The following is a 56,030-nucleotide window of genomic DNA, read 5'->3' on the forward strand; positions in this document are numbered from 1 at the left end:
CCCGGTGACGACGGACCTGATCCGGGGCATGGTCGCTCAGTGGCAGGCGGCCCTGGACCCCGACGGGGTCCTCCCAACCGAGGACCTGTTCGAGGCGAAATCGAACATCGGCTTCGGACAACTCAAGAACGGCTTGTATCCGGTGAAGGGTGGGGTGACGCCGGAACTGTTCGGGGTGATGAACACCCTCTTCGACGCCTTCCTGAGCTTCCATGCGAGGCCCGCGTTCCCCACCGCGGAGGAGCAGGCCCTCATGGATTCGGGGCAGATGATTCCTGGCGCCGAGACCGCGGACGGCGAGACGGACACGGGCTCGGAGCTGGACGTGATCGAAGCGGAGCTCCGGGAGCGGCGCGCCGACACCCGCACGAGTGGGGAGAAACGCGCCGACATCCTCCGGGCGTTGTTCGAACACGCCGCCCGCGACACGGACACCCCGTCGATGGGCGGGTCAGCGCCGACGGTAGTGGTGCACGTGAACGCCGCGGACCTCGCCTCCGGGGTCGGGGTCGGGTGGATCGACGGGGTCGAAGCCCCGGTGTCGCTCAAAACGGTGCACCAGCGCATCTGTGACGGCGGCTTCCAAGGCGTCCTGTTCGGCGAGCACAACGAGGTGCTCAAGCTGGGTCCGGAGCGGCGGTACTTCAACCGGGCGCAACGCCGGGCGATCACCGCCCGGGACGGCGGGTGCATCATCCCCGGCTGCAAGGCGCCGGCCCACTGGGCCGAAGTACACCACGTGAAGCCCTGGGCCACAGGCGGCCCGACCAATGTGGACAACGGTGTCCTACTGTGCTGGTTCCACCACCACAGCATCGACACCTCCGGGTGGGAGATCCGGATGGTGAAAGGGTCACCGCAAGTGCGGGCCCCGGGGTTGATCGACCCGCAACGGCTCTGGCGGCCACCGAACCGGCACCGCGCCCACCAGATCCTCACCGGACCACCCAACCGCGACTGATCAGGCGCGACCGCCCAGCGTCGAACCGTTGAAGCTTTGAACCGAACACCACAACGGAGCGACCGCGGCCCCTCGTGTCGGAGCACAGCCGCTCGGACTACCCCTAGGAGAGCTTGAGGATGGGGTGGAGTCCCCGCGCGGTCTCCTGGGCCTCTGGCAGGCCGGTGAGGGCCAGCCAGTTGGCAAGCATGAGGTAGCCGCCCTCGGTCAGGACCGATTCCGGGTGGAACTGCACGCCGAGAATCGGAGCGGATGCGTGCCGCAGCCCCATGATCACCCCGCCGGCCGTCCGCGAGGTCACCACAAGGTCGCTCGGAACAGTGGAATCGACGACGGCGAGCGAGTGGTACCGGGTCGCCGTGAAGGGCTGCGGAACGCCCGCGTAGAAAGCGCTGTCGTCGTGCGTGACCTGGCTCGTCTTGCCGTGCATGAGCTCCTCGGCGTTCGTCACCGTGGCCCCGAAGGCCTCCGCGATCGCCTGGTGCCCCAGGCACACGCCGAAGAGCGGCGAGCCGGCCTCGAACGCGGCCAGCACGACTGCGATGGAAACGCCCGCGTCCGCAGGCTTCCCCGGCCCCGGCGAGAGCAGCACACCGTCGAATTCGGCGATGCGCGCTGCGGCGTCCTCTGGTGGAAAGGCGTCGTTTCGCACGACCTCGGTCTCAGCTCCGAGCTCCATCAGGTAGCCGTTGAGCGTGTAGACGAAGCTGTCGTAGTTGTCGATCACGAGTATGCGGGTCATGGGGTGCCGACCGTCGATTCCTGGCTGTTGACGATGGTGTCCACCCACGGGAAAACCCACGTGGCGAGGACGAAGAGGACAAGGGCGATGAGCACCAGCACCTGGAGGATGCGGAGCCAGAGCGGGCCGGGGAGGACCCGCCACAGTGCTGCGTACATATGAGCCTCCTAGCCCGCGGCCTGGGCTGCGATGATGGCGGCGAGTTCCGCGGGCGGGCCGGCCGAGATCGGCTGCCAGGAATCGAAGACGCCGTAGGCGATGATGCGTTCCGCCGTCGAATAGAGCGGATTGCAACTCGTGAGGGTGATGATGCGATCGGTCGCGGTGGCCCCCGGCGCATGCGGGACTGCGGCGAGCACGCCCACGTCGGTCGGTTGCACGTATTCCAGGTCACGGAACCGGTACGTGTAGTAGCCGTCGGCCGTCTGCACGAAAATGGGATCGCCGAGCTGAAACTCGTTGATCAGGTGCATGCCGCCGCCATTGGCGCTGCGGTGAGCGGCCACGACGAAGTTCCCGACCTCGCCGGGCATCTGAGTGCCGGGGTAATGCCCGATGCCGAGGCGTGGACTGTTGAGCACGTTGTGGCCGACGCCCTCAGCGATGGTGCGCGAGTACGCGGCGCCATAGCGGGGCACATACAGCACGGCGAACGGCTGCGCCTCCCCCGGGGCGACGCTGACGACGGGAGTCCCGAAGCCCGGCGTCTGGACGGGAACGGCCGTCGGCGTGTTCGTGGCGGTCGGCGCTGGCGTCGCGCTGGCCGCCTGTGCGTCGCCGATCCACTGCTGGCTGATCTGGTTGGCCGCACTCGCCTGTTCCCCCGCAACGACGAGGTCGTTCCACCACAGTTGCCAGGCGATGAAGAGGAAAACGAGAACGCCACCCGTGATGAGCACTTCACCGATGACACCGATCACACTCACCGGCCTGCGGCGCCGGGAAGCGCGCCGCTCGCGGCGACTCTCCGTTGGCGCAGCGGGCGGGGTGGCGTCGGACATGGTTCCGATTCTAATCGGCAGTGGTGGCCGGCAGGCCCTGGAGAGGTCGCCTGATGGGCAATGGCGCTAGAATCGCAGGCATGGCACGAACGAATCCCCGCACCAAGCCCGCCCGCACCGAGGTCGTTCGCTCTGGCGAGGACGCCCCGAACGCCGTCTGGTTCAAACCAGTCATGTTCGGCTTCATGCTCATCGGACTGGCATGGATCATCGTCTTCTACGTGAGCCAGGGCACCCTGCCGATCGCCGGCCTCGGCTCCTGGAACATCCTCGTTGGATTCGGGATCGCCTTCGTCGGCTTCCTGATGACGACCCGCTGGCGTTAACCTCTCGGTTACCCCCCTTTTGGGGGTCAATTACACTGGTGTAATTATCCCCAGTTGTGGACAGACCTGTGGATAACTTTCAGCCCAGGAACTTGACGAAACTCAGGGCGACGAGCACGATCGCGAAGGCCGCGACAAGCCAGTTCTGCAGCGACTGGTGCTTGCTGCGCCGAGTCTGCACGTAGATCAGGCCGAGGATCGCACCGCCGATCAGGCCGCCGACATGCGCCTGCCAGGCAACATTGAGGTTCGGCAGGAAGCCGATCACGAGGTTGATTCCGACCAGGATCAGCAATTGTGTCGAGTTGCCTCCGAGGCGCCTCTGGATTACCAGGAACGCGCCCATCAGGCCGAAGATCGCACCGGATGCCCCGACGACCGGTGTGAGCGGACCAGCGAGGAACAACACCCCGAGCGAACCGGCGAGGCCGCTCAGCAGGTACAGGGCGAGGAATCGACCGCGGCCGAGCATCCCCTCGAGGATCTGGCCGAATATCCACAGTGTGTACATATTGAGAAGCACGTGGAAGATGAAGCCGGTCGAGTGGACGAAGACACTGGTGAGCATCCGCCAGGGCTCGAAACTGCCGGGGTACGAGTAGATGCCCGCATAGAGCAATGCGCTCGTCACGTCGAATCCCGGGACGAGCTGCAGCAGGAACACCGCGAAGGTGACCCCGATGATGCCGTACGTGACGACCGGCCCACGGCTCGAGGAGATGCGTGTCAGCAGGGCCGGGCGGGTGCGCGGGGCGTTCTGCCGCTGCTCCTTCATGCACTCGGGGCAGATCACGCCGACGGCGGCCTGTGTCTGGCACTCCGGGCAGATGGTGCGGCCGCAGCGCTGACAGAGGATGAAGCTTTGCCTGCCCGGATGCCGATAGCAGAAATTGGCTGCGGATCCGGGCAGGTCAGTCATTCGAAGTGGGCCTAGACCTGCTCGACGGTGACGGACTCGATGACGACCTCGGTGAGGGGACGGTCACGGCCATCGGTCGGCACGGTGGCAAGCTTCGCGACGATGGCACGGGAGGCCTCGTCCTCGACGGCGCCGAAGATGGTGTGCTTGCCCTGTAGCCACGTGGTCGGGACGACAGTGATGAAGAACTGCGACCCGTTGGTGCCGCGGCCGCCCTGGATGCCGGCGTTGGCCATCGCGAAGACGTACGGCTGGGTGAAGTCGAGGTCGGGGCTGATCTCGTCGTCGAACTGGAAGCCGGGGCCACCGGTGCCCTGGCCGAGCGGGTCGCCGGCCTGGATCATGAAGTCCTTGATGATGCGGTGGAAGACGGTCCCGTCATAGAGGGGAGTCTTCGAGACCTTGCCAGTGCCGGGGTGCTTCCATTCGATCTCGCCGGTGGCGAGGCCCACGAAGTTCTTCACCGTCTTCGGCGCGTGGTTGCCGAAGAGGTTGACCTTGATCGGTCCGAGCGATGTATTGAGCGTTGCGACGGCGGTGTGCTTTGACATGGGGTCAATTCTTGCACAGGCGCGAAGACGGATCCTGACCGTCCACGCCATCCGAAGCCCTCTTGCGGTATTGCGTGGCAAGATGGATGGTGTTCGCCACATGACATCGATGGAGGGTCCAGATGAGCCTGTCACGCAAGCGCCGCAAGGAACTTACGAAGCTGCGCAAGAGCGCAGACGAGTTGTGGAACCACCAGCAGGAGGTTCTCGATCGGGCAAACGTGCTCGCACGTGATGCCGCACACCAGGCGGGGGTGCTCACCCGCGAGGAAGTCGTTCCCCGTGTCCGCGACAGCTACGACCAGTTGGTACGCCCGAAGATCCAGGCAACGCAGGATCTCGCAGAGGATGTGCGCAGCCAGGTCGTCACGAAGGTGCTTCCCGGCATCGGCACTGCTATCGGCACCGTCATGAGCGTCGGAGACGTCGCCAGGGATGCCCGCGTTCGTGCGGCCCTGAGCCGCCTGCACTTCCAGCAGCCCGTTGTGATCGAGAAGAAGGGCCCGGGGGCCGGCGCATACATCGCGCTCGGTGTCGCCCTGGCCGCCGCCGCAGGAGTCGCATACGCCGTCTGGCAGACGTTCCGCGCCGATGACGAGCTCTGGGTCGCCGACGACGAGCCCAAGAACGCATCGTCCGTCGAGTCGTAACAGACAGACAGAGACACAAAGAAGGCCCGCATCCACTGGATGCGGGCCTTCTGTCATTCTCGTGCAGGATTCATTCTCGTGCAGATTGTGGAGCCACGGGGAATCGAACCCCGGACCTCCTGCTTGCAAAGCAGGCGCTCTACCAATTGAGCTATGGCCCCGTACATTCACGGGGGTGATGGCCGGAACGGCCGGTACTTCTTATAACTGCGACTGCATAAAACTGTAACTGCGTGGGGATACCGGGATTTGAACCTGGGACCTCTTCATTATCAGTGAAGCGCTCTAACCAACTGAGCTATATCCCCCTTATTGGGCAGATTTGAGACTACCGGAAACCTCCGGTTTCTCCCAATCGAGCAGCCGATTCGTTTCGGATGCTGCCCGATTGGGAGGCGGTGGAGCGGGTGACGCGGGTGGAGCGGGTGGAGAAGGTCGAGCTAGTTGTTCGTGAAGCCGACGAGCAGTCCGCCGGTGATCTTCACGCTCAGGTTGTACAGCACGGCGTAGACGGCACCCAGGGCCGTGATGACGACCGTGTTCAGCACCGCCACGACGACAGCGAAGCCCATGACATTACCGATGGACAGGATGCTGGCCAGATCGGAGGAAGACCCCGCGATATCGGCGTACAGCGCGTCGATCTTGCCGAAGATCCCGGTGCCGTTGAGCACCGTGAAGATCAGGAAGGTCGCGACGATGGTCACGATGCCGAGGCACAGGGCGATCAGGAACGACAGCTTCACCGCCGACCAGAAGTCGATGTACACCAGCTTGAGCCGCACCTGCTTGGTTGTCACAGTGGGCCTCCGGCCGGACTTCTTGGCAAGTTTCTCAGCAACACTACTCATCTAACGGTTCTTCCTCTCCCGAATCGCTCTCCGGCTCGTCCGCAGTTTCCTCGACGATCAGGTTACGTTCGGAGTTCTTCGCAATGGCGATGATCCGGTCTTCTTCCGCAAACTTAGCGAAGACGACGCCCATCGTGTCCCGTCCCTTGGCAGGGACTTCTGCGACGTCAGAGCGTACCACCTTGCCACTGGCAAGGACCACGAGTACTTCGTCCTCGTCATCCACGATAAGGGACCCGACGAGGTCCCCGCGATCATCGTTGAGTTTCGCGACCTTGATACCGAGTCCGCCACGGTTCTGCAGGCGGTACTGATCGGCCGCGGTGCGCTTGGCGTATCCGCCCTCCGTCACGACGAACACGTAGCCGTCGTCGGAGACAACGGATGCGTCGAGCAGCCGGTCATCCCCGCGGAAGTGCATCCCGATCACGCCGGAAGTGCTGCGGCCCATCGGCCGGAGGGCTTCGTCGCTCGCGGTGAACCGGATCGACATTCCCTTCCTGGACACGAGCAGCAGGTCCGAGTCTTCCTCCACGAGCAGCGCGGAGACGAGTTCGTCGCCCTCGCGCAGCTTGATCGCGATGATTCCGCCGGTACGGTTCGTGTCGTACTCGCTCAGGGCCGTCTTCTTGATCAGGCCGTCGCGAGTGGCGAGCGTGAGGTACTGGGCCGCCCCGTAGTCGCGGATGTCGAGGATCTGCGCGATCTCCTCGCCCGGCTGCAGTGCGAGCAGGTTGGCAACGTGCTGGCCCTTGGCGTCGCGACCGGATTCCTGGGCCTCGTACGCCTTGGCGCGATAGACCCGGCCGGTGTTCGTGAAGAACAGCAGCCAGTGGTGGGTGGTCGTGACGAAGAAGTGCTCCACGACGTCGTCCGCGCGTAGCTGGGCACCCTTGACGCCCTTGCCGCCGCGGTGCTGGTTGCGGTAGTTGTCGCTGCGGGTGCGCTTGATGTAGCCGCCGCGCGTGACGGTGACCACCATCTCCTCTTCGGGGATAAGGTCCTCGACCGACATGTCGCCGTCGAAGCCGAACATGATCTCGGTCCGCCGGTCGTCGCCGAATTTCGTGGTGATCTCAGTGAGTTCATCGCTGATGATCGTGCGCTGGCGTTCCGGGCTCGCGAGGATCGACTGGAACTCGACGATCTGCAGCTCGAGTTCGGCGGCCTGGTCGATGATCTTCTGACGCTCCAGGGCCGCGAGGCGTCGCAGCTGCATGGTCAGGATGGCGTCGGCCTGGAGCTTGTCCACGTCCAGGAGGTCCATCAGGCCGGTGCGGGCGTCGTCGACGGTCGGAGACCGGCGGATGAGCGCGATCACCTCGTCGAGGGCGTCGAGGGCCTTGAGGTACCCGCGCAGGATGTGCGCATCCGCTTCGGCCTTGTTGAGCCGGAACTGGGTGCGCCGCACGATGACGTCGACCTGGTGGTCGACCCAGGCGGAGACGAAACCGTCGAGGGGAAGCGTGCGCGGCACCCCGTCGACGATCGCGAGCATGTTCGCGCCGAAGTTCTCCTGCAGCGGGGTGTGCTTGTAGAGGTTGTTCAGGACGACCTTCGCGACCGCGTCGCGTTTGAGCACGATCACGAGGCGCTGGCCGGTGCGGCCGGAGGTCTCATCGCGGATGTCGGCGATGCCACCGATCTTGCCGTCCTTGACGAGGTCGGCGATCTTGATCGCGAGGTTGTCCGGGTTGACCTGGTACGGCAGCTCGGTGATCACGAGGCAGGTGCGACCCTGGAGCTCTTCGATGCTGACGACGGCCCGCATCGTGATGGACCCGCGACCGGTGCGATAGGCATCCTGGATGCCCTTGATCCCGAGGATCTGGGCGCCGGTGGGGAAGTCTGGTCCCTTGATCCGCTGGATGAGGGCTTCCAGAAGCTCCTCGCGGGTCGCGTCCGGGTTCTGCAGGTACCAGAGGGCGCCGGCGGATACCTCGCGCAGGTTGTGCGGCGGGATGTTGGTGGCCATGCCGACGGCGATGCCGACCGAACCGTTGACGAGAAGGTTCGGGAAGCGCGAGGGGAGCACGGTGGGTTCGAGCGTGCGGCCGTCGTAGTTGTCCTGGAAGTCGACGGTGTCCTCGTCGATGTCGCGCACCATTTCGAGGGCGAGCGGGGCCATCTTCGTCTCGGTGTACCGCGGGGCGGCAGCGCCGTCGTTTCCGGGGGAGCCGAAGTTTCCCTGCCCAAGGGCGAGCGGGTACCGCAGGCTCCAGGGCTGCACCAGCCGGACGAGGGCGTCGTAGATGGAGGAGTCACCGTGGGGGTGGAACTGACCCATCACGTCGCCGACGACGCGCGCGCACTTGCTGAACGCCTTGTCCGGGCGGTAGCCGCCGTCGAACATGGCGTAGATCACGCGGCGGTGCACGGGCTTCATGCCGTCACGCACGTCGGGAAGCGCACGCCCGACGATGACGCTCATGGCGTAGTCGAGGTAGGAGCGCTGCATCTCGAGCTGCAGGTCGACCTGGTCGATCTTGCCGTGCTGCTCGAGATGAGCCGCCTTCGCGGCGGCCTCCGCTGCGGTCTCTTCGTTGGTCGTGTTGTTGGTGGTGTCGTCAGATGTCAAGGAAACGCACGTCCTTCGCGTTCTTCTGGATGAAGTTGCGGCGGGACTCGACGTCCTCGCCCATCAGTGTGGAGAAAATCTCGTCGGCAGCCGCTGCGTCGTCGAGCGTGACCTGGAGCAGCGTGCGGGTCTCAGGCGCCATCGTGGTTTCCCACAGCTCCTTGTAGTCCATCTCGCCGAGGCCCTTGTAGCGCTGGATGCCGTTGTCCTTGGGGATCCGCTTGCCCGCAGCAGCGCCGTCGGCGAGCAGCGCGTCGCGCTCCTTGTCGGAGTAGACGTATTCGTGCGGGGCATTCGTCCATTTGAGCCGGTACAGCGGCGGCTGCGCGAGGTACACGTAGCCGAGGTCGATGAGCGGCCTCATGTACCGGAACAACAGGGTCAGCAGGAGGGTCGTGATGTGCTGGCCGTCGACATCCGCATCGGCCATCAGGACGATCTTGTGATAGCGCACCTTGTCCGGGTTGAATTCCTCGCCCATGCCGGCGCCGAACGCCGTGATCATGGCCTGGACTTCTGCGTTGCCGAGGGCACGGTCGAGCCGGGCCTTCTCCACGTTCAGGATCTTCCCGCGGAGGGGCAGGATCGCCTGGTATTCCGGGTTCCGGCCCTGGACGGCGGAGCCGCCGGCCGAGTCACCCTCGACAATGAAGATCTCGGAGAGCGACGGGTCCTTGCTCTGGCAGTCCTTGAGCTTGCCCGGCATGCCGCCGCCCTCGAGGAGGCCCTTGCGTCGGGCGGTTTCGCGCGCCTTGCGGGCCGCCATCCGGGCGTTCGAGGCCTGGAGGGCCTTGCGGATGATCTCCTTGGCCGAGATCGGGTTGCGGTTGAACCAGTCGGAGAGCTGGTCGTTGGCGACCTTCTGCACGAAGGACTTCGCCTCTGTGTTGCCGAGCTTCGTCTTGGTCTGGCCCTCGAACTGCGGTTCGGCGAGTTTGATCGACACGACGGCGGTCAGGCCTTCACGCACATCGTCGCCGGTGAGGTTGTCGTCCTTTTCCTTGAGGATGCCCTTTTCCCTCGCGTACTTGTTGACGAGGGTCGTGAGCGCTGCGCGGAAACCCTCTTCGTGGGTGCCGCCCTCATGGGTATTGATCGTGTTCGCGTAGGTGTGGACGCTCTCTGTATACGCGGTGGTCCACTGCATGGCCACTTCGAGCGCCATCTTGCGTTCGTGGTCTTCGAACTCGAAGGAGATGATCTCTTCGTTGACGAGTTCGGCCTTCTTGGCACGGTTGAGATACTCGACATAGTCGACGAGTCCCTTCTCGTACATGAAGGTCTTGTGTATCGGTGCGCCCTCTGCGTCGAGGTGCTCCGGTCGTTCGTCGGTGAGCGTGATGGTGAGCCCCTTATTAAGGAACGCCATCTGCTGGAAACGGGCCCGCAGGGTTTCGAAGTCGAAGTCCGTGGTCTCGAAGGTCTCGGCGCTCGGCCAGAACGTGATCGTCGTTCCGGTCTCGTCCGAGGCTTCGTCCTGGCTCAGCGGGGCGAAGGGGACACCGTCGTGGAAACTCTGCCGCCACACGTGGCCCTGGCGACGAACCGCGACGTCGAGCCGGGAGGACAGCGCGTTGACCACGGAGCTGCCGACGCCGTGGAGGCCGCCGGAGACTGAATAACCGCCGCCGCCGAACTTTCCACCGGCGTGGAGCACGGTCAGGACGACCTCGACCGTCGAACGGCCCTCCGCCTTGTGAATGTCGACGGGGATTCCTCGCCCGTTGTCGGCGACGCGCACGGCTCCGTCGGCGAGGATCTCGATGCCGATCGTGTCGCAGTGTCCCGCGAGGGCCTCGTCCACCGAATTGTCCACAATCTCGTAGACCAGGTGGTGCAGACCTCGGGGGCCGGTCGACCCGATATACATACCGGGGCGCTTCCGAACGGCTTCAAGTCCTTCGAGGACCTGGATATCGTCGGCGCCGTATCCATGCTCCGGCTCGATCAATGGTTCGACTGACATCTGTTATGGAGCTCCTGACCGTCGCGCGGGCGACCCTTGAGTCTACCAAACAGGGCATGGTCTCCCGGCCATAAACGGGGATCTGACGCGTTTTGCCTAGTCGGTTGACCTGTTTTGGCTCCCTAGCCGTAGGTATCGCGTGGACCGCGCCCTGGAATTGATCTGGGACCCTTTTTCCAGGAGGGAGCGTTGGGTCCCTGAAAACGGATTGACAGGATGCCCGCGTCCGGATACCGGACGGAGATGTGCGTCATGATTTCGACACGCATCATGCGCAGCTGGGTCGCCCACGCCGTCGACTCGCAGTGCACGGTCAGGACGCCCTCGTCGATGCCGGCGGGAGTGGAGTGTTTCGAGGTTTCCTCACCGGCGAGTTCGATCCAGGATGCGAGCAGTTCCGACTGCGCGAGGGGTGAGTTCCAGCCCAGTTGCAGGGTCAGGGAGTCGATTGTGTCCCCGAGGCCACGCGGATCGCGGCCGATGCCGAACGGGACACTCGAGCCGGTGTCGTCCCGCACCCGGCGCCTCGCCCTGACACGCTTCGCGTTCGGGTCGCCGAACACGTCCTTGAAGCGCAGGTAGACCCGTGCTGCCTCGCTCTGCTCAGCCATCGATGACCTCCCCGGCGTGGATGTGAATCGTGTGCGCGGCCAGTTGCTTGGGGACATCCTCGAACACGGCTGCCGTGATGAGCACCTGGTCGAATCCCAGGACCGCGGCTGCGAGGCGGCTGCGGCGCGATTGGTCGAGTTCGGCGAAGACGTCGTCGAGGATGAGGACAGGATCCCCACTCGAGGAGTCCCTGCGCAGGAGTTCGGCGGCTGCGAGCTTGAGCGCGAGGGCGAACGACCAGGATTCGCCATGGCTCGCATACCCACGCGCCGGCAGGGCATTGAGCATGAACACCACATCGTCGCGATGCGGTCCGACGAGGGTCATCCCGCGGTCGAGTTCCTTCCTGCGCACACCGGCCAGGGACACACGGAACAGGTCGGCGGTCGCCCCTGCCTCCTTCGCTCCGGCATCATTCGTGCCGACCGATGCTCCGGAGGGAGTGTCCTCCTCGCTGCCGAGGGTGTCATCCAGTCCGAGGATACTGAGTGCGCCGAGCAGGGCCGGCCCGTGATCGGCGCCGACGACGGCCTCATATGCAGTGCGGAGGGGTGTGCCGAGCTCTTCGACGAGCTTCGCCCGCTCGTCGATGATCTCCGAACCGAATTCCACGAGACGGTCGTCCCACACTTCGAGGGTTCCGAGCTGGGTTGTGCGCAATCCGGACGCCCTCGCCGATTTCAACAGGGAATTGCGCTGCCGGAGCACCCTGTCGTAGTCGGCGAGCACACCGGTGAGACGCGGAGACCGGAGGACGAGCAGCTGGTCGAGAAAACGGCGTCGTCCAGACGGGTCGCCGCGGACGAGCGCGAGGTCTTCCGGAGCGAACAGGACGCTCGAGAAATACCGCGGCAGTTCCCTCGTCTTGATCACCGAACGGTTGATCTGCGCCCGGTTCAGTCCCGAGCGGTTGATCTGCACTTCGGCGAGGAGGTCCCGGCCGTTGTACTCGAGTTTGGCCCGGATGATCGCGGATTCCTCGCCGGACCTGATCATCGCGGCCGTCGTCGACACCCGGTGCGAACCCAGTGTGCTCAGGAAGCCGAGGGCCTCGACCAGGTTGGTCTTCCCCTGGCCGTTGCTCCCGACGATGAGGTTCGGTCCCGGCTGGAACGGAACCTCGACCTGCGCATAGTTGCGGAAGTCGGTCAGGGACAGGTGAGTTACCCGCACCGGAGTTCTTAGCGCAACAGCAGGTTCGGCTGGAGCAGGTACTTGTAGCTGTCAGCTCCCGGCTGGTCGCGCGAACTCTGGCTCGTGATCAGGACAGGGCCCGGCTTGTTCGGGTTTTCCGTCTTCGTGAAGGAGATCCGCACGAATTCCGAGTGCACGGCCGTGAGGCCGTCCAGCAGGAATTGCGGCTTGAGGGAAACAACGGTTTCGACGCCGGACAGGATCGCATCGACGGATTCCTTGGCCTGTGCCTGTTCGGAACCGACCGCTTCGAGCGTGAGTCCCTCGGTCGTGAAGGAGAAACGCAGCGCAGCCTCGCGTTCGAGCACGAGAGCGACACGGCGGGTGGCCTCGATCAGTTCCGCGGTATTCATCACGGCGTAGTTGTCGACCTGGTCGGGGAACAGCCGGCGAACCGGCGGGTAGTTGCCCTTGATCAACAGGCTTGTGACGGTCTTCTTGTCGGCGGTGAATGCGATCAGTTCGCGATCGTCGGTGTTGGTGATCGCGACGGAGATCGTGCCGCTGTGTCCGAAGGTCTTGCCGACTTCCTGCAGGGTACGTGCGGGTACGAGCGCGGTGATGGTGTCTGTCGCGACCATCGTTCCGGGGTCCCAGTCGATTTCTCGCACGGCGACACGGTAGCGGTCTGTCGCGACGAGGCTCAGGCTGTTTTCGGAAATCTGCAGCTGGACACCCGTGATGACCGGCGTGACGTCGTCACGCGATGCGGCGACGGCGACCTGGGCGACGGCAGCGGCGAAATCTTCGGCGGGAACCAGGCCGGCCTGGCCGCTGACGACCGGGATGCTTGGATATTCCTCGACAGGCATGGACAGGAGCGTGAAGCTCGCGGTTCCACAGCTGACCGTGATGCGGGAGTCCTTGGTCACGAATGTGACGGGGGCGTTCGGCATCCGGCTGGCGATCTCGGCGAGGAGGCGACCGGACACGAGAACCCGTCCGGTCTCTTCGACCTCGGCGGCGATTTCGGTTTGCGCGGACACCTCATAGTCGAATGACGAGAGGATCAAGCCGGTCGCTGTTGCTTCGATCAGCACACCGCTCAAAATGGGCAGCGTGGTGCGCTGGGGAAGGAGTTTGACAGCAAAAGAAACGGCTTCGCTGAAAACGTCCCGGTTGGCCTGAAATCTCACGAAGTCACTCCTGTCGGTCGGAGACCTGTTTGGCCTCAATGGTAGTCGTTCTCACAACGGCCCCGGCGTCGCTCGGTTTCCTCCGGTGTCGGAGGAAAGGTTGTCGGCCAGAGAGAAGTTTAAGTTTTTGTTAATCTTCTTAACCGTTGTGGAAACTGTGGATAACTCTGTGGATGCGGCTCATTCACTGGGAACTACAAACATGTAACTTGTGGGCAGCCTGTGAGCGTTAATCGTCCCCCGGTTCAGGGCGAGCCTTGCCACCAGCGGAGTTTGCACAAGCTGGACGGTAGTTTCCACAAATTCAGACAAGTTGTTCGACGAGTTTCCACAGGGTTATCCACAACTGTGAAAACTGAGGGATTCTGCGGCTTATTTGTAGCGGTGGTCCTGTTTGATGCGGTTGGTGAGCTCCGTGACCTGGTTGTAGATCGAGCGGCGTTCCTTCATGAGTTCGCTGATCTTCTTGTTCGCGTACATCACCGTCGTATGGTCCCGGTTGCCGAACAGCTGGCCGATCTTCGGGAGGGAGAGATTGGTGAGCTCGCGGCAGAGGTACATCGCGATCTGGCGAGCCGTGGCAACGGCTTGGGAGCGTGAGGAGCCATAGAGGTCCTCGACGGTGAGCTTGAAGTAGTCCGCCGTGTTGGTGATGATGTCGACCGGCGCGATGACGTTGTCTTCGTCGAGGGTGATCAGGTCCTTGAGCACCGTCTGGACGAGGTCCATGTCGACGGGCGTTCGGTTGAGGCTCGCGAAGGCCGTGACCCTGATCAGGGTTCCCTCGAGCTCGCGGATGTTGGATGAGACCTTGGACGCCATGAATTCGAGGATGTCGTGGGGAACCTGGAGCTTCTCGCTCTGGGCCTTCTTGCGCAGGATGGCGATGCGGGTCTCGAGGTCGGGGGCCTGGACATCCGTGATGAGGCCCCACTCGAAACGGGACCTCATGCGGTCTTCGAAACCGGTCAGGGCCTTCGGCGGCAGGTCGCTCGTGATGACGACCTGCTTGTTGTGGTCGTGCAGGGTGTTGAAGGTGTGGAAGAACGCCTCTTGGGTCTCCGCCTTGCCCTGCAGGAACTGGATGTCGTCGATCATCAGGATGTCGATATTGCGATACCGGGACTGGAATGCCGAGCCGCGGTTGTTGGCGATCGAGTTGATGAAGTCGTTGGTGAACTCTTCTGAACTGACATAACGCACTCGGATGCCGGGATAGAGGCTCATGGCGTAGTGGCCGATGGCGTGGAGCAGGTGGGTCTTTCCCAATCCGGAGGAGCCGTAGACGAAGAGGGGGTTGTACGCCTTGGCCGGTGCCTCGGCAACGGCGACCGCGGCGGCGTGCGCGAACCGGTTCGACTGCCCGATCACGAAGTTGTCGAAGCTGTACTTGGAATTGAGCCGGGTGTCGTGCGGGCTCTCGACGGGCGGCGCGCTCTCGAAAACCGATTGGGGCGTCGCGGGTGTCTCGACGTCCCTGGGCAGTGCGGACTCCTGGACCGGACGGAGCGACTCCTGCTCGAGTTCGGGATTAACGACGACGTAGAAGGTCGAGACCGCGCTCGCCTCGGACAGTTGACCCATCGCGGCGAGCAGCGGCACCCGCATCCGCTGGTTCAGCATGCTCGCGGTGAACTCGTTCGGTACTTCGAGATAGAACGTGCCGGCCGCGATGCCCTTGGGTTCGACCAGGTTCAGGAAGCCGTAGAGCATCGGGGTGATGGTGTCATCCGATTCGAGGCTGGTGAGCACTGCCCGCCAGGTGTCCGCGATCGGTTGTTCTTCGGCTGCCATTGTTCCCTCTGTCGATACTGTCTGGTGAAACGCTGTGTGTTGAAACTGCGTGTCGGTACTGTCGATGATTTCTTGAATGCACCCGGAACTGCCGGAAGAGTCGACACCAGTGTGGGCCGAATCGACGGCCTCAGCAAAAGCATCCACAAGGTTATCCACCGCCTGTGCGCAATTCGGGCTGTGTTTTACAGGCATTGCGGGCTGCCTGTGGATAACTTGTCCTCACGGTAGTCAATGTCTGCCGCGGCGGCCAACTCTGTTGTGGATTCGGTACGTGTCGTTGACCGGAAACCGAGAAAACATCTGCAGAATCTGCCGTTTACCGCCGTCGGGTTTGACCAGCACCGATTGAGGCCGTAGTTTTAATCAGTTGACCCCAGACCGCGGGCTACCTCACTCTTTCCCGGCCGTTCTACATTTTTTGGCCTGCGGAGATTCAATACGTGGAGACCACACAATGAGCAAGAGAACTTTCCAGCCGAACAACCGTCGTCGCGCCAAGGTGCACGGCTTCCGTCTTCGCATGCGTACCCGTGCCGGCCGCGCGATCCTCGGTGCCCGCCGTCGCAAGGGTCGCACCGAGCTTTCCGCCTAAGCACTCACGTGCTCGCGGGGACCAATCGCATCACGAGCGGCAACGACTACAAGATGGTCGTTCGCCGTGGCGTGCGTGTTGTTGGTCCGCACTTCGTGACGTACCTGCGTGACAATTCCGAGGGCTTACCCCCTCGGTTTGGTTTCATCGTCGCCAAAAACGTGGGGAACGCCGTCCGGCGCAACCGAATGCGACGTCGCCTGAAGGCGGCGTGCTTCGGTCTGCTCCCTACGGTGAACCCGGGCACGGATGTCGTCATTCGCGCACTTCCTGCGGCGCACGAAGTGGAGTGGCCGGTTTTGCAGGCCGAAGTCAGCCAGGCCCTCCTGAGTTTCCAGCGCCGAATTGCGGCGGGCACGACCGGATCCGGCCATCGCCGGCCGGAACGACTGCCCTCCCGATGAGTAGCCCGCGATGGTCGACCTCGTGAAGACGGTGTTGGCGTGGGTCCTTCTGCTCCCACGCAATCTGGGGGTTGTGCTCCTGCGCGTCTACCGCGCGGTGATCTCACCGCTGTATGGCGACGTTTGCAGGTACTATCCCTCTTGTTCGGCGTACGCACTCGGCGCCGTTCAGGAACATGGCCTTGTAATCGGATCCGGTCTGGCTGCACGCCGGCTGGCCCGGTGTCATCCGTGGGCCGAAGGCGGAGTCGATGACGTTCCGCTGAAGCGCAAGCGTCGCTACGCCGTGACGTCGTTTGGATTTGTAGTCCCAGTGAGCCACGGAAAGGGCTGACCCAAAGTATGGACCTCCTAGGTACGATTCTCTGGCCTTTGAAATGGGCTGTCGAGCTCCTGCTCGTCGCCTTCCACTGGTTGTTCACGACCGTTGGCCTCGGCTACAACGATGGCATCACCTGGGTGCTCGCGATCGTGGGACTCGTGCTCGTCGTGCGCGCCGCGCTCATCCCCATCTTTGTACGGCAGATTCGCAGCCAGCGCAAGATGCTCGAGGTCGCTCCCCAGCTCAAGAAGATCCAGGACAAGTACAAGGGTAAGAAGGACCAGTTCTCCCGCGAGGCAATGTCCCGCGAGACCATGGAACTGTACAAGCGCACGGGCACGAACCCGCTGAGCTCGTGCCTTCCCCTCCTGCTGCAGATGCCGATCTTCTTCGCGCTCTTCTCCGTCCTCAACGACGCGCAGCACGCCAAGGCCGGCGTCGGTCCGCTCAACTCCCAGCTTGCGGAGAGCTTCGGGAGTGCGACCTTGTTCGGGGTTGCACCGCTGCACGAATCGTTCTCCACGCAGTGGGCGCTGCTCGTGGCCGGCAGCCCGTACAACCTCGCCGTGATGCTCATCGCGGCGACCATGGTCGTCCTGATGACTGCTTCGCAGTTCATCACGCAGCTGCAGATCGTCTCCAAGAACATGTCGCCGGAAACCAAGGCGAGCCCGATGTTCAAGCAGCAGCGCATGATGTTGTATTTACTCCCGCTCGTCTTCGCCTTCTCCGGTATCGCCTTCCCGCTCGGCGTCATGTTCTACTGGCTGACCTCGAACATCTGGACCATGGCCCAGCAGTTCCTGGTCATCCGCAACATGCCGACACCGGGCAGTGAAGCGGCCAAGGCCCGCGAGGAGCGTCTCGCGCGCAAGGGAAAGCTCATCGCGAAGGATGGCGACATCATCGTGGTCGAAGAGCCGAAGAAGCAGCAGCCGCAGCGTCAGCAGCCCGTCGGCAAGTCCCGCGCCAAGAAGCAGACCGGCCCGAAGAAATAGACTGGTCCGAAGCGACTGAACAGGCCGAAGGGCCTGAACAGAACGACTGAGCAGAACACAGAAGAGACGGACATCGTGACTGAGAACACCGACGTGATCGCCGCGGATTCCCCCGCGGAAGACGACTCCCCCACCCTCGATCAGCTCGAGAAGGAGGGCGACGTCGCCGCGGACTACATCGAGGAATTCCTCGACATCTGCGACCTCGACGGGGACATCGACATCGATGCCCGCAACGGCCGCGCCTACGTGTCGGTCAATTCGACGGATGCCGGAAGCCTGCGCCTGCTCTCCCGCCCGGACACCGTGAACGCCCTGCAGGAACTGACCCGCCTCGCGGTGCAGAACAAGACCGGGTCGTTCTCCCGGTTGATCCTCGACATCGGCGGCTCCCGTGAGGCCCGCCAGGCGGAGCTCGGCGTCCTCGTGACCCGGGCGATCGAGCGCATCGCCGCAGGCGCGACGGAAGCCTCCCTGCCGCCGATGTCGTCCTATGAGCGCAAGCTCGTGCACGACCTCGTCTCCGAGCACGGTTACGTGTCGGAGTCGACGGGCGAAGGCCGCGACCGTCACACGGTCATCACCGCGGCGTAGTTTCACGTGGAACCCGTGAACGACACGCTCGAGATCGAACCGGTCGTCACGGCCGGGCTCTTCGGGGACCGCATCGACGTCGCACGGGCCTTCGCGGCCAACCTCGCGACGCAGGGCGAGGAGCGCGGCCTGATCGGCCCGCTCGAGTTGCCCCGGCTCTGGAGCCGGCACATCCTGAACTGTGCGATCATGGCCCCGCTGCTCCGGCCCGGACTGGTCGGCGACGTCGGGTCCGGCGCCGGACTGCCCGGACTCGTGCTCGCGATCATTCGGCCCGACGTCGACTTCGTGCTGATCGAACCGATGGAGCGCCGGGTGGCTTGGCTGACCGAGCAGGTTGCGGAGCTCGGTTTGACCAACACGACCGTGACGCGCGCCCGTGCTGAGGACCTGCACCTTCCGCATCCGCTCGACCAGGTCACCGCGCGCGCAGTAAGCGCTTTCCGAACACTGATTCCCCTGACGGCGCCGCTCCTCAGGGCAGGGGGCGAGCTCGTGCTCATGAAGGGCGCTGGTGCGCAGGGCGAAATTTCGGCGGCTGCGAAGGAGATTCGTCGCTTCCACCTCAGCAATGTCGAGGTGATCACCCTCGGTGAGGGCGTGCTGCAGGACGTGACGCGAGTCATAAGGGCTACAGTTGATTAGTCCCCGATTGGCGTTTCGCACACGCGAACACGGATCGTGCATCACCCTCGGATGGCTCTTCAACCGTCGAACGTAAAGGTTTCACGTGAAACAACCCGGCCAGGAACAGCACGACACCACGGCCGCACGCGGTTTTGACAGCAGCACTCCCCTCGCCAGGGAAATCACCGAGCTCACGCGCAGGCGTCAGGTGATCGCAGCGGAGAAGCTGCCCAAGCCCGACCGCACCCGGATCATCACGGTGTCCAACCAGAAGGGCGGCGTTGGCAAGACCACGACCGCCGTGAACCTGGCAGCGGCCCTGGCCCGGCAGGGTGCCCGGGTACTTGTGATCGACCTCGATCCGCAGGGAAATGCCTCGACAGCGCTCGGCGTCGAACACCGCGCGGACACCCCGAGCGTCTATGACGTGATCATCAACGACGTAGAACTCGCCTCCGTTGTGCAGAGCAGCCCCGAATTCGGTTCGCTCTTCTGCGTACCGGCGACGATCCACCTCGCGGGAGCCGAGATCGAGCTCGTCTCCCTCGTCGCCCGCGAACAGCGGCTGAGTCGTGCCCTCACCGTGCACCTCTCCGCAATGACGGATCCCTACGACTATGTGTTCATCGACTGTCCCCCATCCCTCGGGCTCCTGACGATCAACGCCTTCGTCGCCGCGAAAGAGGTCCTCATCCCGATTCAGTGCGAGTACTACGCGCTCGAAGGCCTGAGCCAGCTGCTCAAGAACATCGAACTGATCGAGAAGCACCTGAACCCCGAACTCACGGTATCGACCATTCTGCTGACGATGTACGACAGCCGCACCAACTTGGCCAACCAGGTGGCGCAGGACGTGCGCGATCACTTCCCCGACCAGGTGTTGAGTACCCTCATTCCGCGCTCTGTGCGGGTTTCTGAGGCGCCGAGCTACGGTCAGAGCGTGATCAGTTACGACCTGAACTCGGCAGGATCGCTCTCCTACCTTGAAGCAGCAGCGGAAATCGCCAGACGCGGTGCCCCCCAGACAGGAGAACGACAGTAATGGCGAAGAGAACAGGCCTCGGCCGCGGTATCGGCGCCCTGATTCCGATTCAGGACGACCCGACCCTCGCCCGTCCCGTGGACGTGTTCTTCCCGTACTCCCCGGCGGCGAAGGCGAGCGCGGCAGCCGCACTCGCGGCGGCGGGTGACAAGGCCGGGATCGACGCTGTCGGACTCACCGCGGTGCCGGACTCGGGTGCTCCCGCAGAGGACGGCCTGGTCGAGGGCGGTTCTGCTGTCGTCGAGCCGGCGGATGCGGATGCGCCCGTCCTCGTACCGGTTCCCGGTGCCCGGCTCGCGCACCTCAATCCGTTCGATATCGTCCCGAATGCCGTGCAGCCCCGCAGCGTGTTCGACGAATCCGATCTTGCGGAACTCGTGCACAGCATTCGCGAGGTCGGTGTGCTGCAGCCGATCGTGGTGCGGCCCCTCCCCGATCAGCCCGGAAAATACGAACTCGTCATGGGCGAGCGTCGGTTGCGGGCGACCAAGGAAGCGGGCCTCGATTCCATCCCCGCCGTTGTCCGGGAGACCGCGGACATCGACATGCTCCGCGACGCACTGCTCGAGAACCTGCATCGTGCCCAGCTCAATCCGCTCGAAGAGGCGTCGGCGTACCAGCAGCTGCTCGCGGACTTTGGAATCACCCAGGACGAGCTCGCACAGCGAATTGGCCGGTCAAGGCCACAAATCACCAACACGATCCGTCTCCTGAAGCTTCCGGAAGCCGTCCAGGTACGGGTCGCCGCGGGTGTCCTGTCCGCCGGTCACGCCCGTGCGATCCTCTCCGTGGGCGATCCGGAAGGGATGCTTCGTCTCGCCGACAAGATCGTCAACGAGGACCTCTCTGTGCGGGCGGCGGAAGCCGCGGCGACGGCAGTGCCGAAGGCGCAGGCGCCTCGACCATCGGCAGGCAAACGCCAGGGTCACCTCGACGAGATCGCTTCACACCTTGGCGATCGCCTGGACACCCGGGTGAAGATCAACCTGGGCGCGCGTAAGGGACAGATCAATATCGATTTTGCCACGATCGGCGACCTGAACCGGATTCTTGCGGTTCTGGGAGAGCCCGGCTTCGGGTCGAATTAGATCCCTCGGTCGAACAGGCCTGCTCCCCTGCGGTGTTTCACGTGAAACATCACGCACGCACACGCGTCAGGTGAGCCGATTCACTCGCGGAGTGCTTGGTACGAAATAACGCAATTGGCGCGCTTCATCACCGGGGCGCCTGGTCGACGCGACGTTCTGCGCATGTTTCACGTGATACGGTGTCACGAGACGCGAACCCCAGGTATGTTTCACGTGAAACATAGCGTTAGACTCAAGCCATTCTCTATGTAACCGGTGTCTCTAGGGGCCACCGCCGTGCAGGGTGAATCACCAGCGTGCCTGTGGGGTGTGCAGAATGTAGCGCATGTTTCGCGTGAAACGTGCTCTTGCGCGGATTTTCTGCCTCCCGTCATTTCTGGCGCGAGTGTTTCACGTGAAACGTTGTCAGGAAAGACGAGTGGGAACGCCGGTTCTGCGTGATTTCAGGTCTTCAGAAGGCATCCTAAGCCGATTCCGGCGCTCCGGGAATGTCCGATTCGCGCCCCAAAGGGGCTGATTTTCGGGAGAAATGGACGATCTTGTCGGATCGAAGTCAGTCGACGGTCGCGACCGCGGCTCGCGCGAGTGACTCGTAGACGTCGCCGAGCGTCGCACCCGACGCTTCGATGGACTGGGGGACCAGGGAGGTTTCCGTGAGCCCGGGGAGCACGTTGGCTTCGAGGAACCAGACAACGCCGTCTTCGTCGACGATCAGGTCGATCCGGGAGATGTGGCGGAGTCCGAGCAGTGTGTGAATATCGACAGCCGTCTGGGTGACGAGAGTGGCGATGTCCGCGGTGATGCGCGCTGGTGCGTAGAAGAGGGTCTCGCCGGCGTTGTAGCGGGCCTCGAAGCTGTAGACACCATTGACGGGCACGATCTCGACGGCGGGGAGGGCGACCGGACCGAGTCCGGAGTCGATGACCGTGACGGCGAGTTCGGTGCCGCGTACCTTTTCTTCGACGAGGGCCACCGAGTTGTAGGTGTAGGCCTCGACCATGGCCCGCGGAAGCTCGGCCGCGGTCTCGACGATGGTGACACCCTGCGCGGATCCACCCTGGGATGGCTTCACGACAAGGGGAGTGGGAAGTGCCGTCAGGAGATGCTCGAGAACGCTCGCCGCTCCGAGGTCCCGGAAGGTCTCTTTGGAGAGGGCAATCCAGTTCGGTGTCGCGAACCCGGCGCGTCGGACGAGTTCCTTGGCCGTGGGCTTCGTCCAGGCGAGGCTCGCCGGACCTCCGCGGGAGCCGACGTGGGGGATACCCGTCGTCTCCAGGAGCGAGAGGAGCGCGCCGTCTTCCCCGGTGGCTCCGTGCACGACCGGGAAGATGACATCGGGGGCCCGGGTGGTGAGGTCGAGCAGGAGCCCCGCCTGCGGGTCGAGGAGGGTGACCTTGTGGCCGAGGCCGGTGAGCGCGTCCGCGACCCGACGCCCCGAACGGAGCGAGATATCGCGCTCATGCGAGATTCCGCCGGCGAGAACGATGATCGCGAGGGGAGAAATATCGGTCATGATCAGGGATTCCTTGCTAATCGCTTGGGGTGGTTCGTGGGCTAGGAGATGTCGGTCGGCAGCGGGTTGAAGCGACCGGGTGTGCGGAGCGGATCGAGCGAGCCGGTTCCGGCGAACGTTTCGAGAAGGTCGAGCTCATCGCGGACGACGGTCGCGAGTCGACGGACGCCGACCCGGATCTCGGCAGGGGTGGGATAGCAGAACGACAGGCGGATGTTCTGCTGGCCGTCGCCGTCGGCGAAGAAAGCGGTTCCCGGCGTGTACGCGACGAGCTCCTTGACGGCGCGCGGGAGCATCGCCTTGGAATTGAGCAGCTGCGGCAGGGTGACCCAGACATAGAATCCCCCATTGGGATTCGTCCAGGTGAGTTCGGGCAGGTACTCGTCCAGTGCATTCAGCAGGGCGTCCTTGCGCTCGTGGTACACGCCTCGGAAGGTGTTGATCTGGCCCTTCCAATCGGCAGTGGCCAGGTACTCCGAGATCACGAGTTGGCTGAACGAGCTCGGCGACAGAACGGCGGCCTCGTTCGCGAGCACCAGCTTTTCCCTGATCGCGTGGGGTGCGAGGGCCCAACCCACCCGGAAACCCGGAGCGAGGGTTTTGGAGAAGGTGCCGAGGTAGACGACGCCGTCCTGTTCGAGGGAGCGCATCGCATCCGGTGCCGGCTTGTCGAAGTAGAGCAGGCCGTACGGGTTGTCTTCGAGGACGAGGATGTTGTTGGCGCGGCAGATCTCGAGAATTTCGATACGCCGTTCCCAGCTCAGCGTGACCCCGGCCGGGTTGTGGAAGTTCGGGATCGTGTACAGGAACTTGATGGTCTTGCCTGCAACACGGAGCTGCTGGATGTGCTCACGCAGGGCTTCAGGGATGAGACCGTGTTCGTCCATGGGAACATGGTCGACCTCGGCCTGGTACGACTTGAAGATGACCATGGCAGTCACGTAACTCGGTCCCTCGGAGATCACAACGTCACCGGGATCGAGAAAGAGTTTGCTGACGAGTTCGAGGGCGTGCTGCGAGCCGGTGGTCACGACGACATCGTCGGCATGGGCGCGGATGCCTTCGAGGGCCATGACCTCGAGGATCTGTTCGCGGAGAGCGGGTACTCCCTGGCCGGAGCCGTATTGCAGGGCGACGGGACCCTGCTCACGCATGACCCGCTCCATGGCGTTGACCACGAGGTCCGGGGGCAGCGCTGCCACGAACGGCATTCCCCCGGCCAGTGAGACGACCTCGGGGCGGGAGGCGACGGCGAAGAGGGCCCGCACCTCGGAGGCCCGCAGCCCGGCGGCTCGCTCGGCGTAGTGGTGGTACCACGGGTCGAGGTTGTTACCGGCCTGGGAAGAGCCCTGTGCAGTCACGTCACATCCGTTCTGGTGAGGGTTCAATCGTAGGCCCACCCGGATACGACGAAGCCCGCCCGACGGTGCCGGGCGGGCTTCGTTCATCTCTACGTCCGGTGTTTCACGTGAAACCGACCGAAGCGGGGAGAGGGCCTCTAGGCCAGGTATGCGGCCAGGTCGGAAACGAGGACGACCTTCGGCTTGGCGCCGATGACGGTCTTGACGACCTCGCCCTTCTGGAACACCTTCATGGCCGGGATCGACGTGATCTGGTATTTCGCGGCGAGGGCGGGGAAGTCGTCGACGTTGAGCTTGACGATGTCGAGCTTGTCGGCGTGCTCTGCGGCGATCTGGTCCAGGATGGGGCTGACGGCGCGGCAGGGGCCACACCATTCCGCCCAGAAGTCCACGAGGACGGTCTTCTCGTTGTTGATGACTTCCTGGTCGAAAGTCGCGTCGGTAACGGCGCGTGCGGACATGTGTGCTCCTTAGTTGGTGGCTGTTGCGAATGTGGAGTCGCCGGCGCTGGCCAGCAGTTCCGCGGGGAGGGAAGCGAGGTAGTGCTCCGCGTCGAGCGCAGCCACGGTGCCGGAGGCGGCCGCGGTCACGGCCTGGCGGTAGTGCGGGTCGATGACGTCGCCGGCGGCGAAGACGCCCGCCTGGCTGGTCAGGGAGGATCGTCCAGCGACGGCGATCGTGCCGTCCGTCGTGAGATCGAGCTGCTTGTGGACGAGGTGGGTGCGCGGGTCATTGCCGATGGCGACGAAGACCCCTCCGACGGGAAGGATGCTTTCGGCGCCGGAAACCGTGTCGCGCAGAACCAGGCCGTCGACGGCATCCGTGCCCGTGATGCCGGAGACCGTCGAGTTCCAGACGAACTCGATCTTCGGGTTGGCGAAGGCGCGATCCTGCATGATCTTGGAGGCGCGCAGGGTGTCCTTGCGGTGCACAACGTAGACCTTGCTCGCGAACCGGGTGAGGAAGGTGGCTTCCTCCATGGCGGAGTCGCCGCCGCCGATCACGGCAATCTCCTTCTCTTTGAAGAAGAAGCCGTCGCAGGTCGCACACCAGGAGACGCCGCGCCCCGAGAGGCGCTCTTCGTCTTCGAGACCGAGCTTGCGGTAGGCGGAACCGGTCGCGAAGATCACGGTCAGGGCCTCGTGGGTCTCGCCGGAACCGAGCGTGACGGTCTTGACCGCGCCGGTGAGGTCGAGTTCGGTGACGTCGTCGTAGACGACCTCGGTGCCGAAGCGTTCGGCCTGCTCCTGCATCTTCTGCATGAGGTCGGGGCCCTGGACACCCTCGGGGAAGCCGGGGAAGTTCTCGACCTCGGTCGTGTTCATCAGCTCGCCGCCTGCCTCGACCGAGCTCGCGATGAGGAGCGGTTTGAGGTTGGCGCGCGCGGCGTAAATGGCGGCCGTGAATCCGGCAGGGCCGGAGCCGATGATGATGATCTGACGCACGCGTAGACTCCTTCGCAGTGGGGGCAGGGCAGGTGTGGCTGCCTCGCTGCCGGGTACAACACATCCTAATCGGATGCTATTCCGCGCCTCCCAGCCGGGGGCCTGCGTTCACGGCCGGTTGCCAGTGTGCCCGGCCCGGGGACCACCTTGCTGGTGGCGTGCCGGACTAGTTCGTGCCGCGCGGGCGGAACCGGTTGATCAGCGGCACCAGGAAGACCCTGAGTTCATCGCTGCGCATGAGCAGCAGCATTCCGAAGTAGGCGAGCGACATCACGCCGCCGATGATGAGCATCGAAAGGATGGCCTCGAGCCGTCCGGAGACGGCGAAGCCGCCCTCGTGAGTGCCGCCGAGGAGCAGGAGGATTCCGAGGCCGATGATGAGGGGAAGAATCGCGGCGACCAGGTACCGGACGAGGCTCCGCAGGATACGACGGCCGTCGAGACCGCCCAGACGACGCCGCAACAAATGGCCGGCCAGGATCGTTTGCAGGATTCCGGAGACCGTCACGACGAGTGCGATGCCGACGGCGATCCAGGCCGGGGGCAGCAGCGAGCACGCGAGCACTCCGGTCACGACGAGGATGACCTGGAACAGGGTGAAGAAGAACGGGGTGCGGGTGTCGCCGAGCGCGTAGAACGTGCGTTGCAGGACGAAGAGCACGCAGAAGGCGACGAGGCCGAGAATGTAGGCGATGATGACGTTCCCGGTGCCCTGCACCTGCTCGAACTTCCCCTGGGTGAAAACCGCCGCGAACGGGTAGGCGCAGACCAGGATGACCGTCGACGCGAGCACGATCAGGAGTGACGTGCCTCGTATAGCCGACGAGGCATCCGTTCTGAGCTTCGCAACGTCACCGCGGGAGGCATGCTCGCTCATGCCGGTGAAGTAGGCGGTGGCCACGGAAACGGTGATGACCGAGTGCGGGAGCATGAAGATGAGCCAGGCTGTTGCGAGCACGGCGACGGACGCCTTGCCCGTGGCCTGGGTGACGACCTGGGTTTCGACGATCCCGGCGGCCGTGCTGAGCAGGAGCATGCCGAAGGTCCAGCTCGCGGTCTTGCCGGCGGCGCCGAGCCCGACCCCGCGGAAGTGGAAGTCGGGGCGGAAGTGGAGTCCGATCCGACGCCAGAAATAGAAGAGCACGACGGCCTGCGCGACGACGCCGAGCGTGGCGGTGCCGCCCAGCAGTGCAACCATGCCCGGGGTGAAGTCGCTCGCCGTGCGATCACCGTTGGGGTCGGCCCCGGCCACGAGGGCGAAGACGACGATTCCGGCCAGGGCAACCACGTTGTTGAGAACCGGAACCCAGGTGAACGGTCCGAACGACTTTCTCGCATTGAGCACTTCCCCCAGAACCGTGTACAGGCCGTAGAAGAAGATCTGCGGCATGCACCAATAAGCGAAGGCGATGGCGAGGTCCAACTGCGCTGGAGGCAGGTGCAGGCCGATGAAGGGCGTGATGACCGGGACCAGGAGTGTTGCGGCGAGCGTGGTGACCGCGAGGATGCTGAGCGCCAGGGTCAGCAGCTTGTTGATGTACGCGGTGCCGCCGTCGACGTGGAGTCCGGCCCTGACGATCTGGGGGACGAGGACCGCGGTGAGGACTCCGCCTGCGACGATCGTGTAGACGGTGTTCGGGAGCTGATTGGCGAGCGCGAACGCGTCGGCGCTCGTGCCGTACAGGCCGATCACGCCGGCGAGGACGATGACCTTCACGAATCCCAGGATGCGGGAGACGATCGTGCCCGAGGCGAGGAAGGCGCTCGCGCGCCCGATGCTAGCCACGCGGCACGACCGGGGGATCGACGGGGGGCTCCACAGGGGCATCTGTCGCCTGCGCGACCGCAGTACGTTCCCGGCGGCGGCGCTGCACGTTTCTCCAGATCCCGAATCCGAAGAAGAGCACGAGCAGGGCGGCGAAGATGAGCGAACCGAGGCCCTCCCAGTCCGCACGCACGTTGATCGGAATCTGACTGGGCTGGCCGACGACGGAACCGTCCGGGGAGAAGAGGGTGATCCGCAGCGTGACCGCACCATTCCCGACAGCGGCCGTCACGGGGACCTTGACGGTCCTGGCCGAGGACGCCTCGATCGTCGCCTCGATGACATCGCCGCCGACGATGAGTCGGCCGTTGGACGGGACGACCTGGACTTTCACCGTCACGGACTGCCCGAGGGCGTTGTCGAGGGTGATCGGGATGTCGACCTGACTGCCGACGACGTTGATCGGACCCTTCGTGGACACGCTGATCGAGGAGAGCAGTACAGAGGAGTCCGCGAGGCTCGAGTCGACGGCCTCGCTCCAGGCACCCGTATCCTGCGCCCAGCTCGTCGACAGCAGCGCGAGCGTCGTCAGTCGCTGGGTGGCGGTGATGGCGAGCGGTTTGGAGAGTGCCGTCGAGAACGCCGTCACCTCACCTTCACGGTGCAGCAGAGTGCGCGCCGTGAGGATGCGGGCATCGGACACCGCCTGGGACTGGAAGCTCACGTCCGTGGCCGGCGACGCCGCACGTGCGGCGGCCACGGTCGCCGGTGCACGCCAGCCCAGGCCCGAAAGGGCCGCGAGGGTTTCGCTCAACCGGACTCCACCCGGCACGGTGTCACGGTCGAACGTGGCGAGGAGTGTGCGCACGGTCGCGGGACGTTCGGCGGAGACCACCGCGATCTGGGAGCTCAGCTCGGCCATCGCCACCTGCCAGTCGCTATCCGTCGTCGCGGTGGCCGCCGTCCGGAGCGCTGCAGAGATGGGTTCGTCGGTGACCAGGGCGTTTCCATGCCCACCGGCCAGGACCACGTTCGCGTTGGGGGTCTCGGTGAGGTCAGACTGCGCGGTGTTTGCCCCGCCGAGGATGAGGCTCGAGAGGCCGCCCGCCGTGAAGACATCGAGGTCGGCGGCCGAGACCGTGCCCGTCAGCGGCCAGCCGATGTCCGTTGCCGTGTAATTCCAGGCCAGGAGTTGCTCGCTCGTGGGGACTGTGCCCGGAGTGATCACGGGTGCTGAGGTCGGGGGTGGAGTCGGAGTCGCGGTGTCGGTCGTCGTGTCGGTCGTCGTGTCGGTCAGGCCGGCAGGGGCGCTGCCGGTTGCCGTCGGAGTCGGGGTCGGTGTCGGAGTTGATGTTGATGGTGTCGGTGCCGGTGTCGGGGAGGTGAAATCCGAGGCGTTGATCGACTGGTCGAATGAGAGGGGAACCAGGAGGGTGCCGGCAGCGGCCTGGGCCTGAAGGGTGAGGTCGGCATCCGCATAGCCGAGCGGGAATATATCGTTCTTCGCCTGACCGAGGCGACCGAGCCAGGCCACGGCACTCGCCGGTGCCGTGTTGCCGAGGATACGGATCGACGCGATGATCATCGGATCGATCGCAATCGTCACGTCGCGGTTGATCACGCCGTCGAGCTGCCGGCTCAGCCTGCCGCCCGGCGCGGTGTAGGTTTCGAGTGATTTCGCCGGGATGAGACCCTCGGTCTGCTCCGGCACCGTGATCGGCATCACGACAGCGAGGGCCACCGGGGTGACGACCTCGTTGGAATACCAGACGAAGGTGCCCCGCCCCTGGGCGAGGACGGACCCGTCCTCGGTGATCGTGGCCGAGATGCCGCGGGCGCCCCACGCGTTGCCCGAGGTGAGGCCGACGTCCGCGGAGGGCACCGAGATGGCGACGGTCGCCGTTCCCGCTGGCGGGATGGCGGCCGGAAGTGCCGAACGCAGCATCAGGTCGCCGGGCTTGCCCGTCTTGGTGGGATGCAGCCAGGCGGTGAGTGCGCTGCGACTGGTCAGTGCCCGTTCGGCGAGGTAGAGCTCGATCGTGCCGGGGGTGATGGTTTCGGCGCTGCCGTTGGTGATCCTTACGGTGACCGCGAGGTCCTGTCCTGACCGCAGGGGCGCCAGCGAGACGGGGGCGACCGTCACCGTGACCTGGTCCGTCGTCGCAGCATCCGCTGTCGGCGTCGGCGTCGGAGTCGGAGTCGCCGTCGCCGTCGCGGCGGCGGCCGCGCTGGTGGGCGCGCCGGGAATGAAGCCGGACGAAGCCAGGGGAAGCAGTCCGGCGAGGATGCCGATCAGGAGGGCGGAGACGGGGACCCTGAGGTGCGACCAGCGGCCGCTCGCCGCTGTCGGGTGCGCGGGCCGACGCGCAGTACTTGACTCGGCCACCATATAGGGGATTCTACGGCGTGCGCCCTGAGTAACCGGTCTGCGGCTCCCGCGCCGGCGACCAGGAACTAACATGGGGGGCATGCAGAGCGTCGCGACAGCCCTCACGCGGCTGGGCGACCTGGCTGCCACTCCTTCCGTATCCCGCCTGGCCCTGGCCTTCGAGGCTGCGGGCCACGAGCTTGCCCTCGTCGGCGGTCCGGTGCGCGACGCGTTCCTGGGCCGGACCCTGCACGACCTCGATTTCACGACGGATGCGACCCCGGAGCAGATCCTCGAGATCGTCACCCCGATCTCCGAGGCGCAGTGGGATATCGGCCGGGCCTTCGGGACCATCGGGGCGAAGGTCGCCGGCGAGACCGTGGAGATCACCACCTACCGGGCGGACAGCTACGACGGGGTGACCAGGAAGCCGGAGGTCGTATTCGGGCTGAGCCTGGAGGACGACCTTCTCCGCCGGGACTTCACGGTTAACGCGATGGCGTTGCGCCTTCCCGGGCTGACCCTGGTCGACCCGGCGAACGGCATCGGCGACCTCATGGCCGGGGTCCTGCGGACGCCGATCTCGCCGGAGATTTCCTTCGGCGACGACCCGCTGCGGATGATGCGTGCCGCCAGGTTCACCGCCCAACTCGGTTTCACCCTCGACCTCGACACCGCGATCGCGATGGACGCTATGGCGTCGAGCATCCGCAATATCTCGGCGGAACGGGTCTGCGAAGAGCTCTGCAAGCTGCTCCTCTCGGACAACCCGCACGGCGGCCTCGAGCTGCTGGTTGACTCCGGCCTGCTCGACATCGTCCTGCCGGAGATTCCGGCGCTGCGCCTCGAGGTCGACGAGCACCACCACCACAAGGACGTCTACCAGCACACCCTCACCGTGCTCGACCAGGCGATCGGCTACGAGAAGTCCCGGGAGAGCTTCCCGGGCGGACCGGACCTGATCGTGCGGCTCGCCGCCCTGTTCCACGACATCGGGAAGCCGGCGACCCGGAAGCTCGAGCCAGGCGGAATCGTGAGTTTCTACCACCACGATGTGGTGGGCGCCAAGCTCGCGAAGAAGCGCCTGCGTGCGCTGCGCTTCGACAACGACACGATCGCGGCCGTCTCCCGGCTGATCGAGCTCCACCTGCGCTTCTTCGGGTACACCGAGGGAGCCTGGACGGATTCGGCCGTGCGCCGCTATGTGCGCGACGCCGGCGACCAGCTCGAACGACTGCACATCCTCACCAGGGCCGACGTGACCACCCGCAACCGGCGCAAGGCCGACCGGCTGGGCTTCGCATACGACGACCTCGAGCAGCGCATTCGCGAACTCGCCGAGCAGGAGGAGATGGCCGCAGTGCGGCCAGACCTCGACGGAGAGCAGATCATGGCGATCCTCGGCGTGAAACCGGGCAGGGAGGTCGGCGAGGCCTACCGTTTCCTCCTCGAACAGCGCCTCGACGACGGCCCCCTCGGTGTCGAGGAGGCAACGCGCCGCCTTCAGGCGTGGTGGGCGGGCCACGGCCAGTAGCCACTCCTCAACAGGGGCGGATGTGCGCACTTCTCCACAAGCGCTGCTTCCGGCTGCACGGTCCACGCGCGTCCCGGCATGCTCGGACTGACGTGAACACAGACGGCGTGGAGGGCGCCGCGGCGCTGTGGTGGCTTTTGGTCGCCTCATCGAGTAGTCTGGGCAGGTTGTCTGCGCGCCGGATTCCCGGCCTCCGCCTTCAGCACATGCACAACCCTCCTGTTGCAGAGATTCTGCAGCCGTTTAGTCCGAAGGAGGTGGGTTAGTCATGCATCAGTACGAGTTGATGGTTATCCTCGATCCCGAGATCGATGAGCGCACCGTAGCTCCCAGCCTTGACAAGTTCCTCAACGTTGTTCGCAACGATGGTGGAACGATTGACAAGGTTGACGTTTGGGGTCGCCGCCGTCTCGCTTACGAGATCAACAAGAAGTCCGAAGGCATCTACGCCGTCGTCGACTTCACCGCGAACGCTTCTGCCACGGCCGAGCTCGACCGCCAGCTGAAGCTGTCGGAAGCCGTCATGCGCACCAAGGTTCTCCGCGCAGAAGAAGGCATCGCCCAGGTTGCCGTCGCGAGCAAGCTCGCCGCCGAGAAGGCAGCCCGCAAGGCAGCCAACCCGAAGGTCATTGCCGCGAAGGCCGAAGCCGCAGCCGCCCCGACCGCCAAGGTCGCCGCGTCTGTCAAGCCCGCATCGGCTCCCGCCGCAGCAGCCGTCAAGGCCGCAGCCCCGGCAGCTCCTGCAGCCCCGGCAGCGGTCGCCACCCCGGCAGCAGTCGCCAAGCCCGCAGCGGTCGCCACACCGGCACCCGCAGTAGCCGTCGACACCGCCGACAAGGCAAGCGACAAGTAGCCCATGGCCGGCGAGACCGTAATCACCGTGGTGGGCAACCTGACCAGCGATCCGGAACTGCGTTACACGCAGGGCGGGCTGGCGGTTGCCAACTTCACCATCGCATCCACTCCGCGCAATTTCGATCGCGCAGCCAACGAGTGGAAAGATGGCGACGCATTGTTCCTGCGCGCGAGCGTTTGGCGTGAATTCGCCGAGCACGTCGCCGGTTCACTGACCAAGGGTTCTCGTGTCGTCGCTACTGGGCGGCTCAAGCAGCGTTCCTATGAAACGAAGGAAGGCGAGAAGCGCACAAGCTTCGAGCTCGAAATCGACGATATCGGTCCTTCGCTCAAGTACGCCACTGCTTCGCTCACTCGCGCTGCATCGTCCTCCTCCCCGCGCGGCGGTAACTCCGCAGCGGCCGGGAACGACGAGCCCTGGGCAGCCACTCCTCCCGCCGCCGTGAACACCGGTGGCGACGTGTGGAACACCCCGGGCAACTTCAGCGACGAGACACCCTTCTAGCCGATCGCGGCGCTCCGGCGCCGTCAGGCTGAAACGCACTTCTTAAGAAAGTAAGGAAATCATGGCTGGAAAGTCGAGCGGCGACCGCCGCAAGCCGCTCCGCGGAGCTAAGGGTGGCAAGAACGCCGCTCCCGCGAAGTCGATCCGGGTTGGTGTCATCGATTACAAAGATGTCCCCACCCTGCGCAAGTTCATCTCCGAGCGTGGAAAGATCCGCGCCCGTCGTATCACCGGTGTCTCCGTCCAGGAACAGCGCCTCATCGCCCGTGCCGTCAAGAACGCCCGCGAAATGGCGTTGTTGCCCTACGCCGGCTCAGGCAGGTAGGTAGCCAAATGTCGAAAATCATTCTGACGCACGAGGTCTCCGGCCTCGGTGCACCCGGCGACATCGTCGAGGTCAAGAACGGGTTCGCCCGTAACTACCTCTTCCCGCAGGGCTGGGCCGTTTCCTGGACCCGCGGAGGCGAGAAGCAGATCGAACAGATCAAGGCTGCTCGTGTCGCCCGTGAGCACGCCACGCTCGAAGAGGCCCAGGCCCTGAAGGCAACCATCGAGAACACCAAGGTCCGTCTGGTCGTCAAGGCCGGAACGGGCGGACGCCTCTTCGGCTCCGTCAAGACCACGGATGTTGCCGAAGCCGTCGCCGCTGCAGGCCTCGGTGCCATCGACAAGCGCAAGATCGAGCTCAGCCCGATCAAGTCCGTCGGCGAGCACCAGGCAACGGTTCGTCTTCGCGACGAACTGAGCGCCACCATCACCCTCGTGGTGGTTGCTGCCAAGTAAGCAGTCACACTGCCGGCCTAGCGGCGGACTCCCACCGGAGTCCGCCGCTAGGCTCGTTTAAGGCTCCAACCACCCCTTTCGAGGGTGATTTCAGTTGATGAATCCCCACATTTGTACACAGGATTTCTTCTGGGCACCAACGTTCAAGGTGTACTTGAACCAGCTTTTTACCCACAGCTGTGAATAGAATTTATGCCTGATCAAAGTGCATTAAATTTTCAAAGAAGAATAGTTGTCCACAGCCGAGTCCACAGGTTGTGCACAAGCCTCGCGGCGTTTCGCCCTCATTCTGCACAGTGTTATCCACAGGGTGGTTTGTTTCCAGCGGAAACCGGTCCGTATGGTGGGCACGCGGCCGGATTTCGAGGTGTGCCGGAATCGTCCGATGGTGTCGGCGGTCCCTGATAGAACATCACCACGGACAGAGGAGGCACGGTTGTCGATCGCACACCTGGGTCTGGCGGACAAACGCGGTACCGATCTGCGCAACGGCACAGAGACCCGGCACACCGAACGAACGCTCCCCCACGATCTCCTGGCCGAACAGAGCGCGCTCGGCGGCATGATGCTCAGCAAGGACGCCGTCGCAGACGTCGTCGAGACCGTTCGCGCCGCGGACTTCTACATCCCGAAGCACGAGCTGATCTTCGATGCGATCCTGTCGCTCTATGCGCAGGGTGAGCCGACGGACGTCATCGCCGTCACCGACGAACTCACCAAACTCGGCGAACTCTCCCGAGCCGGCGGCGCAGACTACCTGCACACGCTCACGAGCCTCGTCCCGACCGCCGCCAACGCGGGCTTCTACTCCTCCATCGTCGCCGAGCGGGCCCTGCTGCGCCGCCTCGTCGAGGCCGGGACCCGCATCGCCCAGATGGGGTACTCGGGCGAAGGCGAGGTGCTCGACCTCGTCAACAACGCCCAGGCCGAGATCTACGCCGTCACCGGCAGCACAGAGACCGAAGACTACGTGCCGCTCACCGACGCCGTGACGGCGGCAATCGACGAGATTGAAGCCGCCAAAGGCAAAGACGGCCAGATGACCGGCGTGCCGACCGGCTTCGCGGACATGGACGAGCTCACCAACGGTTTCCACCCCGGCCAGCTCATCATCGTCGCGGCACGTCCTGCCCTCGGAAAGTCGACGCTCGCGCTCGACTTCGCGCGCTCGGCCTCGATCAAGCACGACATGCCGAGCATCTTCTTCTCCCTCGAAATGGGCCGCAGCGAAATCGCGATGCGCCTGCTCTCTGCCGAGGCATCCGTGCCCCTGCAGAGCATGCGCAAGGGCACGGTCGACGCGCGCGACTGGACAACCATCGCGGCCACCCGCGGACGCATCAACGACGCCCCGCTCTACATCGACGACAGCCCCAACATGACCCTCGTCGAGATCAGGGCCAAGTGCCGCAGGCTCAAGCAGCGCGTCGGACTCAAAATGGTCATCATCGACTACCTGCAGCTGATGACATCGGGCAAGAAGGTCGAGTCCCGACAGCAGGAGGTCAGCGAGTTCTCCCGGGCTCTCAAGCTCATGGCCAAGGAACTGCAGGTGCCCGTGATCGCCCTCTCCCAGCTCAACCGTGGACCGGAACAGCGTGCGGACAAGATGCCGGCCATCTCCGACCTCCGGGAGTCCGGTTCGCTCGAGCAGGACGCCGACATGGTCATCCTGCTGCACCGCGAGAGCGCATATGAAAAGGACAACCCCCGCGCCGGCGAAGCCGACCTGATCGTCGCCAAGCACCGCAACGGTCCGACGCGAACCGTCACCGTCGCCTTCCACGGCCACTATTCGCGCTTCGCCGATCTCGCGCCCGGTTCGTAGATTCCGCGTTAAAACGACCCCCTCTTCCCCGGTACGCTAGCGGGAGGGCGGTAAAACCGCGCAAGCTTTCGGGTTGTCCGGATTTGCTCGTGGCTGGCCGCCGCGAAGGAGATACCCGCGTGAAGGTTGGCATTGGGCGAGAGCGCATCGAGGGAGAGCGGCGTGTCGCCGCGACACCGGAGACTGTGCAGCAACTACGGGGCCTCGGTGTCGATGTCCTGATCGAGGCCGGCGCCGGCATCGCTGCAGGATTCTCCGATCGCTCATACACGGATGCCGGTGCCACCGTCGTCCCCGAGCTCGCGCTCGATGACCTCGACGTCTACTGCCACGTGCGACCGCTCACCCCCTCGCTCGCCGCCAGGCTCCACTCCGGCCTCGTCACGGTCGGACTCGCGGCCCCCGCAAACGAACTCCCGACCGTCACGGCCCTGGCCGCGGCCGGCGTCACCGCCTTCGCCCTCGAACTCGTGCCGCGCATCAGCCGCGCCCAGTCGATGGACGCCCTGACCTCGCAGGCCCTCGTCGCCGGCTACCGGGTCGTCCTCGAGGCGGCCATCCGCTTCCCGCGGTTCTTCCCGATGTACATGACTGCCGCGGGCACCATCCCGCCCGCGCGCGTCCTCGTCCTCGGCGCCGGCGTCGCGGGCTTGCAGGCGATCGCGACGGCCAAGCGCCTCGGCGCGCGCGTCTCCGCGTACGACGTGCGCCCGGCATCCGCCAACGAGGTCACCTCGATGGGCGGAACCTTCGTGACGCTCGACCTGGATGCCGTCGAGGGCGCGGGCGGGTACGCCCGCGAGCTCAGCGAAGACCGCGCCGTCCGCCAGCGCGAGCTCCTCGCCCCCCACGTCGCCGCGGCGGATGTCCTCATCACCACGGCCGCGATCCCCGGCCGCCCTGCACCCCTGCTCGTGACGCACGACATGGTCACCGGCATGCGGCCCGGCTCCGTCATCGTCGACCTCGCCGCCGAAACCGGCGGAAACGTCGAAGGCGTCGTCGCCGGCGTCGACACCCTCGTTCCGGTCGCGAGCGGGGACGGAACCGTCACCCTCGTCGGGATGAAGGACGCGGCATCCACGATGCCCGCTGACGCCTCACGCCTGTACGCCAAGAACGTCGCGAACCTGCTCGCTCTCATGACGAGCGAGGGCACGGTCGCCCCCGATTTCACCGACGAGGTCATCGCCGGCGCATGCCTCACCCACTCGGGCGAAGTGACGCACGAACCGACCAAGGCCGCCCTCGCGGCCCAGGCCGCGCTGCAAGGAGAAGACTGATGGATCCGATCACCCTGTTGACCGTGGTGGTGCTGGCGGTGTTCGTCGGCTTTGAAGTGGTCTCGAAGGTCTCGAGCACCCTGCACACCCCGCTGATGAGCGGCGCGAACGCCATTCACGGCATCATCCTGATCGGCGCGATCACCGTCGCCGGCCAGACGACCACTATCTGGCTGCTGGTCGTGGCCCTGCTCGCCGTGCTCCTCGCGACAGCGAACCTCGTCGGCGGCTTCGTCGTCACCGACCGGATGCTCAAAATGTTCGCCCCCCGCAAACCGGCCGGCACCGACGCGAAGGACACCGCCAAATGAGCCTGCTCAGCCCCGAATGGACCGGGCTCCTCTACCTGGTCTCCGCCGTCTGCTTCATCCTCGCCCTCCGCGGGCTGTCCTCGCCCAAGACCGCACGGCGCGGCAACCTGATCGGCGCCGCCGGAGCGCTCCTCGCCGTCATCACCGTGTTCTTCTCGGTCCGGATGGACAACATCCCCGCCATCATCGTGGCCATCGCCGTCGGCTCGGCCATCGCCGCCCCGATCTCCCGCCGCGTGCAGATGACGCAGATGCCCCAGCTCGTCGCCCTCTTCAACGGCGTCGGCGGCGGCGCAGCCGCCCTGGTGGCCATGCTCGAGCTCGGTGAAAGCGCCAATGGCTGGACCAGGGTCGCCGTCGTCTTCACGATGCTCGTCGGCGCGGTGTCCTTCGCCGGCTCCGCCGTCACTGTCGGCAAGCTCCAGGGCCTGATCAGCTCCCGCCCGCTCGTGTTCCCCGGGCTGGCCTGGGTCATGGGCGGCATCGTCCTCCTGGCGCTCGTCACCGGCGGCTTCGTCGTCGGCACCGGTGCCGCCGGCTGGGCGGTCGTACTGCTCGTTCTCGGCCTCGTCGTCGGCGCCCTGCTCGTGCTGCCGGTCGGCGGCGCGGACGTGCCCATCGTCATCTCCCTGCTGAACGCATTCACCGGGCTCGCCGTCGCGGCCTCCGGCATCGTGATCGGCAACCTCCTGCTCGTCGTCGCCGGCACCCTCGTCGGTGCAAGCGGCACGATCCTCACCCGCGCGATGGCCGCAGCAATGGGCCGCGGAGTCAGCGGCATCATGTTCGGCGCCTTCAAGGGCGGCTCGACCGCGGGCTCGACCACGCAGAGCGACCGTCCTGTCCGGTCCTCCAGCCCCGAAGACGTCGCCGTGCTGCTCAACTACGCCCAGCGGGTCGTCATCGTTCCCGGCTACGGCCTTGCCGTCGCACAGGGCCAGCACACGATCGCCGAACTCGCAACGACCCTGCAGGCCAGGGGCGTCGAGGTCGTCTTCGCGATCCACCCGGTCGCCGGGCGGATGCCGGGGCACATGAACGTGCTCCTCGCCGAGGCGAACGTTCCGTACGAGTCGCTCAAGGAAATGGCCGAGGTCAACCCCGAGTTCAAGAACACCGACGTCGCCCTCGTCGTCGGCGCGAACGACGTGGTCAACCCCGCGGCCAAGACCTCGCCCGGCTCGCCGATCTACGGGATGCCGATTCTCGACGTCGGCGACGCCCGCCAGGTCGTCTTCCTCAAGCGCTCGATGCGCCCCGGCTTCGCGGGCATCGAGAACGAGTTGCTCTACGACCCGAAGACGACGCTTTTGTTCGGCGACGCCAAGGATTCCCTCACCAAGATCCTCGGCGCGGTCAACGCGCTCTAGGCTCTGTCACCGAGCGGATGCTCCGAGCCGGCCCGCGTAGACTTGGCCAGTCTCGCTACCCGACAACGAGCATCCGCTACCGGCAGGAAGCCGCAGGCAGGAAAGGGGTCTTCGCATGGCCGACGCACCCGACAACGCCCGCACGGACCACCGCACCGCGGGGTATTGGACAGTGCCCCTCGTGCGCGCTGCGATCGCCGTCGTCCCGGCCATCCTGATCACCTTCACCGCGAACCACTCCCCGGACTTCGGGCTCGTGGTGTTCGGCGCCTTCGCCTTCGTGAGTGGCGTCGCCGTCGCCGTGCTGAGCCGCCGCACTCTCGCAGACTCCCGTGAACGCAGCGCCTTCCTCGTGCAGGGCGTCGCCGGTGTCGTAGCCGGGGCGCTCGCGCTCGGCTTCCACGGCGGGGGGCTCGGCTTCTTCCTCTACCTCGTCACGGTCTGGGGCATCGTGACCGGCTTCCTGGAACTGTCGAGCGGCATCCGTGCCCGGCGCAGGGACCCGGCAGACCGTGACTGGCTCGTGATGGGCGCGGCGACCGTGCTGTTCGCGATCGTTGTGCTGGTGCTGCCGCCGAACGTCGTCGTCTCCGTCGGCCTGCTTGGCGCCTATCTCGTGATGCTCGCGGTCTACCTCGGCATCGCAGCGTTCTCACTCAAGTGGGCCGTGGCGGCCGGCGCCGCCCAGGTCCCCCTCGACTCGATTCACCCCGCAGCACCCAACGATTCGGACACTCAGTGACCCAGAACACGCCGCGCAAGCCCAGCCGCTCCGAAGTACTGAAGCCGCTCGAACTGGTCGGCCTCGCCGGCGTGATGGCCCTCTTCCTCGGGCTCGTCGTGCTGATGAGCACGAGGGAGCCGCTGCTCGCCCTGGTCGGGTTCGGCATCGCGTTCATCGTCGTGCTCGTCGTGATCGCGATGCTCGTGCTCAACATCAAGCCCAACGACGCCGAAAAGACCGACATCGACGAGCAGGACAAGGGCCAGCAGCCCTAAGCCGGTCAGCCGAGGTAGTCGACGAGACTGTCGGCGAGGCCGACGTATGCCGCGGGAGTCAACGCGAGCAGGCGGGCCCGGGCGTCCTCCCCGATCTCGAGCCCGGAGACGAAGGCGACGAGGTCGGCCTGGTTGATCCGCTTGCCACGGGTGAGCTCCTTGAGCAGCGCGTACGGGTCTGCGATCGTCGACCGGCCGGCCGAGACCTCCGCCCGGATCACGGTCTGGATGGCCTCGCCGAGGATCTCCCAGTTGACGTCGAGATCGTGAGCGAGCAGGGCCCTGTCGATGTCGATCTCGCCGAGCCCGCGCACGATGTTGTCGAGGGCGAGCAGGGAGTGGCCGAAGCCGACGCCGATGTTGCGCTGGGTCGTCGAATCGGTCAGGTCCCGCTGCATGCGCGAGGTGACCAGGGTCGCGGCGAGCGAGTCGAGGATCGCCGAGGACAGTTCGAGGTTCGCCTCGGCGTTCTCGAAGCGGATCGGGTTGATCTTGTGCGGCATCGTCGATGAGCCGGTCGCGCCGGCCTGAGGGATCTGCCGGAAGTAGCCGAGGGAGATGTAGGTCCACACGTCCGTTGCGAGGTTGTGCAGCACCCGGTTGACGTGGGACACCTTCGAGTACAGCTCGGCCTGCCAGTCGTGCGATTCGATCTGGGTCGTGAGCGGGTTCCAGGTCAGCCCGAGGCCCTCGACGAAGGCGCGGGACACGGCCGGCCAGTCGATCGTGGGATCCGCGGCGACGTGCGCCGCGAATGTTCCGGTCGCACCGCTGAACTTGCCGAGATAGTCGTTGGCCTCGACCTGCGCGGCCAGGCGCTCGAGCCGGTACACGAAGACCGCGATCTCCTTGCCGACGGTCGTCGGCGTTGCCGGCTGGCCGTGGGTGCGGGCGAGCATCGCATCCGCCCGGTATTCGAGGGCGCGCAGCCGGAGCAGTCCGATGGTCGCGCGGAGCTTGGGCAGCCAGACCTCGCGCACGGCGGAGCTCACGGTGAGGGCGTACGCGAGGTTGTTGATGTCCTCGCTCGTCGCGGCGAAGTGGGTGAGCTCGCTGATCCGGTCGAGGCCGAGCGTGGTCAGGCGGCGGCGCACGAGATACTCGACCGCCTTGACGTCGTGGCGGGTGGTGGCCTCGAGAACGGCGAGTTCGTCGATCTCGGCCTGGCCGAAGCCGGTGACGAGGGCGCGCAGCGAGGCCTTGTGTCCGGCGTCGAGCGGAGTGGAACCGAACAGGCTGCGATCGGTGAGGGTGATCAGCCACTCGACCTCGACGTGCACCCGCGCGCGGTTGAGTCCGGCCTCCGACAGGTACTCCCCGAGTTCGGTGACGGCGGCCCGGTAGCGGCCGTCTAGCGGGCTGAGGACCTGGGGGGGTAGTGGACTCATCGGACTCCCTGTCGAATTGCGGGCTCTAGTTGCGCGAAGAGCGCGAGGTTTGCCTTCTCAATCATGCCCAATACCGAGTCAAACAACGCATCGTCGGAATAGTACGGGTCCGGCACGTCGTGCAGGGACGCCTGTTCCTGGTCGAAGCTGAGCAGCAGGCGCACCTTGCTCCTGTCCCGGTCGCTCACCGCCCAGTTGCGCAGGATGCGCTCCTGGGTGCGGTCGAGCACGACGACGAGGTCGTAATCGCTGAACCAGACCGGGTCGAACTGGCGGGCGCGATGGTGGCTGCCGTCGTACCCCTGCCGTTTGAGGGCGGCGACCGTGCGGACATCCGCCTGCTCGCCGACGTGCCAGTCGCCGGTGCCCGCAGAGCTCGTGAAGATCAGCCGGCCGAGCCCGGACCGGGTGACCAGGTCGCGCAGGGTGATCTCCGCCATCGGCGAGCGGCAGATGTTGCCGGTGCAGACGAAGATGATCCGAAAGGGCGTCGCCTCGTCGGGGCGGATCGCCGAGAAGGTCATGGCTCCATTGTCCGTCACTTTTGCCTCCTCCACACCTGCTCGGGGGACTTCGCTTTCCCCGGGTTCCCGTCGGCGGGCGCTCCGGAGGGTAGTGGCGCACAGGATCGGTCTGTCGGGGCCCGCCGGGTCGGCCTCGCGGAAGGGCAGGCCGATGCAGTGGTGGCAGTATCCGCCGGAAACCGACCGGTTGACCGAACTGCGGCACCAGCGGATGCTGCTGCGCACCCTGGCCGACGACATCGCCCTCGCGGCGCGCCGGCTTCTCCCCGCCGGCGCCCCGGCAGAGTGGCGCTCCGAGGCGCAGCGCGCCTACCTCGACCGCCGCTGGGAACTCGCCGCGCTCCTGGCCGGGGCGGAGCGGAGCATCGAGGAGACCCTCACGGCGGTGCTCGCGCGGATCGACAGTGTGAAGGCTCAACTCGCGGCCGAGGAGGTGACGGCAGCGGCCGCTGCGACGACGTCGGTGCCGCAGGCACCGGGCGGAGCCCGGGCGACCCCCGGAGGCTGGTCGGAGTGAGCGGGCCGGGGTCCGGCGAGGGACTACTGATCTCCGGCGGTGGTGGAACCCTCGTCGCGACGGACGCCGTTCTCGCCGAGGCGGCCGTGCTCCGGGCGCTCCAGACGGAATCCGAGTCCTGGCGCGCCCGGCTCGCCCGGATCCGGGCGCTCGAGTCCTCGCCGACCCCCGCCGTGCGCTGGACGGACGCCGACCCGGGCCTCGGCATCCTGCGGACCGACACCGTGCTCGCCGACATCAGCGAGCGGAGCAGGGCGCTCGCCGACGCGCTCCTGACGGCCGCGGAAGGATACGGGCGCGTCGAACGGGTGGTCGAGCGGGCGAGCGGCGTCGCGGGAGCGTGGCTCGGCTACCTCGTGGGGCGTGCAGCCCCGCTGATGATCCTCGGTGCGCTGCCGAACCTCGCGGCCTTCGTCCTCGGCGGCCTCGTGAGCCGGGCGCTCTTCGGCGACTCTGTGGCCGGAGGGAGCCTGGCGGAGGTCGCGGCCTGGTTCCAGGCGAACCCGGGACTGTTGAGCGACCCGGCCGTCGTCGCCGCGGTGCGCGTGCTCGTGTCCTCCGCCGACGACGCGGCCGTCGGCGCGCTCGGGTTGCCGTTTCCCGCAGCACTCGAACTGGGCGACGAGGGACTCGGCCTGCTCGGAGTCTCCTCCGTCGCCGGGGCGGCGCTGCTCCTGGTCCGTCCGTTCGGCCTGCTCGTGGAGACGCCGGTGAGCGTGCACCGGGTGACCGAGACCGGGAGCCCGGTGCATCCGGCCGTCCTCGCGGCCCTGCCCCCTGACGGTTTCGGGGAGCTCGCGCGGCGGATCCCCGACGCGAGGGCCGACGGTCCGCAGATCCGGATCGAGCGCTACGCCGGTAACGCTGGCTCCCCGCCGTCCTGGATCGTCTATGTCGGCGGCACCGCGGAGTGGGACCCGACCGGCACAGGGCAGCCGTTCGACCTGACCAGCGATGTCGCCGGCGCTGCGGCGGGCGACGCGGGTTCGGGCCCAGGCAACCTCGGCCCCTCCGGTTCGTATCGCGCCGTCGTCGAGGCGATGCACGCCGCCGGTGTCCAGCCGCAGGACCCGGTGCTCCCGGTCGGGCACTCCCTCGGCGGTCAGATCGCGGTCCAGCTCGCGGAGTCCGGAGAATTCAACACCGTCGGTGTCGCCTCCTTCGGCGGCCCGACGGCAGCGCTCTCCATTCCGGCCGGGGTGGAGGCCGTCACCGTCGAGCACACCGACGACATCGTTCCGGCGTTCGGCGGCATGCCGCCAGGGGTCGACGACCGGGTCCTCGTGCGCAGCAGGGCGTTCGCCGCCGGTGAGGCGCCGGCAGGGCAGGCATTGCCTGCGCATTCCCTCACGAGCTACCAGGCCACCGCCCGCCTGATGGACGGGTCGGCGGAGCCGAACCTGCTGCGCTTCCGGGACACCCTGGCCGGGGTCGGCGCAACCGGACCGGCCGAGGTCACCCGGTGGCGCGGCATCCGCGTGACCGGGTGACCTCGGGCGGGCCGTGAACCCGGGCCGTGAACCAGGTGCGGGGGTGGGTTACTGGCGGCCGGTGGCGGGACGCGCGAGCACGCCGAGCAGCCAGCTGATGATGCCGAGAACGAGTGCCCCGAGCACCCCGGTCCAGAAGCCGTCGACATGCAAGCCGAAGCCGAGGCCGTCGGAGATCAGGGCCACGAGCATGAGGAGCAGGCCGTTGACGATGAGCGCGAGGAGGCCGAGGGTCAGAACGTAGAGCGGGAAGGCGATGACACGCACAAAACCGCCGATCACGCCGTTGACGAGACCGAAGATGAGGGCAATGAGGAGATACGTCACGACGATGGCGCCGGTGTCCGGCGCATAGGGTTCGACACTCACTCCCGAGACGAGGAGGGTGGTGAGCCACAGGGCGACGGCATTGAGGATGAGCTTGATCAGGAATCTGGCCATGCGACCACTATGGCACCTGACCGGGCGCTGCGCTTGGGTGGCGCGGCCTGCGGCACGCCCGGTCTCCGCGCGGCTCATGCGGTCGCGCGAATACGCCCCGGCGTAGAATCGCCGAGTGAGCCCCACAGACCAGTCAGCGGTGCGACTGCGCCCCGAAATCATCGCCCTCCCGGCCTACAGGCAGGGAAAGGCGGCAGCCGCGAGTGCCTTCAAGCTCTCGAGCAACGAGAACCCGTTCGGGCCACTGCCCGGTGTGATCGCTGCCGTCGGCGCCGAGACGACGTACAACCGCTATCCGGATGCCTCCGCGTCCGAACTGCGGGAACGCCTCGCCGCACGCTACGGGCTTTCGCCGGACGAGGTGCACGTGGGCAGCGGTTCCGTCGCCCTGCTCTCCCAGCTCATCCTCGCCGCGGCGGGCCCAGGGGACGAAGTCGTCTATTCCTGGCGCTCCTTCGAGGCGTACCCGAGCCTCGTCACCGTCGCAGGCGCGACGAGCGTGCAGGTGCCCAACCGGCCGGATCACGGCCACGACCTCACCGCCATGGCCGCCGCGATCACCGACCGCACCCGCGTGCTCATCGTCTGCAGCCCGAACAACCCGACCGGCACGATCGTGCGCGCTGCGGAGTTCGAGGCCTTCATGGCGGTCGTCCCCTCGACGCTGCTCGTCATCCTCGACGAGGCGTACGCCGAGTTCGTGACCGACCCCGACGCCGTCAGGGGCATCTCCCTGCTGGGCCGCTACCCGAACCTCGTCGTGCTCCGCACCTTCTCCAAGGCATACGGCCTCGCCGGGCTCCGGGTCGGCTACGGCCTCGGGCCGGTTGCGATCCTCGACGCTGCCCGTGCGACGGCGATTCCACTGTCGGTCACGGGGGTCGCCAGTGCTGCCGCGATCGCATCGCTCGATGTCGATGACGAACTCATGGAACGGGTGCGCACCATCGGCACCCGTCGTGACACGATCTGGCGCGCGCTCACCGAGCAGGGCTGGAACACTCCCGCACCCCAGGGCAACTTCATCTGGTTGCCGACGGGCGCGGAAACCGGTGTCGCCGCCGAGGCGCTCGGTGCGGCCGGACTCGTGGTGCGGCCCTTCCCCGAGGGGATCCGGATCTCAATTGGCGAGGAAGAATCTGTGGAAGAACTACTGCGAACCTGCGCGGAACTTGTACAAAATCTACCAATAGGGCATTCGGCCCGGCGGCTAGGTTAGTACGATGGCAGCGCGCGAGAACGACTCACCCCTGGTTCAGGTGCTCTCGACGAGCGGGCTCGTCGAGCCGAGCGAGGCGGCGGCGGAGTTCATGCCCTACCTCGACCGCCTGACCGAAGACGACCTCCGCAGGTTCTACCGTGACATGGTCGTCGTCCGTCGTTTCGACAAGGAGGCGGCGAACCTGCAACGGCAGGGCCAGCTCGCCCTGTGGGTGCCGAGCCACGGCCAGGAGGCCGCCCAGGTCGGCAGCGCGTATGCCACCCGCCCCCAGGACCACGTCTTCCCCTCCTACCGTGAGCACGTCGTCGGCATGATCCGCGGGCTCGACCTCGTCGACATCCTGCGGATGCTGCGCGGCGTCACCCTCGGTGGCTGGACCCCCGAGGATCACGGCAACTTCCATCTCTACACTCTCGTGCTCGCCTCGCAGACCCTGCACGCGACCGGATACGCGATGGGCATGCAGCTCGACGGCACGACCGCGACCGGCAACCCCGAAACCGACGAGGCGGTCATCGTCTACTACGGCGACGGAGCCTCCTCCCAGGGTGACGCGAACGAGGCCCTCGTCTTCGCGGCGAGTTACCAGACCCCGCAGGTCTTCTTCCTGCAGAACAACCACTGGGCGATCTCGGTGCCGGTCACCCGGCAGTCGCGCACCCCGCTCTACCTCCGCGCCGGCGGCTTCGGCATGCCCGGCACCCAGGTCGACGGCAATGACGTGCTCGCGAGCTACGCCGTCACCGCCAAGCACCTCGACGACGCGCGCGCGGGCAAGGGCCCCGCCCTGATCGAGGCGATGACCTACCGGGTCGGTGCGCACACCACCGCAGACGACCCCACCAAGTACCGTGACCCGGAGGAACTCGCCGCCTGGGTCGCGAAAGACCCGATCGTCCGGTTCCGCGCCTACCTGCAGGGCCTCGGCGTCGAGCAGGACTTCCTCGACGCCGTCGACGAGGAGGCCGAGGACCACGCAGCGGATGTCCGCCGCCGCGCCCTCGAGATCCGCTCGCCCGAGCGTTCCGTCATCTTCGACAACGTCTACGCCGAACCCCACCCGCTGATCCAGGAACAGAAGGCCTGGCTCGACCGATACGAAGCATCCTTCGAAGGAGGCGACGCGTGAGCGACACGATCGTGACCGAGACCCCGGTCCGGGAGCCGGCCGCTTCTGCAGTGCCCGCGGCAGCATCCGCCGTTCCAGCCACCTCGGCGAACCTCCCGATGGCCAAGGCCCTGAACGCCGGCCTCCGGCAGGCGATGCTCGACAATCCGAAGGTCCTGATGATGGGCGAGGACATCGGACCGCTCGGCGGCGTGTTCCGCGTCACCGAGGGCCTGCACGCCGAATTCGGCGACAAGCGCGTGCTCGACACCCCGCTCGCAGAGTCCGGCATCGTCGGCACCGCGATCGGCCTCGCCCTCCGCGGCTACCGTCCCGTCTGCGAGATCCAGTTCGACGGCTTCGTCTTCCCCGGCTTCGACCAGATCACCAGCCAGCTCTCCCGGATGCGCAACCGGCACGAGGGCCAGGTCACGATGCCCGTCGTGATCCGGATTCCCTACGGCGGACACATCGGCTCGATCGAGCACCACCAGGAGAGCCCGGAGGCGTACTTCGCGCACACCCCGGGCCTGCGCGTCGTGAGCCCCTCGAACCCGCACGACGCCTACTGGATGATGCAGGAGGCGATCGCCTCCGACGACCCGATCATCTTCTTCGAGCCGAAGAGCCGCTACTGGCCCAAGGGCGAGGTCCGTTTCGGCGCGAGCGGGATTCCCCTGCACGCGAGCCGGGTCGTCCGTGCCGGCTCCGACGTCACCCTCGTCGGCCATGGCGCCATGGTCACTGTCCTGCTGCAGGCCGCCGAACTCGCCGCGGTCGAGGGCATCAGCATCGAGGTCATCGACCTGCGCTCGATCTCCCCGATCGACTACGGCCCCATCCTCACCTCCGTGGAGAAGACCGGCCACCTGGTCGTCGCCCAGGAAGCATACGGCTTCGTGAGCGTCGGCTCGGAAATCGCGGCGACCGTCACGGAGCGCTCGTTCTACCACCTCGAGGCTCCCGTGCTGCGGGTTTCCGGCTTCGACACCCCCTTCCCGCCCGCGGCCGTCGAGACCCACTTCCTGCCGTCCCCCGACCGGGTCCTCGAAGCGGTCGATCGTTCCCTCGCCTACTGACATGCACCGCCCCGCACCTCGCATGACCCACAGCAAGGAATCCAGATGAGCGTCCTGAACTTCACCCTTCCCGATGTCGGTGAGGGCCTCACCGAGGCTGAAATCGTCGAGTGGCGGGTCGCCCCCGGCGACACCGTGTCGATCAACCAGGTGCTCGTCGAGATCGAGACGGCCAAGTCGCTCGTCGAACTGCCGTCTCCGTTCGTCGGCGTCGTCGGCGCCATCCTCGTGGAGGTCGGAACGACCGTGGACGTCGGAACGGTGATCATCACCATCGTCCCCGCCGAGGAGCCCGCAGCCGTCAGTCCGGCTCCGGCCGCTGCTCCCGCTGCCGTGACGGCGGATGCCGGAGCAGGACAGGTCCCCGCCGCACACGTCACCGAGCTGGCCGGCGCAGCCCTCGACACCGGGTCGACCATCACCGCTGAGGAGCCGAAGGTGCTCGTCGGTCGGGGAGCCGCTCCGAGCGTGCCGACCCGTCGCCGTCGGGGATCCGACGGTGCCGCGCCGCACGCCTCGATCGCTCCTCCCGCGATCGAAACGCCCCGGCCGGCCGCCGCAGCCCAGGCGCGGGCGCCGCGCGCGGCATCCGCCGGTCCCGTCATCGCCAAGCCCCCGATTCGCAAGCTCGCGAAGGACCTCGGCGTCGATCTCGCCCTCGTCGAGGCGACCGGCCCCGTCGGCGACGTCACCCGCGAGGACGTGCTGCGCGGGGCGACCCAGGCGAGCGTGTTCCGCAACATCCAGACGCCCGAGTGGCCGAGCGACCGTGAGGAGCACATCCCGGTCAAGGGCGTGCGCAAGGCGATCGCGCAGGCCATGGTCGGCAGCGCGTTCACCGCGCCGCACGTCAGCCTGTTCGTCGACGTCGACGCCACGCGCACGATGGAGTTCGTCAAGCGCCTCAAGGCCTCGACCGACTTCGCCGGGGTGCGGGTCTCGCCGATGCTGATCATGGCCAAGGCGATGATCTGGGCCGTGCGCCGCAACCCCACCGTGAACTCGGTCTTCACCGATCAGGAAATCATCATCAAGCACTACGTGAACCTCGGCATCGCCGCGGCCACCCCGCGCGGGCTGATCGTGCCGAACGTCAAGGAAGCCCAGGACATGAGCCTCCTCGAGCTCGCTCGCGCCCTCGAGACGCTCACCCTCACGGCGCGCGACGGCAAGACGACGCCGGCAGACCAGGCCGGGGGCACGATCACGATCACGAACATCGGCGTCTTCGGCATGGACACCGGCACCCCGATCCTCAACTCCGGCGAAGCCGGGATCGTCGCCCTCGGCACGATCAAGCCCAAGCCCTGGGTCGTCGACGGCGAGGTGCGCGTGCGCCAGGTCACGACCATCGGCGCGAGCTTCGACCACCGGGTCGTCGACGGAGACGTGGCGAGCCGCTTCCTGGCGGATGTCGCGAGCATCATCGAGGAACCGGCCCTCCTCCTCGAATAGCGGGTTCAGACTTTGGGAAGGCTTACCTCACCAGCTCTTTAACGCGCTGGTGAGGTAAGGCTTTCCACGCTGGCGGACGTGGATTCCCTGTGGTCTGATGTTCCAATGACCTCCATCGCCCCCGCCAGAATCGCCCCCGTCGCTCCTGCGGTCGAAGCCGCAGCCGACGACCGGAAGCGCACCGAGAGCCACGCCGGCCGCCTGAACTGGCTTCGCGCCGGGGTGCTCGGCGCCAACGACGGTATCGTCTCCGTCGCAGCCCTCGTCGTCGGCGTCGCCGGCGCGAGCGGCTCGACCGCAGTCATTGCCGCGGCCGGCACAGCCGGTCTCGTCGGCGGGGCGATCTCGATGGCCCTCGGTGAATACGTCTCCGTCAGCAGCCAGAGCGACAGCCAGCGCACCCTGATCGCGCGCGAGAAGCACGAACTGAGCATCGACCCGGAGGGCGAGCTCGAGGAACTCGCGAAACTCTACGAAAAGCAGGGCCTCGCGCCCGCGACCGCCCGCCAGGTCGCCACGGAATTCACCGCGATCGACCCTGTGCGCGCCCACCTGCTGGCCGAGCACAGCATCACGGAAGACGACGTCGTCAGCGCCTGGCATGCCGCCTGGGTCTCCGCCGCGGCGTTCACCCTCGGCGCGCTGCTCCCGTTCCTGGCGATCCTGCTCCTGCCCGCGAGTGTGCGCATCCCGATCACCTTCGGCGCCGTGCTCGTCGCCCTCGCCGCCCTCGGCGCGACCGGCGCCCACCTCGGCGGCAGCCCCAAGCTGCGGGCGATCATCCGCGTCGTGCTCGGCGGCGCCGCCGCGCTCGTGGTCACCTTCCTGATCGGGTCCCTGCTCGGCACCTCCGGCGTCGTCTAGCCCGCCAGCCACCAAGCGGTGGCGAGCCCACCTAATGGTTTTGACAATCATTATCAATAGGGATAGCGTCGCTTACGTGACCCCCTCGAAAATCCTCGTACCCGCGCTCCTGGCCGCGGCCGCGCTCACCCTCAGCGGATGCTCGGCCACGACGCCCGGTTCGGCCGGAGGCTCCGGAGGAGCATCGGGCGACCTCCGGGTCGTCGCGACAACCACCCAGGCCGCCGACCTTGCCCGCAACGTGATCGGGGATGCCCCGGGCGTCACGCTGACCCAGCTCATCCAGCCGAACCAGAGCGCGCACAGCTACGACCCGTCCGCGGCCGACCTGACCGCCCTCGGCCGCGCCGATGTGCTCGTCATCAACGGCGTCGGCCTCGAGGAATGGCTCACCGACGCGATCGACGCCTCCGGCTTCCATGGCGTCACGATCGACTCCGATGCGGGCATCACGATCGCAGAGAGCGGCGCCGGAAACGACGAGGCCCCCCACACGGCGGATGCCGCACACGACCACGCGGGCGGCAACCCGCACATCTGGACCGACGTCGCGAACGCGGAAGCCATGACCCGCACCATCGCCGCCGGTCTCGCGGCCGCGAGTGCCGCCGACGCCGACCGGGCAGCTGCCTTCACGGCCAACGCCGCCGGCTACGGAAGCACGCTCGCAGCGCTCGACGGCTGGATCCGCACGAACATCGACCCGGTCCCCGCCGCGGAGCGGCTTCTCGTCAGCAACCACGACGCCTTCGGTTATTTCACGGCCGCATACGGCATCACCTACGTCGGCAGCGTGATCCCGAGCTTCGACGACAACGCCGAACCGAGCGCAACCGAAATCGACCAACTCGTCACGAAGATCAAGGCCACCGGCGTCAAGGCCGTGTTCTCCGAGGCCTCGATCAGCCCCAAGGCCGCCGACACGATCGCCCGGCAGGCCGGCGTCACCGTGTACTCCGGCGACGACGCCCTGTATGGCGATTCCCTCGGCCCGGCCGGCAGCGACGGTGCCACCTACGTCGCCTCTCAGCTGCACAATGTGCGCCTGATCCTCGAGTCCTGGGGCAGAGTCCCCACCGCCGTACCGGCAGACCTGCGAGAGTGAACACGTGAACGAGAACGATTCTCAACCGCGGACCGCCGCGCCGCTCGCCCTCCACGTGGCCGGGGCATCCTTCGCATACGCCCAGACGCCCGCGCTCGAAGACGTCGCCTTCGACCTGCGCGCGGGTGAGGCCGTCGCCCTGATCGGGCCGAACGGTTCGGGAAAGTCGACCCTACTCAAGGGAGTGCTCGGCCTGATCCATCGCACAGCAGGCACGGTCGAAGTGCTCGGTGAATCCCCGGCCCCCGCAGGCGCGGTCGGGTACGTGCCCCAGGCCGACGAGCTCGACCCGGAATTCCCGGTCACCCTCGAACAGGTGGTCATGATGGGGCGATACCGTTCCCTCGGCTGGCTGCGCCTGCCCGGCAAACGCGACCGCGCGCACGTCGCAGCGGCCCTCGAGGCCGTCGGCCTCTCCGAACGCGCCAGGACCCGGTTCGGCGAACTCTCCGGGGGCCAGCAGCAGCGCGGCCTCCTCGCCCGCGCCCTCGCATCCGGGCCCCGCCTGCTCCTGCTCGACGAACCGTTCAACGGCCTCGACCAGGAGAACCGCAACGCGCTCGTGGACACCGTGAAGCGACTCAAGGCCGACGGCGTTGCCGTGCTCATCTCGACGCACGACCTCGAACTCGCCCGCGACGTCTGCGAATCGGTCCTGCTGCTGAACGGCGGCCAGGTCGCCTTCGGCCCACTCGACGAGGTGCTCAGCCTTGAGAACGTCCAGCGCACCTTCCGGTCCGTCGGGGTCGAACTCGACGAGCACACCGTCGTCGTGCCCAGCCACACGGGGCACTGAGTGGATGCCTGGGGCGCGCTTCTCGACGCCTTCTCCCTGCCGTTCATGTCCCGCGCCCTCGTGATGCTCCTCGTGCTGAGCCTCGTCGCGGGCATCGTCGGCGTGCTGGTCAACCTGCGCGGGCTCGAATTCATCAGCGATGGGCTCACCCACGCGGTGTTTCCCGGCATCGCGATCGGGTTCGTCTGGGGCGGCCGTGAGGGCCTCTTCGCGGGGGCGATCGTCGCGGCAGTGCTCACTGCGATCGTGTTGGCGGTGCTGATGCGCAAGGCTGTGCCGGTCGACGCCGCGATCGCGATCGTGTTCACGGCCATGTTCAGCATCGGCGTGATCGTCGTGTCCCGGCAGACCAACTACGTCGGCCAGCTCGAACAGCTCCTGTTCGGGCGGCTGCTCACGATCAGCGTGGTCGAGGTCGTCCAGACGATCGTGATCTGCGCGATCGCCCTCCTCCTCGTGGGAGTCACACTCAAGGAGCAACTCTTCCGCGCCTTCGACCGCACCGGGTTCTCCGCCGTCGGCTACCGGCCCTTCGTGCTCGACCTCGTGCTCAACGTGGCGATCGCGCTCGTCGTCGTCGCCGCGTCGAGCGCCGTCGGAACCCTGCTCGTGCTCGCGGTGCTGATCGTTCCCGGCGCGGTCGCACGGCTCGTGACCGTGCGCCTGTGGCTGCTGTTCCCGGTCGCGGCGGTGTTCGCCGCCGTCGCGGCGTGGCTCGGCCTCTCCCTCGGCTATGTGGCATCCGTGGGGGCCGGCATCAACCTGCCGAGCGGCGCGACCGTCGTGCTCGTACTCGTCGCCGGGTACGCCCTCGCCCTCGTCGGCCGACTCCTGCTCGACCGGCTGCGCGCGCCGCAGCCTCGGCCCGCGGCGGTGCTCTGATGGATTACTTCAGCACCGCCCTCATCGCCGCGACCGTGATCGGCGCACTCTGCGGCCTCGTCGGCTCCCTTGTCGTGCTGCGCCGGCGCACCTTCTTCGCCCAGGCCCTCACCCACGCCACCTTCCCCGGCGCGGTCGCCGCGGCCATGCTCGGGCTGAGCATTCCGCTCGGGGCTTTCGTCGCGAGCATCGCCATCGTCGGAATCATGACCGTGATCGGCCGGGTGCGCCGCCAGGGCAGCCAGGTGGCCTCTGGCATCGTCCTCACGGCGGGCTTCGCGCTCGGGGTGCTCCTGCAGGCGCTCAACCCGTCGCTGCCCGTTCACGTCGATTCGTTCCTCGTCGGATCCATCCTGACCACGACCGGTTCCGACATCGGCCTCGCCGGCGGCGTCCTCGTGGTCGCCGTTCTGGTGATCGTCTTCTTCGGCAAGGAACTGCTGTTCTCGACCTTCGATGCGAGTGGATACCGCGCGGCCGGATACCGGGAATGGCCGATGGAACTCTTGACCCTGGGCCTCATCACCGCGACCGTCGTGACCGCGATGCCCGCGGTCGGCGCGATCCTCGCGATCGCCCTGATCGCAGCCCCCGCGGCCGCCGCACGCCTGCTCGCCCGCACCGCGGGGCAGATCCTCATCGCGGCACCCGTCCTCGGGGCGACGGCCGGGATCAGTGGGGTACTGCTCTCGCGCGCCCTCGACGTCGCCGCCGGGCCCGCGATCGCGCTCACCGCAGCAGCGTTCTTCCTCCTGGCTCTCGCCGTGCGTCAGATCCGCTCCCGGGCCGGCAGTTCCCGGACCGCCGCCCTGCCCACCCGGCCGGCTTCCGGTCGTGCCGCCGCCCGGGCGAGCCTAGGGTGGGAGTCATGAAGCGCAACACCTGGCAGCGCGAGGCCGTGCGCACCGCCCTCAGCGACACGGTCGGATTCGTGAGCGTGCAGGGCCTGCACACCCGCCTGCACGCCACCGGATCCCCGATCGGACTCGCGACGGTCTACCGCGCCCTCGCCGACCTCGCGGGCGAAGGCGAGGCCGACTGCCTGCAGTCGCCCGACGGCGAAAGCCTCTACCGGGCCTGCAGCACGACAGACCACCACCACCACCTGATCTGCCGGCACTGCGGCCTCACCGTCGAAATCGAAGCGGATGCCGTCGAAACCTGGGCGAAGAACGTCGCCGCCGAGCACGGCTTCACCCAGGCCGCCCACGTCGTCGACGTGTTCGGCCTGTGCGCGGCGTGCACCGCGGCATCCGCCGCCGCCATCGCCTGAGCGGAGTTGCGCGGACACCCGTCGACCCGTAGAGTTGGCGGTTGCTGCGCATATCTTTGCGTGCACTGCCGGAATACATCGGCTTCGCTTCCTGAACCAGTGAAGTGGAACTGCTGTGCCCGGCCGACAAGAGATCTTGGGAAGGGCATTCGCCCTTCGGTATTGGAGGAGAACCATGGCAGCAACCTGCCAGGTGACCGGAGCCGTTCCCGGCTTTGGACACAACGTTTCGCACTCGCACCGACGCACCAAGCGTCGTTTCGACCCGAACGTACAGACCAAAAAGTACTACGTGCCTTCGTTGCGCCGTAACGTCACCCTGACCCTCTCGGTCAAGGGAATCAAGGTTATCGATGCTCGTGGCATTGAGTCGGTCGTCAAGGACCTGCTCGCCCGTGGGGAGAAAATCTAATGGCCAAGCAGCATGACGTCCGCCCGATCATCAAGCTCCGCTCGACGGCCGGCACCGGTTACACGTATGTGACCCGCAAGAACCGTCGTAACGACCCCGACCGTCTCGTGCTCAAGAAGTACGACCCCGTAGTTCGCAAGCACGTTGACTTCCGAGAGGAGCGCTAACACATGGCCAAGAAGAGCAAGATCGCCCGTAACGAACAGCGCAAGATCGTTGTTGCCCGTTACGCCGTCAAGCGCCTGGAGCTGAAGAAGGCCCTCGTCGACGAGTCCGGTACGGACGAGTCGCGCGAGGCAGCCCGCCTCGGCCTCCAGAAGCTTCCCCGCAACGCTTCGCCGGTGCGCGTGCGCAACCGCGACGCCGTCGACGGTCGCCCCCGTGGCCACCTCTCCAAGTTCGGCATCTCGCGCGTGCGTTTCCGCGACATGGCGCACCGCGGCGAGCTGCCCGGCATCACCAAGTCCAGCTGGTAACACCCGCTGAATCGCTTCGCTGAACTCCGGTTCCGCGAATGAGGGGATGTCGACTTCGGTCGACATCCCCTTTCTCGTACCCGGGCGGATGTCTCGTCGAGGGACCCCGGATTCCGCGCACAGCGGAAATGGCACTCCCGGAAGGGCAAAAAGCGCCCCAAGATGCCGAAAAACGCCGGAAATACGCGGAAGTTCCCGGAACTCTGTTAGATTCAACGCGGTCCAACCGACCAACGGATGCGCCTTCTGGCGTCGCCCGCATTACCCGCATACCTGTTTTTTACAGACGAAGGTCCGAGGAGGACACTCAATGGCTGACAAGTCGCTGAACAAGACCGAGCTCGTTGCCAAGGTTGCCGCAGACTCTGGCCAGAGCCAGGTTGCCGTCGACAGCGTGCTCAACGCATTCTTTGCCGCACTCGCCGAAACCGTCGCGAGCGACGGCAAGGTCACCATCCCGGGCTGGCTCGGCGTCGAGCGCACCGCCACCGCGGCGCGCACCGGCCGCAACCCGCAGACCGGCGAAGAAATCGCCATCGCAGCAGGCCACCGCGTCAAGCTGACCGCCGGCAGCAAGCTGAAGGCCGCCGCCAAGTAACATCGGCACCCGTTCCACCTGCTTCACCCGCTTCATCTGCTTCACCTGCTTCATACAGAGGAGGGCGTCGGCTTCGGCCGGCGCCCTCCTCTGCGTCCGGTCCGTGGCATCCGCTCTCGGCATACCCACCCGGCTGGCCGGTTAAGCTGGAGCCGTGCCTCGTCTCGTGCGGATCTCTGGTCCTGCAGCCCTCCTCCTGGTGGCCGTGCTCTCGACCCTGCTGGCCCTCGCCTACGGCGGCGGCGCTGCTGCGCAACTGCTCGCAGACCCGGGGCCGCTCGTGCGCTGGGGACTCCCGGTGGCGAAGCTGCTCGTCAACCTCGGTGCTGCGGGCACGATCGGCGCCCTCGTGCTCGCCTGCTTCGCGCTCAGCCCCCGCGAGAACGCATACGGCACCTCGCTCGACTTCGCCGCGGGAGCCGCGGCACTCTTCACCGCCGCCTCCGCTCTCACCGGGTTCCTGACCTTCCTGCAGGTGACGGATGTCCCGTTGGCCTTCGACGACCGCTTCAGCGCGACCGCCGGCCAGTTCTTCAGCCAGATCGAACTCGGCCAGGCTTGGCTCGCGACCACGCTCATCGCCGCGGGCGTCACGGTGCTGTGCTTCGCGGTGCGCAGCCAGACCGGGCTCGTTTTCGTCACGGCCCTCGCGATCGGCGCCCTCGTTCCGATGGCGCTCCAGGGCCACGCAGCGGGCAGCCAGGGCCACGACGTCGCGATCACGGCACTCGGACTGCACCTCGTGTTCGCGGCGATCTGGCTCGGCGGGCTCCTGACGGTCGTCGTGCTCCGCAAACAGCTCGAGGGCACGCGTATCAACGCCGTCATCGGCCGGTATTCGACGCTCGCCCTCGTGAGTTTCATCGTCGTCGCGGCCTCCGGTTACGTCAGCGCCGAACTGCGGATCGGCAGCATCGACCGGCTTCTGACGCCGTACGGCATCCTCGTGCTCGTGAAGGTCGTCGCCCTCATCACGCTCGGCGGTTTCGGTGTGTTGCAGCGCCGGTTCCTCGTCGAGCGGATGCGCCGGGCCACGCTCGCGGGACCGGGCGCCGCCGGCCGCAGCGCGGGCACCTGGTTCTGGTGGCTCGTGGTCGGCGAGCTCGCTTTCATGGGACTCGCCTCAGGGGTTGCTGCGGCGCTCGCCCGTACCGCGACCCCGGTCGCCCAGGTCGTGGCGACCCAGGTCGCCACCTCGACCCCCGCGCAGATCCTCACCGGCGAGCTGCTGCCGCCAGAGCTGACCTTCGCCCGGTACTTCACCGAGTGGGACTTCGACCTGGCCTGGGTGCTGTTCTGCGCCTTCGGGATCTTCTTCTACCTGGCCGGGGTCTACCGGTTGCACAAGCGCGGTGACTCCTGGCCTGTCTACCGGACCGTGTCCTGGGTGGTGGGGATGCTCATCCTCTTCTACATCACCAACGGCGGCGCCAACCTGTACGCGAAGTATCTGTTCTCGTCGCACATGCTGATGCACATGGCGCTCACCATGCTGGTGCCGGTGTTCCTCGTGCCCGGTGCCCCGATCA

General features: G+C 66.2%; 59 protein-coding genes, 2 tRNA genes and 1 pseudogene (1 of these 62 running past the window's edge). 39 read left to right on the forward strand and 23 right to left on the reverse strand.

Annotation, left to right across the window (positions count from 1 at the left end; all coding sequences use genetic code 11):
- A partial coding sequence (locus E3O50_RS03635) for an HNH endonuclease signature motif containing protein (protein ID WP_134558117.1) occupies positions 1 to 961 on the forward strand: 961 nt, incomplete at its 5' end.
- 103 nt (positions 962 to 1,064) lie between these two features.
- On the opposite strand, the gene E3O50_RS03640 is transcribed toward E3O50_RS03635, so the two are convergent.
- The 3 genes from E3O50_RS03640 to E3O50_RS03645 are packed head-to-tail and all read right to left on the reverse strand — an operon-like array spanning position 1,065 to position 2,704.
- Entirely contained in the window at positions 1,065 to 1,703 is a 639-nt protein-coding gene (locus tag E3O50_RS03640; protein ID WP_134448578.1) for a gamma-glutamyl-gamma-aminobutyrate hydrolase family protein, read from the reverse strand.
- On the reverse strand, positions 1,700 to 1,861 hold the full coding sequence (locus E3O50_RS19055) for a hypothetical protein (RefSeq protein WP_166787341.1): 162 nt from the start codon (positions 1,859 to 1,861) through the stop codon (positions 1,700 to 1,702). The genes E3O50_RS03640 and E3O50_RS19055 overlap by 4 nt, the downstream gene beginning before the upstream one ends.
- Before the next feature lie 9 nt (positions 1,862 to 1,870).
- Complete coding sequence (locus E3O50_RS03645) at positions 1,871 to 2,704, reverse strand: class E sortase (protein ID WP_241975187.1); 834 nt, start codon at positions 2,702 to 2,704, stop codon at positions 1,871 to 1,873.
- Positions 2,705 to 2,784: 80 nt separating this feature from the next.
- Here E3O50_RS03645 and E3O50_RS03650 point away from each other — a divergent pair, with 80 nt between their 5' ends.
- On the forward strand, positions 2,785 to 3,030 hold the full coding sequence (locus tag E3O50_RS03650; protein ID WP_134448576.1) for a cell division protein CrgA: 246 nt from the start codon (positions 2,785 to 2,787) through the stop codon (positions 3,028 to 3,030).
- A gap of 79 nt (positions 3,031 to 3,109) precedes the next feature.
- Here E3O50_RS03650 and E3O50_RS03655 read toward each other — a convergent pair whose 3' ends face one another.
- Entirely contained in the window at positions 3,110 to 3,949 is an 840-nt protein-coding gene (locus E3O50_RS03655; RefSeq protein WP_134448574.1) for a rhomboid family intramembrane serine protease, read from the reverse strand.
- Between the two features lie 11 nt (positions 3,950 to 3,960).
- Positions 3,961 to 4,500, reverse strand: coding sequence for a peptidylprolyl isomerase (locus tag E3O50_RS03660; protein ID WP_134448572.1), 540 nt, complete (start codon positions 4,498 to 4,500; stop codon positions 3,961 to 3,963).
- Between the two features lie 122 nt (positions 4,501 to 4,622).
- Between E3O50_RS03660 and E3O50_RS03665 the strand changes: the two genes are divergently transcribed.
- Positions 4,623 to 5,150, forward strand: coding sequence for a hypothetical protein (locus tag E3O50_RS03665; RefSeq protein WP_134448570.1), 528 nt, complete (start codon positions 4,623 to 4,625; stop codon positions 5,148 to 5,150).
- Between the two features lie 88 nt (positions 5,151 to 5,238).
- Here E3O50_RS03665 and E3O50_RS03670 read toward each other — a convergent pair.
- From E3O50_RS03670 to dnaA, 9 genes are all read right to left on the reverse strand, one after another.
- Positions 5,239 to 5,311 (reverse strand) — tRNA-Ala (locus E3O50_RS03670).
- A gap of 73 nt (positions 5,312 to 5,384) precedes the next feature.
- Positions 5,385 to 5,458 (reverse strand) — tRNA-Ile (locus E3O50_RS03675).
- A 132-nt stretch (positions 5,459 to 5,590) separates the two neighbouring features.
- A complete protein-coding gene (locus tag E3O50_RS03680) occupies positions 5,591 to 6,001 on the reverse strand; it encodes a DUF3566 domain-containing protein (protein ID WP_134448568.1) in 411 nt (136 codons plus the stop codon).
- Positions 5,994 to 8,486 (reverse strand): DNA gyrase subunit A, encoded by a 2,493-nt coding sequence (gyrA, locus tag E3O50_RS03685; RefSeq protein ID WP_241975201.1) that lies wholly within the window; start codon positions 8,484 to 8,486, stop codon positions 5,994 to 5,996. Before gyrA ends, E3O50_RS03680 begins: the two co-directional genes overlap by 8 nt.
- Before the next feature lie 82 nt (positions 8,487 to 8,568).
- Entirely contained in the window at positions 8,569 to 10,545 is a 1,977-nt protein-coding gene (gene gyrB, locus E3O50_RS03690) for a DNA topoisomerase (ATP-hydrolyzing) subunit B (protein ID WP_134448566.1), read from the reverse strand.
- A 122-nt stretch (positions 10,546 to 10,667) separates the two neighbouring features.
- A complete protein-coding gene (locus E3O50_RS03695) occupies positions 10,668 to 11,156 on the reverse strand; it encodes a DciA family protein (protein ID WP_134558118.1) in 489 nt (162 codons plus the stop codon).
- Complete coding sequence (gene recF / locus E3O50_RS03700) at positions 11,149 to 12,330, reverse strand: DNA replication/repair protein RecF (protein ID WP_134558119.1); 1,182 nt, start codon at positions 12,328 to 12,330, stop codon at positions 11,149 to 11,151. The genes E3O50_RS03695 and recF overlap by 8 nt, the downstream gene beginning before the upstream one ends.
- Positions 12,331 to 12,338: 8 nt before the next feature.
- Positions 12,339 to 13,487, reverse strand: a complete 1,149-nt coding sequence (gene dnaN, locus E3O50_RS03705; RefSeq protein ID WP_134448560.1) for a DNA polymerase III subunit beta — start codon at positions 13,485 to 13,487, stop codon at positions 12,339 to 12,341.
- A gap of 372 nt (positions 13,488 to 13,859) precedes the next feature.
- On the reverse strand, positions 13,860 to 15,281 hold the full coding sequence (gene dnaA, locus E3O50_RS03710; protein ID WP_134448558.1) for a chromosomal replication initiator protein DnaA: 1,422 nt from the start codon (positions 15,279 to 15,281) through the stop codon (positions 13,860 to 13,862).
- Positions 15,282 to 15,738: 457 nt separating this feature from the next.
- On the opposite strand from dnaA, the gene rpmH reads away from it, so the two are divergent.
- From rpmH to E3O50_RS03750, 8 genes are all read left to right on the forward strand, one after another.
- Positions 15,739 to 15,876, forward strand: a complete 138-nt coding sequence (rpmH, locus tag E3O50_RS03715; protein WP_010204566.1) for a 50S ribosomal protein L34 — start codon at positions 15,739 to 15,741, stop codon at positions 15,874 to 15,876.
- Positions 15,877 to 15,884: 8 nt separating this feature from the next.
- Positions 15,885 to 16,280, forward strand: a complete 396-nt coding sequence (rnpA, locus tag E3O50_RS03720) for a ribonuclease P protein component (protein ID WP_134448556.1) — start codon at positions 15,885 to 15,887, stop codon at positions 16,278 to 16,280.
- A gap of 10 nt (positions 16,281 to 16,290) precedes the next feature.
- Positions 16,291 to 16,614 carry a membrane protein insertion efficiency factor YidD gene (gene yidD / locus E3O50_RS03725; RefSeq protein ID WP_134558120.1) on the forward strand — a complete coding sequence of 108 codons (324 nt, stop codon included), beginning with the start codon at positions 16,291 to 16,293 and terminating at the stop codon, positions 16,612 to 16,614.
- Between the two features lie 8 nt (positions 16,615 to 16,622).
- Entirely contained in the window at positions 16,623 to 17,600 is a 978-nt protein-coding gene (gene yidC, locus E3O50_RS03730; protein ID WP_134448555.1) for a membrane protein insertase YidC, read from the forward strand.
- Between the two features lie 75 nt (positions 17,601 to 17,675).
- A complete protein-coding gene (locus E3O50_RS03735) occupies positions 17,676 to 18,194 on the forward strand; it encodes a R3H domain-containing nucleic acid-binding protein (protein ID WP_134558121.1) in 519 nt (172 codons plus the stop codon).
- Positions 18,195 to 18,200: 6 nt separating this feature from the next.
- Positions 18,201 to 18,839 carry a 16S rRNA (guanine(527)-N(7))-methyltransferase RsmG gene (rsmG, locus tag E3O50_RS03740; RefSeq protein WP_241975188.1) on the forward strand — a complete coding sequence of 213 codons (639 nt, stop codon included), beginning with the start codon at positions 18,201 to 18,203 and terminating at the stop codon, positions 18,837 to 18,839.
- Between the two features lie 85 nt (positions 18,840 to 18,924).
- Positions 18,925 to 19,863, forward strand: coding sequence for a ParA family protein (locus tag E3O50_RS03745; protein ID WP_134558123.1), 939 nt, complete (start codon positions 18,925 to 18,927; stop codon positions 19,861 to 19,863).
- Positions 19,863 to 20,951 (forward strand): ParB/RepB/Spo0J family partition protein, encoded by a 1,089-nt coding sequence (locus E3O50_RS03750; RefSeq protein WP_134448551.1) that lies wholly within the window; start codon positions 19,863 to 19,865, stop codon positions 20,949 to 20,951. The genes E3O50_RS03745 and E3O50_RS03750 overlap by 1 nt, the downstream gene beginning before the upstream one ends.
- A 553-nt stretch (positions 20,952 to 21,504) precedes the next feature.
- On the opposite strand, the gene E3O50_RS03755 is transcribed toward E3O50_RS03750, so the two are convergent.
- From E3O50_RS03755 to E3O50_RS03780, 6 genes are all read right to left on the reverse strand, one after another.
- Positions 21,505 to 22,464 carry a D-alanine--D-alanine ligase gene (locus E3O50_RS03755; protein ID WP_134448549.1) on the reverse strand — a complete coding sequence of 320 codons (960 nt, stop codon included), beginning with the start codon at positions 22,462 to 22,464 and terminating at the stop codon, positions 21,505 to 21,507.
- A 41-nt stretch (positions 22,465 to 22,505) separates the two neighbouring features.
- A complete protein-coding gene (locus E3O50_RS03760) occupies positions 22,506 to 23,825 on the reverse strand; it encodes a PLP-dependent aminotransferase family protein (RefSeq protein WP_134448547.1) in 1,320 nt (439 codons plus the stop codon).
- 137 nt (positions 23,826 to 23,962) lie between these two features.
- The gene (trxA, locus tag E3O50_RS03765) at positions 23,963 to 24,286 is read right to left on the reverse strand and encodes a thioredoxin (protein WP_134448545.1); all 324 of its coding nucleotides are present in this window, start codon (positions 24,284 to 24,286) and stop codon (positions 23,963 to 23,965) included.
- A gap of 9 nt (positions 24,287 to 24,295) precedes the next feature.
- Positions 24,296 to 25,270: a thioredoxin-disulfide reductase gene (gene trxB / locus E3O50_RS03770; protein WP_134558124.1), complete on the reverse strand. Its 975-nt coding sequence runs from the start codon at positions 25,268 to 25,270 to the stop codon at positions 24,296 to 24,298.
- Positions 25,271 to 25,436: 166 nt separating this feature from the next.
- Positions 25,437 to 27,056: a murein biosynthesis integral membrane protein MurJ gene (murJ, locus tag E3O50_RS03775; RefSeq protein ID WP_134448541.1), complete on the reverse strand. Its 1,620-nt coding sequence runs from the start codon at positions 27,054 to 27,056 to the stop codon at positions 25,437 to 25,439.
- Positions 27,049 to 29,424 carry a DUF6049 family protein gene (locus E3O50_RS03780; protein ID WP_134558125.1) on the reverse strand — a complete coding sequence of 792 codons (2,376 nt, stop codon included), beginning with the start codon at positions 29,422 to 29,424 and terminating at the stop codon, positions 27,049 to 27,051. Before E3O50_RS03780 ends, murJ begins: the two co-directional genes overlap by 8 nt.
- Positions 29,425 to 29,503: 79 nt before the next feature.
- Between E3O50_RS03780 and E3O50_RS03785 the strand changes: the two genes are divergently transcribed.
- From E3O50_RS03785 to E3O50_RS03835, 11 genes and pseudogenes are all read left to right on the forward strand, one after another.
- Positions 29,504 to 30,937, forward strand: a complete 1,434-nt coding sequence (locus E3O50_RS03785; protein ID WP_134558159.1) for a CCA tRNA nucleotidyltransferase — start codon at positions 29,504 to 29,506, stop codon at positions 30,935 to 30,937.
- A 268-nt stretch (positions 30,938 to 31,205) separates the two neighbouring features.
- Positions 31,206 to 31,553: pseudogene (rpsF, locus tag E3O50_RS19905) on the forward strand (30S ribosomal protein S6); the annotation flags it as partial.
- 240 nt (positions 31,554 to 31,793) lie between these two features.
- Positions 31,794 to 32,297, forward strand: a complete 504-nt coding sequence (locus tag E3O50_RS03795) for a single-stranded DNA-binding protein (protein ID WP_134448535.1) — start codon at positions 31,794 to 31,796, stop codon at positions 32,295 to 32,297.
- Between the two features lie 61 nt (positions 32,298 to 32,358).
- A complete protein-coding gene (rpsR, locus tag E3O50_RS03800) occupies positions 32,359 to 32,622 on the forward strand; it encodes a 30S ribosomal protein S18 (RefSeq protein ID WP_035835236.1) in 264 nt (87 codons plus the stop codon).
- 8 nt (positions 32,623 to 32,630) lie between these two features.
- A complete protein-coding gene (rplI, locus tag E3O50_RS03805) occupies positions 32,631 to 33,080 on the forward strand; it encodes a 50S ribosomal protein L9 (protein WP_134448533.1) in 450 nt (149 codons plus the stop codon).
- 436 nt (positions 33,081 to 33,516) lie between these two features.
- Entirely contained in the window at positions 33,517 to 34,908 is a 1,392-nt protein-coding gene (dnaB, locus tag E3O50_RS03810) for a replicative DNA helicase (protein WP_134448531.1), read from the forward strand.
- Positions 34,909 to 35,027: 119 nt separating this feature from the next.
- Positions 35,028 to 36,191: a Re/Si-specific NAD(P)(+) transhydrogenase subunit alpha gene (locus tag E3O50_RS03815; protein WP_134558127.1), complete on the forward strand. Its 1,164-nt coding sequence runs from the start codon at positions 35,028 to 35,030 to the stop codon at positions 36,189 to 36,191.
- Positions 36,191 to 36,502: an NAD(P) transhydrogenase subunit alpha gene (locus E3O50_RS03820; protein WP_134448527.1), complete on the forward strand. Its 312-nt coding sequence runs from the start codon at positions 36,191 to 36,193 to the stop codon at positions 36,500 to 36,502. Before E3O50_RS03815 ends, E3O50_RS03820 begins: the two co-directional genes overlap by 1 nt.
- Complete coding sequence (locus E3O50_RS03825; RefSeq protein WP_134448525.1) at positions 36,499 to 37,872, forward strand: NAD(P)(+) transhydrogenase (Re/Si-specific) subunit beta; 1,374 nt, start codon at positions 36,499 to 36,501, stop codon at positions 37,870 to 37,872. The genes E3O50_RS03820 and E3O50_RS03825 overlap by 4 nt, the downstream gene beginning before the upstream one ends.
- Positions 37,873 to 37,987: 115 nt before the next feature.
- The gene (locus E3O50_RS03830) at positions 37,988 to 38,614 is read left to right on the forward strand and encodes a DUF308 domain-containing protein (RefSeq protein WP_134448523.1); all 627 of its coding nucleotides are present in this window, start codon (positions 37,988 to 37,990) and stop codon (positions 38,612 to 38,614) included.
- A complete protein-coding gene (locus E3O50_RS03835; RefSeq protein ID WP_134448521.1) occupies positions 38,611 to 38,871 on the forward strand; it encodes a hypothetical protein in 261 nt (86 codons plus the stop codon). The genes E3O50_RS03830 and E3O50_RS03835 overlap by 4 nt, the downstream gene beginning before the upstream one ends.
- Positions 38,872 to 38,876: 5 nt before the next feature.
- Here E3O50_RS03835 and purB read toward each other — a convergent pair whose 3' ends face one another.
- Entirely contained in the window at positions 38,877 to 40,259 is a 1,383-nt protein-coding gene (gene purB / locus E3O50_RS03840) for an adenylosuccinate lyase (protein WP_134558128.1), read from the reverse strand.
- Entirely contained in the window at positions 40,256 to 40,783 is a 528-nt protein-coding gene (locus E3O50_RS03845; protein WP_134558160.1) for a low molecular weight protein-tyrosine-phosphatase, read from the reverse strand. The genes purB and E3O50_RS03845 overlap by 4 nt, the downstream gene beginning before the upstream one ends.
- Before the next feature lie 151 nt (positions 40,784 to 40,934).
- Between E3O50_RS03845 and E3O50_RS03850 the strand changes: the two genes are divergently transcribed.
- Both E3O50_RS03850 and E3O50_RS03855 read left to right on the forward strand, forming a co-directional pair.
- On the forward strand, positions 40,935 to 41,300 hold the full coding sequence (locus tag E3O50_RS03850; protein ID WP_134558129.1) for a hypothetical protein: 366 nt from the start codon (positions 40,935 to 40,937) through the stop codon (positions 41,298 to 41,300).
- Positions 41,297 to 42,790, forward strand: a complete 1,494-nt coding sequence (locus E3O50_RS03855; protein ID WP_134558130.1) for a hypothetical protein — start codon at positions 41,297 to 41,299, stop codon at positions 42,788 to 42,790. The genes E3O50_RS03850 and E3O50_RS03855 overlap by 4 nt, the downstream gene beginning before the upstream one ends.
- Positions 42,791 to 42,838: 48 nt before the next feature.
- On the opposite strand, the gene E3O50_RS03860 is transcribed toward E3O50_RS03855, so the two are convergent.
- Entirely contained in the window at positions 42,839 to 43,231 is a 393-nt protein-coding gene (locus tag E3O50_RS03860) for a phage holin family protein (RefSeq protein WP_134448512.1), read from the reverse strand.
- A 115-nt stretch (positions 43,232 to 43,346) separates the two neighbouring features.
- Here E3O50_RS03860 and E3O50_RS03865 point away from each other — a divergent pair, with 115 nt between their 5' ends.
- The 15 genes from E3O50_RS03865 to E3O50_RS03935 all read left to right on the forward strand — a co-directional run.
- Positions 43,347 to 44,450, forward strand: coding sequence for a histidinol-phosphate transaminase (locus tag E3O50_RS03865; protein WP_241975189.1), 1,104 nt, complete (start codon positions 43,347 to 43,349; stop codon positions 44,448 to 44,450).
- Between the two features lie 4 nt (positions 44,451 to 44,454).
- Positions 44,455 to 45,582 carry a pyruvate dehydrogenase (acetyl-transferring) E1 component subunit alpha gene (pdhA, locus tag E3O50_RS03870; RefSeq protein ID WP_134448510.1) on the forward strand — a complete coding sequence of 376 codons (1,128 nt, stop codon included), beginning with the start codon at positions 44,455 to 44,457 and terminating at the stop codon, positions 45,580 to 45,582.
- A 98-nt stretch (positions 45,583 to 45,680) separates the two neighbouring features.
- Positions 45,681 to 46,640 (forward strand): alpha-ketoacid dehydrogenase subunit beta, encoded by a 960-nt coding sequence (locus tag E3O50_RS03875; protein WP_134448648.1) that lies wholly within the window; start codon positions 45,681 to 45,683, stop codon positions 46,638 to 46,640.
- A 45-nt stretch (positions 46,641 to 46,685) separates the two neighbouring features.
- A complete protein-coding gene (locus E3O50_RS03880) occupies positions 46,686 to 48,095 on the forward strand; it encodes a dihydrolipoamide acetyltransferase family protein (RefSeq protein ID WP_134448508.1) in 1,410 nt (469 codons plus the stop codon).
- A gap of 105 nt (positions 48,096 to 48,200) precedes the next feature.
- On the forward strand, positions 48,201 to 48,959 hold the full coding sequence (locus E3O50_RS03885; protein WP_134448506.1) for a VIT family protein: 759 nt from the start codon (positions 48,201 to 48,203) through the stop codon (positions 48,957 to 48,959).
- A 76-nt stretch (positions 48,960 to 49,035) separates the two neighbouring features.
- Positions 49,036 to 50,064: a metal ABC transporter substrate-binding protein gene (locus E3O50_RS03890; RefSeq protein WP_198413584.1), complete on the forward strand. Its 1,029-nt coding sequence runs from the start codon at positions 49,036 to 49,038 to the stop codon at positions 50,062 to 50,064.
- 4 nt (positions 50,065 to 50,068) lie between these two features.
- Positions 50,069 to 50,860 (forward strand): metal ABC transporter ATP-binding protein, encoded by a 792-nt coding sequence (locus tag E3O50_RS03895; RefSeq protein WP_134448502.1) that lies wholly within the window; start codon positions 50,069 to 50,071, stop codon positions 50,858 to 50,860.
- Positions 50,861 to 51,742 (forward strand): metal ABC transporter permease, encoded by an 882-nt coding sequence (locus E3O50_RS03900; RefSeq protein WP_134558132.1) that lies wholly within the window; start codon positions 50,861 to 50,863, stop codon positions 51,740 to 51,742.
- Entirely contained in the window at positions 51,742 to 52,614 is an 873-nt protein-coding gene (locus E3O50_RS03905; protein ID WP_134558133.1) for a metal ABC transporter permease, read from the forward strand. Before E3O50_RS03900 ends, E3O50_RS03905 begins: the two co-directional genes overlap by 1 nt.
- Positions 52,611 to 53,015, forward strand: a complete 405-nt coding sequence (locus E3O50_RS03910) for a transcriptional repressor (protein ID WP_134558134.1) — start codon at positions 52,611 to 52,613, stop codon at positions 53,013 to 53,015. The genes E3O50_RS03905 and E3O50_RS03910 overlap by 4 nt, the downstream gene beginning before the upstream one ends.
- Before the next feature lie 175 nt (positions 53,016 to 53,190).
- Complete coding sequence (gene rpmB, locus E3O50_RS03915; protein WP_134448494.1) at positions 53,191 to 53,427, forward strand: 50S ribosomal protein L28; 237 nt, start codon at positions 53,191 to 53,193, stop codon at positions 53,425 to 53,427.
- Positions 53,427 to 53,594 carry a 50S ribosomal protein L33 gene (gene rpmG, locus E3O50_RS03920; protein ID WP_092322741.1) on the forward strand — a complete coding sequence of 56 codons (168 nt, stop codon included), beginning with the start codon at positions 53,427 to 53,429 and terminating at the stop codon, positions 53,592 to 53,594. The genes rpmB and rpmG overlap by 1 nt, the downstream gene beginning before the upstream one ends.
- Positions 53,595 to 53,597: 3 nt before the next feature.
- Entirely contained in the window at positions 53,598 to 53,903 is a 306-nt protein-coding gene (gene rpsN / locus E3O50_RS03925) for a 30S ribosomal protein S14 (protein ID WP_134448490.1), read from the forward strand.
- A 310-nt stretch (positions 53,904 to 54,213) separates the two neighbouring features.
- Complete coding sequence (locus E3O50_RS03930) at positions 54,214 to 54,501, forward strand: HU family DNA-binding protein (protein ID WP_134448488.1); 288 nt, start codon at positions 54,214 to 54,216, stop codon at positions 54,499 to 54,501.
- A gap of 154 nt (positions 54,502 to 54,655) precedes the next feature.
- On the forward strand, positions 54,656 to 56,030 hold the 5' portion of the coding sequence (locus E3O50_RS03935) for a cytochrome c oxidase assembly protein (protein ID WP_174774570.1). Its footprint extends 635 nt past the window's final position; the window shows 1,375 of its 2,010 coding nt (coding positions 1-1,375); its start codon is at positions 54,656 to 54,658; the stop codon falls past the right edge of the window.

This window comes from Cryobacterium sp. MDB1-18-1 (assembly GCF_004402735.1).
GTDB lineage: Bacteria > Actinomycetota > Actinomycetes > Actinomycetales > Microbacteriaceae > Cryobacterium > Cryobacterium glucosi.

Coding starts and splice junctions, on each gene's coding strand:
- E3O50_RS03640 (WP_134448578.1), bottom strand. CDS start 1,703: ATGACCCGCATACTCGTGATCGACAACTACGACAGCTTCGTCTACACG.
- E3O50_RS19055 (WP_166787341.1), bottom strand. CDS start 1,861: ATGTACGCAGCACTGTGGCGGGTCCTCCCCGGCCCGCTCTGGCTCCGC.
- E3O50_RS03645 (WP_241975187.1), bottom strand. CDS start 2,704: ATGTCCGACGCCACCCCGCCCGCTGCGCCAACGGAGAGTCGCCGCGAG.
- E3O50_RS03650 (WP_134448576.1), top strand. CDS start 2,785: ATGGCACGAACGAATCCCCGCACCAAGCCCGCCCGCACCGAGGTCGTT.
- E3O50_RS03655 (WP_134448574.1), bottom strand. CDS start 3,949: ATGACTGACCTGCCCGGATCCGCAGCCAATTTCTGCTATCGGCATCCG.
- E3O50_RS03660 (WP_134448572.1), bottom strand. CDS start 4,500: ATGTCAAAGCACACCGCCGTCGCAACGCTCAATACATCGCTCGGACCG.
- E3O50_RS03665 (WP_134448570.1), top strand. CDS start 4,623: ATGAGCCTGTCACGCAAGCGCCGCAAGGAACTTACGAAGCTGCGCAAG.
- E3O50_RS03680 (WP_134448568.1), bottom strand. CDS start 6,001: ATGAGTAGTGTTGCTGAGAAACTTGCCAAGAAGTCCGGCCGGAGGCCC.
- gyrB (WP_134448566.1), bottom strand. CDS start 10,545: ATGTCAGTCGAACCATTGATCGAGCCGGAGCATGGATACGGCGCCGAC.
- E3O50_RS03695 (WP_134558118.1), bottom strand. CDS start 11,156: ATGGCTGAGCAGAGCGAGGCAGCACGGGTCTACCTGCGCTTCAAGGAC.
- dnaA (WP_134448558.1), bottom strand. CDS start 15,281: ATGGCAGCCGAAGAACAACCGATCGCGGACACCTGGCGGGCAGTGCTC.
- rpmH (WP_010204566.1), top strand. CDS start 15,739: ATGAGCAAGAGAACTTTCCAGCCGAACAACCGTCGTCGCGCCAAGGTG.
- yidD (WP_134558120.1), top strand. CDS start 16,291: ATGGTCGACCTCGTGAAGACGGTGTTGGCGTGGGTCCTTCTGCTCCCA.
- yidC (WP_134448555.1), top strand. CDS start 16,623: ATGGACCTCCTAGGTACGATTCTCTGGCCTTTGAAATGGGCTGTCGAG.
- E3O50_RS03750 (WP_134448551.1), top strand. CDS start 19,863: ATGGCGAAGAGAACAGGCCTCGGCCGCGGTATCGGCGCCCTGATTCCG.
- E3O50_RS03755 (WP_134448549.1), bottom strand. CDS start 22,464: ATGACCGATATTTCTCCCCTCGCGATCATCGTTCTCGCCGGCGGAATC.
- trxA (WP_134448545.1), bottom strand. CDS start 24,286: ATGTCCGCACGCGCCGTTACCGACGCGACTTTCGACCAGGAAGTCATC.
- E3O50_RS03780 (WP_134558125.1), bottom strand. CDS start 29,424: ATGGTGGCCGAGTCAAGTACTGCGCGTCGGCCCGCGCACCCGACAGCG.
- E3O50_RS03785 (WP_134558159.1), top strand. CDS start 29,504: ATGCAGAGCGTCGCGACAGCCCTCACGCGGCTGGGCGACCTGGCTGCC.
- E3O50_RS03795 (WP_134448535.1), top strand. CDS start 31,794: ATGGCCGGCGAGACCGTAATCACCGTGGTGGGCAACCTGACCAGCGAT.
- rpsR (WP_035835236.1), top strand. CDS start 32,359: ATGGCTGGAAAGTCGAGCGGCGACCGCCGCAAGCCGCTCCGCGGAGCT.
- rplI (WP_134448533.1), top strand. CDS start 32,631: ATGTCGAAAATCATTCTGACGCACGAGGTCTCCGGCCTCGGTGCACCC.
- E3O50_RS03820 (WP_134448527.1), top strand. CDS start 36,191: ATGGATCCGATCACCCTGTTGACCGTGGTGGTGCTGGCGGTGTTCGTC.
- E3O50_RS03825 (WP_134448525.1), top strand. CDS start 36,499: ATGAGCCTGCTCAGCCCCGAATGGACCGGGCTCCTCTACCTGGTCTCC.
- E3O50_RS03830 (WP_134448523.1), top strand. CDS start 37,988: ATGGCCGACGCACCCGACAACGCCCGCACGGACCACCGCACCGCGGGG.
- purB (WP_134558128.1), bottom strand. CDS start 40,259: ATGAGTCCACTACCCCCCCAGGTCCTCAGCCCGCTAGACGGCCGCTAC.
- E3O50_RS03845 (WP_134558160.1), bottom strand. CDS start 40,783: ATGACCTTCTCGGCGATCCGCCCCGACGAGGCGACGCCCTTTCGGATC.
- E3O50_RS03850 (WP_134558129.1), top strand. CDS start 40,935: ATGCAGTGGTGGCAGTATCCGCCGGAAACCGACCGGTTGACCGAACTG.
- E3O50_RS03860 (WP_134448512.1), bottom strand. CDS start 43,231: ATGGCCAGATTCCTGATCAAGCTCATCCTCAATGCCGTCGCCCTGTGG.
- pdhA (WP_134448510.1), top strand. CDS start 44,455: ATGGCAGCGCGCGAGAACGACTCACCCCTGGTTCAGGTGCTCTCGACG.
- E3O50_RS03875 (WP_134448648.1), top strand. CDS start 45,681: ATGGCCAAGGCCCTGAACGCCGGCCTCCGGCAGGCGATGCTCGACAAT.
- E3O50_RS03880 (WP_134448508.1), top strand. CDS start 46,686: ATGAGCGTCCTGAACTTCACCCTTCCCGATGTCGGTGAGGGCCTCACC.
- E3O50_RS03885 (WP_134448506.1), top strand. CDS start 48,201: ATGACCTCCATCGCCCCCGCCAGAATCGCCCCCGTCGCTCCTGCGGTC.
- E3O50_RS03905 (WP_134558133.1), top strand. CDS start 51,742: ATGGATTACTTCAGCACCGCCCTCATCGCCGCGACCGTGATCGGCGCA.
- E3O50_RS03910 (WP_134558134.1), top strand. CDS start 52,611: ATGAAGCGCAACACCTGGCAGCGCGAGGCCGTGCGCACCGCCCTCAGC.
- rpmB (WP_134448494.1), top strand. CDS start 53,191: ATGGCAGCAACCTGCCAGGTGACCGGAGCCGTTCCCGGCTTTGGACAC.
- rpmG (WP_092322741.1), top strand. CDS start 53,427: ATGGCCAAGCAGCATGACGTCCGCCCGATCATCAAGCTCCGCTCGACG.
- rpsN (WP_134448490.1), top strand. CDS start 53,598: ATGGCCAAGAAGAGCAAGATCGCCCGTAACGAACAGCGCAAGATCGTT.
- E3O50_RS03930 (WP_134448488.1), top strand. CDS start 54,214: ATGGCTGACAAGTCGCTGAACAAGACCGAGCTCGTTGCCAAGGTTGCC.